This window comes from Exiguobacterium sp. s145 (assembly GCF_018618835.1).
GTDB lineage: Bacteria > Bacillota > Bacilli > Exiguobacteriales > Exiguobacteriaceae > Exiguobacterium_A > Exiguobacterium_A artemiae.
The window spans coordinates 1-41651 of sequence record NZ_JACSMV010000027.1 but is presented as its reverse complement, the minus strand read 5'-3'; the positions used below and the strand labels follow the sequence as shown (position 1 = coordinate 41651).

General features: G+C 47.0%; 47 protein-coding genes. 26 read left to right on the top strand and 21 right to left on the bottom strand.

Features of this window, described 5'->3' with window-relative positions; translation table 11 throughout:
- Positions 1-114 precede the first annotated feature (114 nt).
- Positions 115-774 (bottom strand): uracil-DNA glycosylase, encoded by a 660-nt coding sequence (locus tag KNQ07_RS14990; protein ID WP_012371751.1) that lies wholly within the window; start codon positions 772-774, stop codon positions 115-117.
- 80 nt (positions 775-854) lie between these two features.
- On the opposite strand from KNQ07_RS14990, the gene KNQ07_RS14985 reads away from it, so the two are divergent.
- Positions 855-1577 (top strand): WecB/TagA/CpsF family glycosyltransferase, encoded by a 723-nt coding sequence (locus KNQ07_RS14985; RefSeq protein WP_214767631.1) that lies wholly within the window; start codon positions 855-857, stop codon positions 1575-1577.
- Between the two features lie 50 nt (positions 1578-1627).
- On the opposite strand, the gene KNQ07_RS14980 is transcribed toward KNQ07_RS14985, so the two are convergent.
- Together KNQ07_RS14980 and KNQ07_RS14975 are read right to left on the bottom strand one after the other, a co-directional pair.
- Positions 1628-2260, bottom strand: coding sequence for an NAD(P)H-dependent oxidoreductase (locus KNQ07_RS14980; RefSeq protein WP_012371753.1), 633 nt, complete (start codon positions 2258-2260; stop codon positions 1628-1630).
- Positions 2261-2376: 116 nt separating this feature from the next.
- The gene (locus tag KNQ07_RS14975) at positions 2377-2835 is read right to left on the bottom strand and encodes a MarR family winged helix-turn-helix transcriptional regulator (RefSeq protein ID WP_012371754.1); all 459 of its coding nucleotides are present in this window, start codon (positions 2833-2835) and stop codon (positions 2377-2379) included.
- Positions 2836-3007: 172 nt separating this feature from the next.
- On the opposite strand from KNQ07_RS14975, the gene KNQ07_RS14970 reads away from it, so the two are divergent.
- Positions 3008-3265, top strand: coding sequence for a hypothetical protein (locus tag KNQ07_RS14970; protein WP_012371755.1), 258 nt, complete (start codon positions 3008-3010; stop codon positions 3263-3265).
- Between the two features lie 12 nt (positions 3266-3277).
- Entirely contained in the window at positions 3278-4243 is a 966-nt protein-coding gene (locus tag KNQ07_RS14965; RefSeq protein ID WP_214767630.1) for a LacI family DNA-binding transcriptional regulator, read from the top strand.
- 62 nt (positions 4244-4305) lie between these two features.
- Here the strand turns inward: KNQ07_RS14965 and KNQ07_RS14960 are convergent, their stop codons facing one another.
- From KNQ07_RS14960 to cbpA, 5 genes are all read right to left on the bottom strand, one after another.
- The gene (locus tag KNQ07_RS14960) at positions 4306-4968 is read right to left on the bottom strand and encodes a C40 family peptidase (protein ID WP_214767629.1); all 663 of its coding nucleotides are present in this window, start codon (positions 4966-4968) and stop codon (positions 4306-4308) included.
- A gap of 217 nt (positions 4969-5185) precedes the next feature.
- Positions 5186-8356 (bottom strand): efflux RND transporter permease subunit, encoded by a 3171-nt coding sequence (locus tag KNQ07_RS14955; RefSeq protein WP_214767628.1) that lies wholly within the window; start codon positions 8354-8356, stop codon positions 5186-5188.
- A gap of 44 nt (positions 8357-8400) precedes the next feature.
- Entirely contained in the window at positions 8401-8958 is a 558-nt protein-coding gene (locus KNQ07_RS14950; RefSeq protein WP_012371759.1) for a TetR/AcrR family transcriptional regulator, read from the bottom strand.
- Between the two features lie 190 nt (positions 8959-9148).
- Complete coding sequence (locus tag KNQ07_RS14945) at positions 9149-9916, bottom strand: pyrroline-5-carboxylate reductase family protein (RefSeq protein ID WP_214767627.1); 768 nt, start codon at positions 9914-9916, stop codon at positions 9149-9151.
- A 57-nt stretch (positions 9917-9973) separates the two neighbouring features.
- Positions 9974-10612, bottom strand: a complete 639-nt coding sequence (gene cbpA, locus KNQ07_RS14940; protein WP_012371761.1) for a cyclic di-AMP binding protein CbpA — start codon at positions 10610-10612, stop codon at positions 9974-9976.
- Between the two features lie 331 nt (positions 10613-10943).
- Between cbpA and KNQ07_RS14935 the strand changes: the two genes are divergently transcribed.
- From KNQ07_RS14935 to queF, 9 genes are all read left to right on the top strand, one after another.
- Positions 10944-11561, top strand: coding sequence for a DUF47 domain-containing protein (locus tag KNQ07_RS14935; RefSeq protein WP_012371762.1), 618 nt, complete (start codon positions 10944-10946; stop codon positions 11559-11561).
- A gap of 16 nt (positions 11562-11577) precedes the next feature.
- Positions 11578-12582 (top strand): inorganic phosphate transporter, encoded by a 1005-nt coding sequence (locus tag KNQ07_RS14930; protein ID WP_214767625.1) that lies wholly within the window; start codon positions 11578-11580, stop codon positions 12580-12582.
- 131 nt (positions 12583-12713) lie between these two features.
- Positions 12714-13529 (top strand): bifunctional hydroxymethylpyrimidine kinase/phosphomethylpyrimidine kinase, encoded by an 816-nt coding sequence (locus KNQ07_RS14925; protein WP_012371764.1) that lies wholly within the window; start codon positions 12714-12716, stop codon positions 13527-13529.
- Positions 13530-13590: 61 nt separating this feature from the next.
- A complete protein-coding gene (locus tag KNQ07_RS14920; protein ID WP_012371765.1) occupies positions 13591-13956 on the top strand; it encodes a YojF family protein in 366 nt (121 codons plus the stop codon).
- Complete coding sequence (gene bshB2, locus KNQ07_RS14915) at positions 13956-14612, top strand: bacillithiol biosynthesis deacetylase BshB2 (RefSeq protein WP_214767602.1); 657 nt, start codon at positions 13956-13958, stop codon at positions 14610-14612. The genes KNQ07_RS14920 and bshB2 overlap by 1 nt, the downstream gene beginning before the upstream one ends.
- A gap of 170 nt (positions 14613-14782) precedes the next feature.
- Complete coding sequence (gene queC, locus KNQ07_RS14910; RefSeq protein ID WP_012371767.1) at positions 14783-15439, top strand: 7-cyano-7-deazaguanine synthase QueC; 657 nt, start codon at positions 14783-14785, stop codon at positions 15437-15439.
- Positions 15436-15891 carry a 6-carboxytetrahydropterin synthase QueD gene (gene queD / locus KNQ07_RS14905; protein ID WP_012371768.1) on the top strand — a complete coding sequence of 152 codons (456 nt, stop codon included), beginning with the start codon at positions 15436-15438 and terminating at the stop codon, positions 15889-15891. Before queC ends, queD begins: the two co-directional genes overlap by 4 nt.
- On the top strand, positions 15888-16604 hold the full coding sequence (queE, locus tag KNQ07_RS14900; RefSeq protein WP_214767599.1) for a 7-carboxy-7-deazaguanine synthase QueE: 717 nt from the start codon (positions 15888-15890) through the stop codon (positions 16602-16604). Before queD ends, queE begins: the two co-directional genes overlap by 4 nt.
- Before the next feature lie 11 nt (positions 16605-16615).
- Positions 16616-17104, top strand: coding sequence for a preQ(1) synthase (gene queF / locus KNQ07_RS14895; protein ID WP_012371770.1), 489 nt, complete (start codon positions 16616-16618; stop codon positions 17102-17104).
- 48 nt (positions 17105-17152) lie between these two features.
- On the opposite strand, the gene KNQ07_RS14890 is transcribed toward queF, so the two are convergent.
- Positions 17153-17437 (bottom strand): helix-turn-helix domain-containing protein, encoded by a 285-nt coding sequence (locus KNQ07_RS14890; protein WP_214767596.1) that lies wholly within the window; start codon positions 17435-17437, stop codon positions 17153-17155.
- Between the two features lie 252 nt (positions 17438-17689).
- Here KNQ07_RS14890 and KNQ07_RS14885 point away from each other — a divergent pair, with 252 nt between their 5' ends.
- The 5 genes from KNQ07_RS14885 to KNQ07_RS14865 all read left to right on the top strand — a co-directional run bounded on the left by KNQ07_RS14885 (position 17690) and on the right by KNQ07_RS14865 (position 23701).
- A complete protein-coding gene (locus KNQ07_RS14885) occupies positions 17690-19345 on the top strand; it encodes a PTS transporter subunit IIBC (RefSeq protein ID WP_214767593.1) in 1656 nt (551 codons plus the stop codon).
- 84 nt (positions 19346-19429) lie between these two features.
- The gene (locus KNQ07_RS14880; RefSeq protein ID WP_214767589.1) at positions 19430-20233 is read left to right on the top strand and encodes an endonuclease/exonuclease/phosphatase family protein; all 804 of its coding nucleotides are present in this window, start codon (positions 19430-19432) and stop codon (positions 20231-20233) included.
- A 173-nt stretch (positions 20234-20406) separates the two neighbouring features.
- Positions 20407-21819: a sucrose-specific PTS transporter subunit IIBC gene (locus KNQ07_RS14875; RefSeq protein WP_214767586.1), complete on the top strand. Its 1413-nt coding sequence runs from the start codon at positions 20407-20409 to the stop codon at positions 21817-21819.
- 57 nt (positions 21820-21876) lie between these two features.
- Positions 21877-22779: a PRD domain-containing protein gene (locus KNQ07_RS14870; RefSeq protein WP_214767632.1), complete on the top strand. Its 903-nt coding sequence runs from the start codon at positions 21877-21879 to the stop codon at positions 22777-22779.
- Positions 22766-23701, top strand: a complete 936-nt coding sequence (locus KNQ07_RS14865) for a carbohydrate kinase family protein (RefSeq protein ID WP_012371776.1) — start codon at positions 22766-22768, stop codon at positions 23699-23701. Before KNQ07_RS14870 ends, KNQ07_RS14865 begins: the two co-directional genes overlap by 14 nt.
- 85 nt (positions 23702-23786) lie before the next feature.
- Here the strand turns inward: KNQ07_RS14865 and KNQ07_RS14860 are convergent, their stop codons facing one another.
- Complete coding sequence (locus KNQ07_RS14860; protein WP_214767583.1) at positions 23787-24482, bottom strand: alpha/beta hydrolase; 696 nt, start codon at positions 24480-24482, stop codon at positions 23787-23789.
- A 159-nt stretch (positions 24483-24641) separates the two neighbouring features.
- On the opposite strand from KNQ07_RS14860, the gene KNQ07_RS14855 reads away from it, so the two are divergent.
- The gene (locus KNQ07_RS14855) at positions 24642-25913 is read left to right on the top strand and encodes a purine/pyrimidine permease (protein ID WP_012371778.1); all 1272 of its coding nucleotides are present in this window, start codon (positions 24642-24644) and stop codon (positions 25911-25913) included.
- 63 nt (positions 25914-25976) lie between these two features.
- On the top strand, positions 25977-26486 hold the full coding sequence (locus tag KNQ07_RS14850; protein WP_214767580.1) for a hypothetical protein: 510 nt from the start codon (positions 25977-25979) through the stop codon (positions 26484-26486).
- 233 nt (positions 26487-26719) lie between these two features.
- Here the strand turns inward: KNQ07_RS14850 and KNQ07_RS14845 are convergent, their stop codons facing one another.
- The 4 genes from KNQ07_RS14845 to KNQ07_RS14830 form a co-directional block, all read right to left on the bottom strand.
- Complete coding sequence (locus tag KNQ07_RS14845; protein ID WP_214767577.1) at positions 26720-28213, bottom strand: peptide MFS transporter; 1494 nt, start codon at positions 28211-28213, stop codon at positions 26720-26722.
- A gap of 235 nt (positions 28214-28448) precedes the next feature.
- A complete protein-coding gene (locus KNQ07_RS14840; protein ID WP_012371781.1) occupies positions 28449-29084 on the bottom strand; it encodes an NAD(P)H-binding protein in 636 nt (211 codons plus the stop codon).
- Positions 29084-30310 (bottom strand): glutathionylspermidine synthase family protein, encoded by a 1227-nt coding sequence (locus tag KNQ07_RS14835; RefSeq protein ID WP_012371782.1) that lies wholly within the window; start codon positions 30308-30310, stop codon positions 29084-29086. Before KNQ07_RS14835 ends, KNQ07_RS14840 begins: the two co-directional genes overlap by 1 nt.
- Complete coding sequence (locus tag KNQ07_RS14830) at positions 30307-30636, bottom strand: hypothetical protein (protein ID WP_012371783.1); 330 nt, start codon at positions 30634-30636, stop codon at positions 30307-30309. The genes KNQ07_RS14835 and KNQ07_RS14830 overlap by 4 nt, the downstream gene beginning before the upstream one ends.
- Positions 30637-30778: 142 nt before the next feature.
- On the opposite strand from KNQ07_RS14830, the gene KNQ07_RS14825 reads away from it, so the two are divergent.
- The 4 genes from KNQ07_RS14825 (at position 30779) to KNQ07_RS14810 (ending at position 34019) form a co-directional block, all read left to right on the top strand.
- The gene (locus KNQ07_RS14825; protein ID WP_214767574.1) at positions 30779-31225 is read left to right on the top strand and encodes a hypothetical protein; all 447 of its coding nucleotides are present in this window, start codon (positions 30779-30781) and stop codon (positions 31223-31225) included.
- 86 nt (positions 31226-31311) lie between these two features.
- Positions 31312-31485, top strand: coding sequence for a hypothetical protein (locus KNQ07_RS14820; RefSeq protein ID WP_012371785.1), 174 nt, complete (start codon positions 31312-31314; stop codon positions 31483-31485).
- Positions 31486-31512: 27 nt separating this feature from the next.
- Entirely contained in the window at positions 31513-33069 is a 1557-nt protein-coding gene (locus KNQ07_RS14815; RefSeq protein WP_012371786.1) for an ABC-F family ATP-binding cassette domain-containing protein, read from the top strand.
- Positions 33070-33233: 164 nt separating this feature from the next.
- Positions 33234-34019 (top strand): alpha/beta hydrolase family protein, encoded by a 786-nt coding sequence (locus tag KNQ07_RS14810; RefSeq protein ID WP_214767571.1) that lies wholly within the window; start codon positions 33234-33236, stop codon positions 34017-34019.
- 14 nt (positions 34020-34033) lie between these two features.
- On the opposite strand, the gene KNQ07_RS14805 is transcribed toward KNQ07_RS14810, so the two are convergent.
- From KNQ07_RS14805 to KNQ07_RS14795, 3 genes are read right to left on the bottom strand one after another with little or no spacing between them, the layout of a single operon-like run.
- Positions 34034-34609, bottom strand: coding sequence for a ferric reductase-like transmembrane domain-containing protein (locus tag KNQ07_RS14805; protein ID WP_012371788.1), 576 nt, complete (start codon positions 34607-34609; stop codon positions 34034-34036).
- Positions 34597-35487: an FAD:protein FMN transferase gene (locus KNQ07_RS14800; RefSeq protein WP_214767569.1), complete on the bottom strand. Its 891-nt coding sequence runs from the start codon at positions 35485-35487 to the stop codon at positions 34597-34599. The genes KNQ07_RS14805 and KNQ07_RS14800 overlap by 13 nt, the downstream gene beginning before the upstream one ends.
- Before the next feature lie 13 nt (positions 35488-35500).
- Positions 35501-35821 (bottom strand): hypothetical protein, encoded by a 321-nt coding sequence (locus KNQ07_RS14795; protein WP_012371790.1) that lies wholly within the window; start codon positions 35819-35821, stop codon positions 35501-35503.
- 110 nt (positions 35822-35931) lie between these two features.
- Here KNQ07_RS14795 and KNQ07_RS14790 point away from each other — a divergent pair, with 110 nt between their 5' ends.
- The 3 genes from KNQ07_RS14790 (at position 35932) to KNQ07_RS14780 (ending at position 38262) form a co-directional block, all read left to right on the top strand.
- Positions 35932-36609 (top strand): response regulator transcription factor, encoded by a 678-nt coding sequence (locus KNQ07_RS14790; protein ID WP_214767566.1) that lies wholly within the window; start codon positions 35932-35934, stop codon positions 36607-36609.
- The gene (locus KNQ07_RS14785) at positions 36602-37774 is read left to right on the top strand and encodes a sensor histidine kinase (RefSeq protein WP_012371792.1); all 1173 of its coding nucleotides are present in this window, start codon (positions 36602-36604) and stop codon (positions 37772-37774) included. Before KNQ07_RS14790 ends, KNQ07_RS14785 begins: the two co-directional genes overlap by 8 nt.
- Before the next feature lie 74 nt (positions 37775-37848).
- A complete protein-coding gene (locus tag KNQ07_RS14780; protein ID WP_012371793.1) occupies positions 37849-38262 on the top strand; it encodes a DUF2231 domain-containing protein in 414 nt (137 codons plus the stop codon).
- Between the two features lie 52 nt (positions 38263-38314).
- Here the strand turns inward: KNQ07_RS14780 and KNQ07_RS14775 are convergent, their stop codons facing one another.
- The 4 genes from KNQ07_RS14775 to KNQ07_RS14760 form a co-directional block, all read right to left on the bottom strand.
- Positions 38315-39547 carry a DEAD/DEAH box helicase gene (locus tag KNQ07_RS14775; protein ID WP_012371794.1) on the bottom strand — a complete coding sequence of 411 codons (1233 nt, stop codon included), beginning with the start codon at positions 39545-39547 and terminating at the stop codon, positions 38315-38317.
- A 102-nt stretch (positions 39548-39649) separates the two neighbouring features.
- Entirely contained in the window at positions 39650-39949 is a 300-nt protein-coding gene (locus KNQ07_RS14770; protein WP_012371795.1) for a DUF3817 domain-containing protein, read from the bottom strand.
- Positions 39950-40026: 77 nt separating this feature from the next.
- Positions 40027-40992, bottom strand: a complete 966-nt coding sequence (locus tag KNQ07_RS14765) for a ring-cleaving dioxygenase (RefSeq protein WP_012371796.1) — start codon at positions 40990-40992, stop codon at positions 40027-40029.
- A gap of 126 nt (positions 40993-41118) precedes the next feature.
- A complete protein-coding gene (locus KNQ07_RS14760) occupies positions 41119-41319 on the bottom strand; it encodes a cold-shock protein (protein WP_012371797.1) in 201 nt (66 codons plus the stop codon).
- Positions 41320-41651: the final 332 nt, after the last annotated feature.

Sequence of the window (41651 nt, the reverse complement as noted above, 5' to 3'; positions counted from 1 at the left end):
AATTAGGCTACCTCACACCGAAAAAATACGGTGTACTGGCAGCCTAATCAAGGTGTTTTATATGTGTCTCATATTGCTAGGTCAGTCTACGGAGTAGATTGGTTTTTTGGGATGTCAGGAGATACACCAGTCGATCGGTGTTCGATTTTGTTGCTGCAACCAGTCGTTCGTTTGCGAGTACGGCCGGCTGCCGAAAAACCCGCGGCTCGCCGAAAGCGGACTCGGATGAACGGATTCGAGAACAAGGTGCCGATTCGTATCAATCAAACTCTTTTTACTTTTCGCATGGTTTCCCCAAAGAATGAATACAATCGGTTGTTCCTGTTGTCCAAGCACTTCGATGACGCGATCCGTAAACGATTCCCAGCCTTTTTTGGCGTGAGAACCCGCTTTTCCTGCTTCGACTGTCAAGGACGTATTCAGTAAAAACACACCTTGGTTCGACCAGGCTTCCAGATTACCCGTCGTCGGTGCCGGACATCCGAGATCGGACATTAATTCCTTGTACATGTTACGTAAGGACGGCGGAATTGCAACCCCGTCATTGACGGAAAAACTCAGTCCATTCGCCTGATTCGGTCCGTGGTACGGATCCTGCCCCAAGATGACGCAACGGACATCCTGCGGTGCCACCGCGTCAAAGGCATGGAAAATCCGATCCTTCGGCGGATAAACCGTCGTTTCCCGGTAAGCAGTCTTGACGAAATCCCAGAGCCGGATAAAGTAGTCTTTTTCTTTCTCTTCTTTTAAAATCTCTTGCCAGGCTGTATGCATCCCGTTCGCTCCTTTTTCAGTCTCAAGCCCCTGTTCGTCCGGCCTGATTCTGCTATGATGGTATATGAGGTGGAATAAAGATGATTCAAACAATTCAGTTGTTCGGGTTGCCTTTTGTCGATGCAACACCGTCGCATTGGTATACCCATATTAAAACGATTTTACACAATAACGAAAAGGCCTTTCTCGTCACCGCTAATCCGGAACTCGTTTTACGGTCTTTGCGTGATCCCGCGTACAAGCATATTTTACAACAAGCGACGTTCATCACGCCTGACGGAATCGGCGTGACGGCAGCCAGTAAACGGATGGGGAAACCGCTCACTACGACATTACCTGGCATCGAGACGGCCCGTGAACTGCTCCGGACTGCCGATGCTTTAAAAAAACGTGTCTTTCTGCTCGGCGGTCGTCCGGAAGTCATGAAGTCGCTGATTCAGCAATTATCGATTCGTTTTCCTGATATCCAGTTCGTCGGAACCTTTCACGGATTCGGCAAGGAAGAAGAAGCCGCAAAAGCAATCCGGTCGGCCGAAGCGGATTTGATTTTGGTCGCTCTCGGGGCACCGAAACAGGAAGAATGGATTGCCTCTGTTTACGATCAGGTCGACCGCGGACTTTTCATCGGTGTCGGTGGTGCCTTTGATGTCTGGTCGGGTCACAGTAAACGGGCGCCCAAATTATTCCGGCAGTTAAAGTTGGAATGGCTGTACCGGATTTCGAGTCATCCGCGCGGACTCGAGAAATTGAAGGATTTACTCCTGTTTGCGTCTCTCGTCTTACGGAAAAAAACGCATCTGTAAACAAAAAATACCCGCTGTCCGGTTGAACGGACAGCGGGTATTTTCGTTTCTTATGCGTTGACTGTTGAGAATGAACGGCCAAGTTCTTTTGCTTTTGCGATTGCTTCTTCTTTAATTTCTTCTGCTTTTTCTGGGTTCATTGCCATACCTTCGATGAACAATGAGTTGTAGTCTGTTACACCAGTGAAAGCAAGTGCTTGACGGAGGTAGTCATCGCCGAAGTTGAGGCCAGAACCAGTGTAGACACCGCCTGTTGCCTGGATGTGGAGCGCTTTTTTGCCTTCCATCAATCCTTTAGGACCTTCTGCCGTGTAAGCAAATGTTTTACCTGCAAGAAGAACGCTGTCGATGTACATTTTAAGACGTGCTGGGAATGAGAAGTTCCACATTGGCGTCACGAATACGTATTCGTCCGCTTCCATGTACTGCTCAAGGTGTTTCGTCATTGTACCGACTTTAGCGATTTCTACTTCTGAAAGCTCTTCGCCTGTAGCGAATTTGCCCCATGCGCTGAGTACGTCTGTATCGATTTCTTGGACATCTTCTTTATATAGATCAAGAACTTGGACTTCAGCGTTCGGGTTAGCTGCTTTGTAGCTTTCGAGGAAAGCTTCACCAGCTTGAAGGCTGAATGAATGTTCTGTTGATTTCGGGTTTACAGTTACATAAAGTAATTTAGTCATTTTTATTTCTCCCTTTTATTTAAAGTAAATTCTGTAAGTAAATATACCAACACCATTTTCTTTTGTCAATTAGTTTGATTTCAAAGAAAGCAACAAAAAAAGCTTAATCAGGATGATTAGGCTTTTTTTGAATGTGTATAATGGTCTGCACGATGACCGATCCGTTTGAGCTGATCGATCAACTGTTCTTTTTCTGGAATCGAAAGGTCACTGAACAAGTCTGTGAGGAACGCTTCGTGCTTCGGGAACGTTTCTTCCATTAATTCTCTTCCCGCCTCCGTCAGTGTTCCGAACGTTACGCGACGATCCGTCGGGCATGATCGTCGGGCCAGGAGACCCCGGTTCTCTAATTTATCCACGACGTACGTGACACTGCCACTCGTTAATAAGATTTTATCGCCGATTTGTTGAAGTGGTGTATCGCCTTTGTGGTACAACAATTCCAGTACACCAAATTCCGATAAATTCAGCTGATGGGTCTTGATGTCTACTTTCACTTGTTCCGCTACTGCATGCATTGTGCGAGATAGAACAACGAGCATTTTTAATGCCAGCTTCGAGTCTGTCGATTCCATTTTACGTTCGCCCCTCTTTATCTTGATTCGAACCAATCATAGACCTCTTTTTTCCATTGGTCAATTCCAGTCCGGATTTTCCACTTTTATGACGGACCTCTCAGTTTTTGCTTGCCGTGAAACGCGTTTCATAGTTTACGGTCTTGATATACACTACAAGGGAGGTCTTCTCATGTCAGTTCAAACATTCTTGTCTCGTCTCGTTCAGAAAAATGTTGCTTACGAATTAGCGATTGAACAGTTGCACACATCGACCGGTTACTATTTGTGTAAGCATACGTTGGTCGATCAATTCCCGGACTTGCCGCCAGCTCATCAGGTCGAACTGCTTCAAAGAATTTCGGAACAACTCGATCGTTCGGCTTGGCTGGAAGGCCCGATCACGAGACAGGACTGGATTAAGATCCATCAACAATTATCCAACAGCTAGGAGGAACCTTTGATGACCAACATTCGTGACTTAGCACGTGAAGCAGAGGTTTCAGTGACGACAGTCTCGCGTGTCCTCAATGATCATCCGTACGTCGCGGAAGATAAACGCCGGGCCGTCCAGGACGCCATCACAAAGCTCGGTTATATCCGTAATCAAACCGCTGTCCAGTTGTCGACCGGTCAAACGAAAACGATCGGTGTCATGCTGCCTTACGTCGATCATCCCTACTACGCTGCCATCCTGCAAGGGATTGCCCAGTGCGCTTTTGAGGAAGGCTATCGTTTTTTGACGTGGCAGACGAACTATATTGCGTCACATGAACAGACGGTTCTTCAAGCCCTCGCCCAACGTGAAGTTGACGGACTGATTGTCGTGTCCCACAGTCTGCCGGTCGATGAGATTTTACGATACGAGCAGTACGGTCCGATTGTGTTTTGTGAGCATCATGAAGATGTCTCTTCCGTCTATATCAATCATTATACCGCGTTTCAAAGCGGGTTAAAGACCCTTCAGTCTTTCGGGCATACTCAGATCGGGATTTGTCTTGGTCGCCCTGACAGCACAAACAGCCGTGCCCGAAAGCAGGCCTATCAGGATACCGTGTCACCGGAAGATACGTCATGGATTTATCAACAGGCGTTGACGATTGAGGACGGAGCCGACATCGCCCGGCAGTGGTCCAATCAATCCTGTCGCCCAAGTGCTTTGTTAACCGCCAGTGACCATGTGGCCGCGGGTATCATTCTCGAGCTTCGCAAACAAGGTTACCGGATTCCGGAAGATTTAGCCGTGATCGGATTCGACGGCAGTGATTTGGCTGTCGTCCTGAATCTGACGACGGTTGCCGTCCCTTATGAGACGATCGGCCGCCAAGCCTTTTCCATCGCGATCAGCGACAATTGGCGCGACCATCCCCAAATCAAAATCCCGACTGCTCTGCTGAGTGGATTAACGGCTGTTAAAGTCAAAGAATAGATGAAAACCCGCTCTTGTCTCGCAAATGCGTCAAGAGCGGGTTTTTTGAATGATTTGCTGTTTTATAGAGAACCTGCCGCAACGTAACGCGATCCCCAGTAGCCGCTCCGGAATGATTCTTTGACGACCTGTCCGTAATAGGAATTGGCATTGATCATCGTCGATCCATCAACCGCAATCCCGACATGCTGAATTCCGCTTCCGTGCGTGAAGAAGACGAGATCTCCGGCAACGGGAGCCGTTCGTTTCGTCGCGCCGTATTGTGCCGCTGCCGTCCGCGGTAACGACTTGCCTAACGCGTTGTAAACATAACGTGTGAAGCCGGAACAGTCGAAACTGACAGGCCCCGTCGCACCGAATACGTACGGACGTCCTTTTAAGCCTTCTGCGACCGATACGACGGCTGCTCCATTTTTAGTTAATCCTGTTGTCGCTTTGGCATTAAATGCTTTTGTATATGTAGCCGCTATGTACGCATTTTTTCCCGCATACCGGAGTTGATACCAATTGTTTGCTGTTTTACCGAGGACCGTTACCGTTTGTCCTAGTTTCAGTTGACCCAGTTTTTGTCCCATCGTCGTCGCTTTGGACCGGACATTCAACACATCGACCGCTACGACAACTTTTTTCGATGTACTGGCTTTCGTTTGTTGTGGAACAGCCGCGAAGCTGCTGATGAGTAATGTTGCCAATACAACGATCCGCACTAAAAATGAACTTTTCATCCGTCTGTCTCCTTTATAAATATGTTTATGCAAAAAACTAAATTATCAGATAATTACTGTTTTTATCCTATCATGCTGATTTCTTCCATCGCGTTACAGTTTATTAACAGGGTTAGTTTCCCGTAACACTTCTGTAACAAATAAAAAAACAGGTCTTGAAACGGCAGTTTAGAGCCGTTTCAAGAAACCTGTTCAAATGATTAAACGTTAAGTCTGCTTAATCCATTGACTTCTTTTTCCGAAAGCGTGCAAAGAATTCGTAGACGATCGGAACAATCAGCAACGTCAAGAGTGTCGAACTCGTTAGCCCACCGATGACCGTTACCCCAAGTCCTTTCGAAATCAAGGCGCCGCCTTCAAGACCGAGTGCCAGTGGTGACAAGGCACCAATCGTCGCGAGAGCTGTCATCAAGATCGGACGAAGTCGTGTTCCTGCCGCGTCCAACAAGGCTTCCCGCGTATCGAGTCCTTCTTTTTCCTTATGAATGACACGGTCGATCAATACAATCGCGTTTGTTACGACGATTCCGATCAGCATCAATGCACCGATCAACGAAGAAACGGAAATCGTTTCGCCTGTAATCAACAGGGCAAGTAACCCGCCGATGATCGCAAACGGAAGCGAGAACAAGATGACAAGTGGTGTCAACGCGCCTCCGAATGTGACGACAAGAACCAGATAGACAATCGCGACGGCTGCTGCCATTGCAAGTCCGAGTTGCGTGAACGATTCCTGAATTTGTTCCGTCACACCGCCTGCTTTATAGGAGACACCTGTCGGAAGATTAATCTTTTTGACCGTTTTATCGATTGCTTGTGAAGCTTCTGTTGCTTTGTCTGTTTTTAATTCTGCTGTGACTGTCGCGACCAGCTTACCGTCCCGCTCACTGAGTGAATCCGGTGTCGTCCCTTTTTTGACCGAGACGAAATCCGACAGTTTCCGGACACCAAGCGGCGTCGTCACATCTGTTTTTTGTAGATCGTTGATGGAATCATATGTCGTCTGTTCGTTCGGAACGATGACATCGAGTTCCTTACCGTCTACTTTTATAGTAGAAAGTGGTTTTTCTTCACCTTGCACATTAGCAATACCTTGAGCCAATTGCGCTGTCGAGATACCGAATTCAGCGGCTTTTTGTTGGTCGACTTCAAATGTGTACTGTGTATACGACTCCTTTAAATCAGTCGTTACTTTACGCACGTATTTCGATTCGCCTTCAATCGCTTTCACGAATTCAGGTGTAATCTTTTGCAGATCCTCAATCGAATTGGCATAAACCGAATACGAGACACCGGAAGAGGCCGCTCCTCCGCTGAAGTCCTGTTCTTTCCATTCGCCGGTCGGAATCTCTTTATTCAATTGTTTGATTGCCTGTTGTTTTACATCTGCAAAATCAGCTGTATCCGGATCATACTGGGCAATGAAAACAGCTTGCTTTGTATTTCCGGGATTCAATGGATTTTCTCCACCGACTGTAAATTGAAGATTATCCACATCACGTTGCTTTTCAAAATATCCTTCTGCCAGGTCGGCAGCCTTCAATGAATCATCTAACGTTTGACCCGGTTTTGGATTATACGTCACGTAAAATGTTTTTTCACTCTCTTGATTCAAGAAGTTGACACCGATGGTCGGAACAAGCGCGAAACTGCCGATCAGCAACAGTACAGCGAGACCAAAGACGACAAATTTATGGTTCAACGACCAATTCAGTACACCACGGTACCAGTTGGCAAGTTTGCCACCGTCTTCTTTTTCCGGTTTTGGTGCCTTCCCGCGTTTAAAGAGTGAATCAGCAAACATCGGAACAACCGTTACAGCTACGATCAATGAGGCAAAGAGTGCAAAGACGACCGTCAAGGCGAACGGAAGGAACAGTTCACCAACAAATCCTGTAACGAATCCGAGCGGCAGGAAGACGGCAATCGTGACGATTGTCGATGAAGCGACCGGAATGAAGACTTCACGTGTTGCCTCAATGATGAGCGCCTTCCCTTTTAATGGTTCAGTCGGATCCGTCAATCGACGGTAAATGTTTTCAATGACGACAATCGAATCATCCACGACTCGACCAATCGCAACTGTCATCGCCCCAAGCGTCATGATGTTGAGTGAGATGTCCAACTGTTTCAAGACCAAAATCGCCATCAGCAGGGATAATGGAATCGAAATGACCGCAATGATTGTTGATTTGAAGTTCCGTAAGAACAAGAGAATGATGACGACCGCGAACAAGGCACCAATCAATGCTTTGCTGATCATCGTCGAGACAGATTCTTCAATCGGCTTCCCTTGGTCAAGCGTGACCGATGCTTTGACGCCGTCGTTCTCTTTCTCAAAGTCTTTAATCGTCTCTTTGACCGCATTGACGACTTCGACGGTATTGGCATCCTGTGATTTCGTTACCTGGACGCCGATTGAACGTTCCCCGTTCGACCGGGAAATCGATTCTTCGATTCCTTTGTCTTCAATCGTCGCCAGTTGTGACAATTTGACGGTCGGAACTTGCGTCGGTGTTGCAGTAGCCGGCGTTTGTCCTGCCGTTGCTGTCGGTGCAGATGATGCAGGTGACTGTCCTTGTCCTGTACCTGATCCTGATGCAGGTGTTGGCGTCTGTCCTTGTCCTGCGTCTGGTGTTGCTTGTGGCGTGTATGGCAAACGGAGATTTTTTAACTCGTTGACCGTTGTGGCCTTTCCATCGAGTACGACTGCCTGTTCTTTATCGCCTAATTCATATAACCCGAGAGCTAAGCGGGAATCATTTGCTTGAATCAGTTGTTTGACGTTCTCTTCCGTCAATCCGTACTGTTGCAGTTTCTTCTCATCAAATCGAATCTCAATTCGACGGATTTCCTGACCGGCGATTTGAACCGTCTGTGCTCCTTCGATTCCTTCAAGTTTCGGTTGGAGTTCGTTTTCGACCAGTTTCGTCAAATCGGATAAGGAACGGTTTTCGTCCGATACAGCAAAGCCGATGATCGGGAAAGCATCAAATGAAATACGCGAAACTTGAGGTTCCTGTGCGCCTTCCGGTAAATCTACATTAGCTAATGCTTCTTTGACTTTTTGTTCCGCTTCGTCCATGTCTGTACTGAAGCTGTAGTCGATTTGTAGATTTGAAGCATTCTGGAAAGAGGACGAGCGGACGGTTTCGACTCCGCCAAGATTCTCGACCTTACTTTCAAGTTCACGACTGACCTCATCGAGTACTTGTTCTGGTGTTGCACCCGGATAAATCGTCGTCACAGACACAGTTGGTGTCGTTATGTCCGGCAACGTCTCGAGTTTCATCGTCGTTCCGGCATAAATTCCGGCAACTGTGATGATAATCGTCAGTAACCAAAGAGCAAACTTATTATTGACTGAAAATTGAATGATACGCTTCATGGTAAAAATCCGCCTTCTCTCTCTTCTTTTTCAATTCCATCTTGTTACTTCGCTGCTTGATCAATCTTACGTGCTTGTTTTAATAAACGTTCAATCAAGGCTTGCCGTACGTCAGATGCGGGCTGACCAAACTGAAAATGTTCCGACATTTTCAAGCCGTCCAGTGTAAAACGGATCATCATCGCTTCGACAGGATCTGCCTGTTCCATCAAGTGATCAAAAAATTGATGGACCTGCTTTTTTCGTTCTTCCACGAAAGCGGCATTTTCCTTTAACAGGGACAATAAAAATAATACCGTGTCAATATCGAGACAAAACTCTTCATCCCGCTGTGCCTGCAGCATGACGAAAGCTTCCATCGGACCAAACCCTTGTCCGAGATACGTCTGATACTGCTGGAACTGACGCCGTTCCTGTTCTTCGATCACACCCATCAACAATTCTTCTTTTGAAGAAAAATGATACAATAGCCCGCCTTTCGAGACATTCGCCTGTTTCGCCACTTCTTCAAGTGTCAGTTGCGGAAATCCTTGGGTCAGCATGACTTGAACGGTCGCATCCGTAATCCGACGTCGTGTTTCTAACGCTTTTGTACTGACCATAACCTTTCTCCCTTCATTTTACTGTACCGTCTGGACGGTTTCTTTTTTAAATATACGAAGTTCTCTTCCGCTTTGCAAGATTAAATCAATGTTTCACGTGAAACGCTTCATTTCACTTGAAGTAAACCTGTCTAAAAACGCCCGTCGCTTCTCTTTTAATCAAGAAGCGGCGGGCGTTTCGGATGAATTTTTAATTTTCTTCGCGAGCGCTCTCCATCAAAGCCTCATACATCGCTTGTGCCAAGTCATGTTCACGCAACACACGGACTCCACGATCCGTCGGGCCACCCGGTGCTGCCACATCCTTGATCAGTTCTTCTGTCGGACGTTCTTCATGCAACAGCAGTTCCGCTGATCCTTTCATCGCCTGGGCGATGATTCTCCGGGCAGAAGACGCATCGAAACCGGCTTTCGTCAACACAGGTGTCATCGCGCCGACGATTTCATAGAAGAATGCGGGACTGCACCCTGCTGCTGCCATCAGATACGGCATCGTCGCCGCATTTGTTTCGACCGTCTCACCCACGCGTTCAAACAATGCCGTCGCCTGTTGTCTTTTCTCGTCCGATACAAGGTCACCAAACCAAAGTCCGATCATCCCTGTCCGAAATGCGACCGGTGTATTCGGCATCGCGCAGACAGCACCACATGAAATATGTGCTTCGATTTCTGCCGGTGTAATGTGCGCGGCGACGGACACGACCAGTTGATCCGTAAAAGTTTGTCGTTTGATGTAGTCGAGCACTCCGTCCGGCTGCATGGCCAGAACGACAACATCAAATTGATTCACCTGTTCCTCAGTCGTCGTCCGGACACCGTACTGCTCCGCCAGAGCAAATAGACGCGATCGGTCCGCTCGATTGGTCATCGTGATCGTTTGAGGAGATATACCGGAATCCAGCCAGCCTTTGACTAACGACTCACTCATCGAACCTGCTCCTACCATTAAAATATTCATTTCATTGCCTCCCAACAAAAAAAGGACCAATTGCTGGTCCTTCGGATTTCCTAGTCATTATACACGAACTGCCAAGTCCTCGACAGCAACGACGCGGAGTCCTTTTTCGTTTAATTTCTTGACGATTTTCTTTTTCGTCTTCTCATCACAATCCGTTGGTAATGTGATCAAGACACGGCGCATGACACTGCTTTTTGCATCCAATGTCATCAGACTCGCAACCGTTGAGTATTTGTTAATGATTTTCGCGATCTTTTCAAGCGCCCCTTTTTGTTCACTGAGGGCAACCGTCAGGACATAACTGCCTGAATCGCGGTTCCACGCTTCTTCGAGCATACCCAGCATTTTTCCGTGGGGTAAAATCCCGAAAAATTGTCCATCATCGTTCAGAACAGCAATGTAAGGCAATTCTTTGATGGAGAAAAAGACTTCAAAGAAGTTACTGCCTGTGTAGATGAACTTCGTCGTGTTTTTGATCAACGTCATAACGTTGTCGTCTAAACTTCCGCCGTTCATTCCGTGACGGTAAATATGCATTTTATAGATGTTTCCTTTGAACAACTGACCGGTTTGATCAAGAACCGGGACACAGCGGTATCCTGTCTCTTCCAGCGTCTGTAACGCTTCTCGCAGGGTAGCCGTCTCTGAAATCTTGACACACTGGTGTTTCGGAATACACAAACTTTGAACGAGCATACAAAACGTCCTCCTCTTTCCTTTACATGATTATACCTGATTTACATGGCGCTCTAACTTAATTTCTTATTCGCTTCCGCTCTTCCTTCTCCTGCTTTTCTTCTATTCCCTTACAAAGGGCAACGGAAAACACAAGTTTCCCCAAGATTAATAAGCGAATCCATCTTATTGTTTCAATTTTTAATTCTTTGTTAAATCAGCAATCCCATTAGTATTAAGATTTCGTAAAGACGGGACATAGTTGTATTCTTTTACAATAGCGTCTGATACAATCGAACTCGTGAAGTCACTTCACTATTCTATTCTTGTTCTTAATATGGAGGCAGAAGAAATGTTCAGTAAAAAACAAGATCCATTCGCGGTTAAATTATCTGAGATTGCAGGACACTTGCAACGAACGTCACAATTTTTCGTTGATTTTAAAATTAATGGTATTGCCGATGTCAAAGAATTCGCCCATAAAGTAAAAGATTTTGAAACAGCCGGTGACGATCTGATGCACCAATTGATCATCGATTTGAACAACGCGTTCATCACACCGATCGACCGTGAAGATTTATTAGCACTTGCTAATTCACTTGACGACGTCCTTGACGGTTTTGAAGAATGTTCTGCTATTTTTGAAATTTACAACATCGTCCAAGCAGACGAGCATATGATCCGTTTTGTGGATGAGATCCACATTGCCGTTAATGAGCTCGCTTTATCAATGGATTTGTTAGTCGCACGCAAACTTCAGCCGATGCGCGAACACGTCATCAAAGTAAAAGAACAAGAAACAATCTGTGACAACTTGCGTCGCAAATCAATCAAAGCATTGTTCGCAACAGAAACAGATCCAATCAAAATCATTCAATACAAAGAAATTTATGAGTCGCTCGAGTCAATCGCCGATTACTGCCAAGATGCAGCAAACGTCATTGAAACGATCATCATGAAAAACGCATAAGTGAGGAGCTAACGAGATGGATAGTCTGTTTATCATCACCGCCATAATCGTCATTCTCGCACTTAGCTTCGACTTCATTAACGGTTTCCACGATACAGCGAACTCGATTGCGACTTCGGTGTCGACTCGTGCTTTGAAACCGCGTCACGCCATCATCCTGGCTGCGACGATGAATTTTTTAGGTGCAATCACGTTTACTGGCGTTGCTAAAACAATTTCCAGCGATATCGTCGATCCGTCGACGCTGCAGCACGGAAGTTATGTCGTCATTGCTGCTTTACTCTCTGCTATTGCCTGGAACCTCTTGACGTGGTATTTCGGTATTCCGTCTAGTTCTTCGCATACGTTGATCGGTTCAATCGCCGGTGCAGCCATTGCATCCGTCGGCTTTGGCGGAATTGAAGCTAAAGGGATTTTAAAAATCGTTCAGGCTCTGATCATTTCACCGATTCTTGCCTTTACTCTTGGTTTTATCGTTTACGGTATTTTCAAAGTTGTATTCAAAAAAGGGAATTTGGCGAAGACGAATCGTCGTTTCCGTCATATGCAAATCGCAACAGCTGCGCTTCAATCGTATACACACGGAACGAACGATGCGCAAAAAGCGATGGGTATCATCACGCTTGCCCTCATTTCCTCCGGTTTCCAAACGGATCATGAAGTCGCACTTTGGGTTAAATTATCGTGTGCGATTGCCATGGGTCTCGGAACATCCGTCGGTGGATGGCGGATCATCAAGACGGTTGGTGGACAAATCATGAAAATCCGTCCCGTCAACGGTGTTGCGGCTGACTTGACGTCTGCTGCCATCATCTTTGGTGCGACAGCAATCCACTTACCGGTTTCAACGACACACGTCATCTCTTCTGCCATTCTCGGTGTAGGTACATCACACCGGAAAAAAGGCGTTAAATGGGGAACAGCACAACGAATGTTGATTACATGGGTCATCACATTGCCGATTTCGATGGCAATGGCTGCGCTCATCTATTACATTCTTGATTTCTTATTCATTAAATGATTCATTCCCCATCTAGTCAGCTAGGTGGGGATTTTCTGTCTTGATTAAGCCCCTGCAGTTGTCGCTTGGACTAGAATTCGCTATGATTGATGGCAAGAAGATATGCTTATTTTATTTAGGAGGAATTCCACATGACAAAACGTAAAGCTTTAACGATTGCCGGCTCTGACACGAGTGGCGGCGCTGGTATTCAAGCTGATTTGAAGACGTTCCAGGAACTTGAAGTCTACGGGATGAACGCATTGACGGTCATCGTTGCTCAAGATCCTGATCATTCTTGGCACCATGCGGTTTATCCAATCGATGCCGAACTCGTCCGGACACAAATCCATACGGTCCTTGGAGGAATTGGTGTAGATGCGATGAAGACGGGTATGCTCCCGACTGTCGAAATCATTGAAGTCGTTGCTGAAAAAATCAAGTCATCTGGTGTCAAAAATGTCGTCATCGATCCGGTCATGGTCTGTAAAGGCGAAGATGAGGTCCTGAATCCGGATACGGCGAACGCTTTACGTGATATCCTGACACCGCTCGCAACAGTCGTGACTCCTAACGTCTTTGAAGCAGGTCAATTATCGGGGCTTGGAAAAACCCCTTCGACAATCGATGAAATGAAGCTCGCAGCTGCCCGGATTCATGAAAAAGGCGCGCAATACGTCCTTGTTAAAGGCGGCAGCAAGATTGACCACCCGCAAGCAGTTGACGTGCTTTATGACGGAAAAGAGTTTATCCTAATTGAGGACGAACGTATTGAGACACCGTATACGCACGGAGCAGGATGCACCTACTCCGCCGCCATCACGGCTGAACTCGCAAAAGGAGCTTCCGTGGAGCAAGCGGTCCGTACAGCGAAATCGTTTATCACTTCTGCGATTCGTCATTCATTCCGGTTGAATGAATATGTCGGCCCGACTGACCACGCTGCTCATCGAACAGTAACGTCTTAATCGTTCAGGAAGTCCGCGCAACGTTCGCGGACTTCTTTCTGTATAGGAAAGGGGATTTATCATGCAAGCACTGGATTTAACAGCTGTACAAGACTATATTGATAAGCATGCCAATACACCACTTTACGTTCACGTCGAAACGACGAACGGTGCGTATGCGACACACCAGGATCCGACATTCCACAGTGCCGGCATGTTTTTCCGCAATGCTGAGATTACGTACGAGCGTGGTCTGATTACCGGAAACGGTCCATACCGGATCGGTCTGAAACTGGCCCACGGTTGGTTGTACGGCGAAGGTTTAACCGATTATGAATTTGCAGGCGATCAATTGTTGATTGCCGGACACGACGTTGAAGGACGCCTTGCGATTGCCTTCGAACTCAGTCCGACTCCATTCGCGCAAGGCGCAGAGGAGGTAGAATAATGGCGTACAACGAACAAGATCATCTTCTCGTCATCTTCCCTCACCCGGATGATGAAGCGTTCAGCTCGGCTGGAACGATTATTGAACATGCAGAGAATCGCGGACCTGTCACGTATGCCTGCCTGACACTCGGTGAAATGGGACGCAATATGGGACGGCCTGTCTTTACGAATCGTGAAGAGCTCGCGACGATCCGCAAACGCGAGCTGATTGCCGCTTCGGAAAAGATGAAGATTTCCGATTTACAAATGTGGGGACTTCGCGACAAGACGGTCGAGTTCGAAGACGAAGCGATGCTCGCTGAGCGGATCGGCGAATTGATTGTGAAAACACAACCGACACGTGTGATTTCGTTTTATCCCGGTTACGCCGTCCATCCGGATCACGAAGCAACAGCCCGTGCCGTCGTCCGGGCACTTCGCGCGATGGACGAAAACGAGCGGCCTGAATTTTTAGCCGTCGCCTTCGCTAACAATACGCGTGACGAACTCGGTGAAGGAACGTTTGTCCATGATGTCAGCGCTTATACCGATCAAAAAATCGCTGCCCTTCAGGCACATGCTTCCCAAACCGGCGGCTTAATGAAAGTCATCTCAGAAGACTCGAACATCCGTGATCTGCTCGTCAAAGAGCGGTATTATCATTATCCGTTATGATTCCTTCACCCTTGAGCGCACTGTCGTTCAAGGGTGCTTTTTTTGTCTCGTGAAATCCTTCATTGTCAGTCGACTTTTCAGCCGCCTTCTGCTAGTGTGAATAGTTGAGACTGTGTCTCCGGAGTTCGTAACCTCCTCCGTCACAAAAACTAGGAATGGAAGTGTATCCAATGAAAAATGAACGTGCTCTTGTCGTCTTCAGTGGCGGTCAAGATTCGACGACCTGCCTGTTTCAGGCACTCGCCGACTATTCAGAAGTTGAAGTCGTTACCTTCAACTACGGACAACGTCATGCCGCAGAACTCGATGTCGCTCGCGAAATCACATCTGAACTCGGTGTGAAGCATCACGAACTCGATCTCTCACTCCTCAGTCAATTGACAAGCAACTCTCTGACTGACCACTCACAATCGATCACGACAAACGAAGACGGACTTCCTTCTACCTTTGTAGACGGCCGAAATCATCTGTTCCTGTCCTTCGCAGCCGTCCTCGCGAAAGGACGCGGTATCCGCCATATCATTACCGGCGTATGCGAAACGGACTTTTCCGGTTATCCCGATTGCCGTGATTCCTTCATCAAGTCACTGAATGTGACACTTAACCTCGCGATGGACTATCCATTCGTGATTCATACTCCGCTTATGTGGCTCGATAAAAAAGAGACATGGGCACTGGCTGATTCGCTCGGCGCGTTTGATTTTGTCCGCAAGCGGACATTGACGTGCTACAACGGCATCATCGGAGACGGCTGCGGCGATTGCCCGGCTTGTGAATTACGGAAAAAAGGCTTAGATGCCTACATCGAGGAGGTCCAACACACATGAAATTCAATTATGAAGCACCCGAAACTGTCGAGCGCCCGACCGGTGACTCGCTTATTTATACAAAATCCCGTGTCATGATCGTTAAAAAATTGACGTTTGACGCAGCGCATCACCTGTATGACTATGACGGCAAATGCCGTGCTCTGCACGGGCATACGTATCACGTCGATCTCGGCATCAGCGGATTCCTGGATCATCGCGGCATGACACTCGACTTTGGTGATTTGAAGAAAATTTTCAAAGAGCATCTCGAACCGTTGCTTGACCACCGGTACTTGAACGAGTCTCTTCCCTACATGAATACAACGGCTGAAAACATGTCGGCCTGGATTTTTGAGACACTCGGCAAACACCTGCCGGACGAACGGGGTCTCCGTGTCGAGTTCGTCAAACTGTATGAAACACCGACGGCATTTGCAGAAGTCCGCCGGGAATGGATGCTTGAGTCATGAGTCAACTGAAGAAAACACCGAAGATTCCTGTACTTGAAATCTTCGGTCCGACCTTCCAAGGCGAAGGACGTTCCATCGGTCAAAAAACGATGTTCGTCCGGACCGGCGGCTGCGATTATTCCTGCGCCTGGTGTGACTCGGCATTTACTTGGGACGGATCGGAGAAGCCGGATTTACTGACAGCAGATGAAATCCTGGTACAACTCGATGCCCTCGGCTCATACGGACATGTCACGATTTCCGGTGGTAATCCATTGTTGCACGCCTCGATCGGAACCCTCGTCGATGCGCTGAAGAGCCGCGGCATCACGATGTCGGTCGAAACACAAGGTTCTTACTGGCAGAACTGGGTTCTTGATATTGAAGACGTCACGATCAGTCCGAAACCACCGTCGAGTGGTATGACGGTTGATTACGACCGTCTTGATGTCTTTTTCAAACGGTTGCCGGAGCAGCAACGGGCTGTGAAGATCGTCATCTTTGATGAGGCCGATCTTGATTTTGCGGCTGCCATCTCTGACCGGTATGCCTTAAAAACGCTTTACCTGTCACTCGGTAATCCGGATCCTGCGGAAGAAGGTACGATTGCTCCGCGGATGTTATCTGATTTAAAAACTTTATGGGAACGCGTTGCAGCTGACGAACGATTTAATCACGCACGTGTCCTTCCACAACTACATGCCCTCGTTTTCGCAAACGACCGCGGCGTTTAAGGAGATTAATTATGCGTCCAGAAGATTTAAACGATTTGTCCTTACTTGGTCAAAAGTCTGTCCCTTATATTTTTGAATATCAGCCGGAAGTGCTTGAAGCCTTCCCGAACCGTCACCCGGAAAATGATTACTTTGTTAAATTCAATGCCCCTGAATTTACAAGTCTTTGCCCGATTACGAATCAACCGGACTTTGCGACGATCTATATCTCGTATATCCCGGATGAAAAATTAGTCGAATCCAAATCATTAAAACTCTACCTGTTCAGTTTCCGCAATCACGGTGACTTCCATGAAAACTGTATCAATGTCATCGGGAAAGATCTCGTCAAACTGATGGAACCCCGTTACCTTGAAGTATGGGGAAAATTCACGCCACGCGGCGGAATTTCGATCGACCCGTACTACAATTACGGTAAACCGGGAACGAAATATGAACAGATGGCCGAACACCGTCTCTTCAATCATGATTTATATCCAGAAACAATCGATAACCGGTAATACCAAAAATCCTCTTCCACCTGTCGGTGAAAGAGGATTTTTCCGTTGTTAACTGGATGGTAAATCAATGATTTTTTGATGTTCTTCTTGTTGAAAAATCATTTGCGCCGGCCAAATGTCACGCAGTAAATGTTCGTACGGAACACCCAGAACCTTTGCCAGCCGTTCAACCATCGAAAAGGACGGATGAGCCAGGCCTCGTTCAATCCGATTCATCATTTCCGGTGTCGTTTCCGTCAGTTCAGCAAGCTGTTCCAGCTCCATGCCTTGCCGGTTCCGTAACGTTCGAATTCGTTCCCCATAGTTTGTCAGAGGACTGATCGATTCACTCATGATTTCGTCTCCTTTTTCCAAGCACCTGACGCTCCGCTTTCATTCCTGTTAACTTATTCCCGATTTTCATTTTTCAACACCCTTCTATTCATAATATTCATTATCTAAAATATAATTTCAAAAAAATAATAAAAAAGAACTAGCTTTTTAAAAAGTTATCGCTTACAATTCTAGGTGCAAGCGGTTGCATTAATCGCTTACATTTTTTGCACTAATTACACAGATAACAGATACATAGAGGAGTGAGACCACATGAAAAACAAGATTTCATTTGATTTCTGGCAAAAGCTAGGAAAAGCGTTAATGGTAGTCATCGCAGTCATGCCAGCTGCCGGAATCATGATCTCGATCGGGAAGTTGATTGGGATGTACGGTGGTGACATCGTATTTATGCAAACGGTTGCAAGAATCGTTGAAGATTTAGGTTGGGCCATCATTACTAATCTCCACGTCCTGTTCGCCGTTGCGATCGGTGGATCGTGGGCAAAAGAACGGGCCGGCGGCGCATTCGCCGCATTGCTTGCGTTTATTTTGGTCAACCGCGTTACAGGTGCCATCTTCGGTGTCAATTCGGCGATGCTGGCAGATCCAAAAGCAACTGTCACATCTTTACTTGGTTCTGATTTAATCGTGAAAGATTATTTCACTTCTGTCCTTGGTGCTCCGGCACTCAACATGGGCGTATTCGTCGGAATTATTTCCGGTTTCCTCGGAGCCGTACTCTTCAATAAATTTTATAACTTCAGCAAGCTGCCTGATGCACTTGCGTTCTTCAACGGTAAACGATTTGTGCCATTCGTCGTCATCGGTGGATCCGTCGTTGCCGCGTTCGTTTTATCACTCGTTTGGCCGTTCGTTCAAGGATTACTCAATGACTTCGGACGCTGGATCGCGACGTCACGCGATACGGCACCGATCCTTGCTCCGTTTGTCTACGGAACACTGGAACGTCTGCTCTTACCGTTTGGTCTTCACCACATGCTGACGGTTCCGATGAACTACACGGAGCTCGGAGGAACGTATAAGATTTTAACAGGTGCGGCCCAAGGTTCGACCGTCGCAGGTCAAGACCCGTTATGGCTCGCTTGGATTACCGATCTCGTCAACTTAAAACAAGCAGGTAATACCCAAGGATACAACGATTTAATCAACAGTGTCGTCCCGGCACGTTTCAAAGAAGGACAAGTTGTCACTTCTCTTGCTTCTTTAATCGGTGTCGCGGTTGCCATGTACATGTCGGTTGACGAAGATAAAAAGAAAGCGTACAAACCGGTCTTCTTATCTGCTGGTCTTGCCGTCTTCTTAACAGGAGTCACAGAGCCGATCGAATTCATGTTCATGTTCATCGCACCTGTACTTTACGTCATCTATGCCGTCTTAACAGGTGTCGCCTTTGCTTTGGCTGACGTCATGCATCTTCGGATTCATGCGTTCGGCGCCATTGAATTGCTGACACGGATTCCGCTGATTGCCAAAGCAGGACTGATTGGTGATTTAATCCGCTTCATCGGTGTCTGTGTCTTCTTCTTCTTCTTGAACTTCTTTACATTCCGTTTCGTCATTAAAAAGTTCAACTATGCGACACCAGGCCGTAACGGAAACTACTTGGATGATGTCGTCGTTTCGGACAATGCTCAAGCTTCGAATGAAGCGGCTGCAACAACCGATCAATCACAGGCATCACGGATTATTGGATTACTCGGCGGTCAATCGAACATCGAGGAAGTCGATGCCTGCATGACACGGTTACGTGTCACGGTCAAAGATCCAAGCCTCGTTGCCCCGGAATCGGATTGGAAATCCAACGGTGCACTCGGATTAATCCTAAAAAATAATGGCGTGCAAGCCATTTACGGTCCTAAAGCAGATGTCTTAAAATCAGATATCCAAGATCGAATCGGCGCATAAACCAGATGATTTAGGGTAAATAAGAAAAGGTGAAGCTCTTGTTGAGTTTCACCTTTCTTTATTGAAAAACAGGAGGATCAACCCATGCGATTACTCACATTAAACTGCCACTCTTGGCAAGAAACTGATCAACTCGAGAAACTTGATCAAATCGTTACGCAAATCATTCAACAGGATTATGATGTCATCGCCTTACAGGAAGTCAGTCAACTGATGGACACGCCTGTTCTGTATAACAACATCCGTGAAGATAATTTTGTCTATCTGATTCAACAAGCCTTGGCTAAACAAGGTTTCGATTATTCGTTTGTCTGGGACTTCTCGCATATCGGATATGATGCGTATGAAGAAGGTCTTGCCCTCTTGACGAAACATCCTATTTTAAAGTCGGACAGTTATTACATCAGCCGCAGTCAGGATACGATGGACTGGAAGTCCCGCAAAATCGTCCGGGCGACGATTGACCTCGCCGGGACACCAATCACCTTTAATTCCTGCCATCTCGGCTGGTGGGAAGATGCGGATGAGCCGTTCAGCGAACAGTTCAACAATCTGATTGCCCGCATGGATCCTTTGGAATGGACGATGTTCATGGGAGACTTCAACAATGATGCATTGGAACGTGAGACCGGTTATGACTATATGATGCAACGCGGCCTTCATGATGTCTTTTTGCTGGCGCAGGAAACCGTCGGCATCGAGACGGTCGAAGGAAAAATCGATGGTTGGGAAGAAAATCAAAAAGGATTACGTCTCGACTTGGTCTTATCGAATCGAAAAATTGATGTCGATCGTGTCGGAGTCGTCTTTGACGGTGTTTTCGCACCGGTCGTTTCGGACCACTTCGGAGTCGAAGTCGATATCTCGATTCAAAAAGAACCCATTTAACGGTTGACAACGCTTTCTTTTCTTTTTATGATGAGAACAACAAGTCAATAGTGCGGATTGTGACAGTACGGCTGGCAAGACCGATTCAGCATCTCGTTCGTGGAGATGCTGTTCGGTCTTGCCTTTTTTTGTGCCTTGTTTGCCGCACGCCTTTCCTAAAGGAGGAACTCAAGATGGATTACAAACAAACTGCAGCCCGTGTCCTTGAACTCGTCGGAGGTCGGGAAAACATCATTACCGCCGCCCATTGCGCGACACGCCTTCGTCTTGTCTTACACGATGAATCGAAAGTCGATCAAGCGGCACTCGAAGATTTAGACGGTGTCAGCGGTGCATTTTCAAGTTCCGGTCAATACCAAATCATCTTCGGAACAGGCACAGTCAACAAAGTCTTCGCTGAATTCGCCCCGCTTGCCGGTGTGAAACTGGACGGTGAAGAACCGCTTGATGTCAAAAAAGCCGCTTCGCAAAAATTAAATCCTTTTGCCCGTCTCGCCCGCTCGTTATCCAACGTCTTCGTACCGTTGATTCCGGCCATCGTCGCTGCCGGTCTGTTAATGGGACTGCTCGGCATGATTAAAGCCTTCGGTTGGGTCAGTGGTGACTCGGCCATCGTTCAGTTGCTCGATATGTTCTCGTCCTCTGCCTTCATCATCTTACCGATTCTGATTGGTTTCTCGGCGGCCCGTGAATTCGGAGCGAATCCGTATCTCGGTGCCGTCATCGGCGGCATCATGACCCATCCGTCGTTGTTGAATCCGTGGACACTCGGAAACAGCGAACCGGAAGTGATGCATTTCCTCGGCATGAACATTGAATTGATCGGCTATCAAGGAACAGTTTTCCCGGTCCTTCTGACAGTTTGGGTCATGGCTAAAATCGAACAGCAGGTCCGTAAACGGACACCGGAAACACTCGATCTTCTCGTCACACCGTTCGTAACGATCCTCGTAACGGGATTCCTCGCCCTGATCGTCATCGGCCCGATTGGAACGTTGCTCGGAAAAGGGATCTCGTTTGTTCTCGTCTTCTTCTATGAGCAATTCTCGGTCGTCGCCGGCCTTCTGTTCGGCGGTCTGTACTCGACAATCGTCATTACAGGGATGCACCACAGTTTCCATGCGATTGAAGCAGGACTCCTTGCCGACAAGAGTATCGGCAAAAACTTCCTGCTCCCGATCTGGTCGATGGCGAACGTCGCTCAAGGCGGAGCTGGCCTTGCGGTTTACTTCATGACGAAAAACGTTAAACTCAAAGCACTCGCTCTTCCGTCCGCTTTTTCGGCGTTTCTCGGAATCACGGAACCGGTCATCTACGGGGTCAACCTCCGACTCGGTAAACCGTTTATCGGTGGCGCAATCGGCGGTGCAATCGGCGGTGGATACGTCGTCTTGACGCAAGTCGCAGCGAATGCTTACGGATTGACGGGTATCCCGATGATCGCCATCGTCGCACCGCTTGGCGCTTCGAATTTAATCAACTACCTCGTTGGTTTTGCGATTGCTGTCGCAACAGCCTTCGTTTCTACCGTCATCTTGATGCGTCTCGATGCACGCAAACAAAAACAGACGGATTTGGCTGCTTAATTAAAAAATGCGACCCCTTGAGAATCCTCTTCGGGTCGCATTTGTCAGTTTTCCTAGATTGCCGATAACCCGTATAATAGAAGTAGAAAGGAGGTAGTCAGACTGATCATTCATAAAGTACTCAATAACAACGCGATCGTCACAAAAGAACAAGGTCAGGAACGGATCATCATGGGACCGGGCATTGCTTTCGGCAAGAAAAAGAAGGATCCCGTTGATCCGACGAAAATCGAAAAAATGTTCATTCCGTCTTTTGAGAATGCTGAACAGTTCAAGGAAATCCTGACGACGACACCACTCGATATCATCGATTTGTCGGAACAGATCATTTCTTATGCCGAAGGCGAACTGAAAACACCTTTTCATGACTACATTCATGTCAGTCTGACCGATCACCTCGCCCACGCCGTCCGGCTGGCCCGGGAACAACTGGTCGTCCACAACCGGTTGGCGGAAGAAATCCGATTGCTGTATACTGCCGAATATCAGATCGGCGAATGGGCCGTCGCCCATATCGAACAAAAGTTAGCTGTTTCCTTACCAAAAGAAGAGGCTGCGAATATCGCCCTTCACCTGTACAATGCGCGGCAACGGCATCCCAACATGGCAACCGCCCTCCAAACGGCGACGTTACTAAACGAGTTGCGGGAACAAATCGAAGCCTTTTTCGGTCAGACGATCGAAACGACGTCGATGACCTATTACCGGTTCTTCACCCATATGAAACTCGTTTTAGCCCGGATCGAACAAGGGCAAACGTTGCATGATATGGATAATGTCATCTTGTCTGCCGTCAAAACGCGGTATACGGACGCTTTCCGCTGTGCGGAAAATATGGCTGCTTGGTTGGAACAGGAACTGCAGACGACTGTGCCGCAATCCGAAGTCGGCTATATGGCCCTTCATGTAGAACGGATCCGGCCAGATTTTGAAAGGAGTAAATCACATGAAAATTTATAGTCTTGGTGAAGCACTGATTGATTTAATTCCACTCGATGCCGATAATGTAACATTCCAAAAAAATCCGGGTGGTGCTCCGGCCAATGTCGCCGTCGGATTAGCACGGCTCGGTGCCGACAGTTATTTCCTCGGTTCCGTCGGTGATGATTCGATGGGACACTTTTTGAAAGATACACTCCACCATTACGGGGTGAAGACGGATCATCTCGTCTTTGATCCAGAGCATAAAACCGGTCTTGTCCTTGTCACGAATGCCGCCGACGGTGAACGGTCGTTTGAATTCATCAACAGTTACCGGGCGGATATGAGTTTTCATGAAAAAGACATTCCAGATTCCCTTGCAGAAGCGGATCTTTTGCACATCGGATCGATTTCCTTGATTTCCGGAGATGCGGTCGAAGCAACACGGCGGGCGATTGAAGTCGCAAAGTCGAATAATGTGCCCATCTCTTACGATCCAAACTTACGTGAATCGTTATGGTCGGACTTGGACGCCGCCCGTTCCACGATTCGTTCCGTCTTACCGGATGCTCAAATCGTGAAATTGGCGGAGGAGGAACTGACCTTTTTAACGGGACAGACGAATCTGGATGAAGGGGCTGCCGAGCTGCTCGCAGAATATCCGATCCGTTTGCTCGCTGTAACACGTGGCGCAGAAGGTTCTCTGCTTTATACCGACCGCTCGATGGCTGAAATCCAGGCGATTTCGGTGGATGCAATCGATACGACGGGAGCAGGCGACGCCTTCATGTCCGGTCTCCTGCATCAATGCGCGATCCGCTCGTTTTCGTTTGACTGGGATGAAACAGAATTACAGGATATCGGTCGATTTGCCGCGATTTCCGGCGGATTGGCTGCCTCGGTGAAAGGCGCGATGGCCGCCTTACCGACGCTTGACGAGGTCTCCCGAAGATTAACATAACCGTGACACAAGCAGAGGAAACACGATATTTCACACAACATCAAGCCCGCTCCCCTGTCCGGTCAGACAGAAGAGCGGGCTTTTGTTATTGTCCAGATACAAATTTCTGAATTACCTTCAACGTTTCATCCTGTTGTGCTTTTGACGTCAACGGACTGTTGTTGTCTCCTTTTTGTTTTCCATACATCCCGAAGTTTGCATGGTTCCCCTCTTTTATCAGATGAAAGACCGCATCGGAGCGGACATCCTGTTTGCTGTCCTCAATATCCTTGACCGGTAACACCCCATCCCGTCCACCGTAAACGGTTAGCGATGGGGTATTGATGGCATCAATCGGATAAGAAGCCAAAAAAATCATGCCTTTGATTTTCGGACCGTCTTCCAAAATCGTTGAGGCTGCGCTTCCGCCTAACGAATGTCCGATCAAATACCAACGTTTGATTTTCGGATGATCTTCGATGATCGATAATCCTTTTTTAGAGTCAAGCAGCGCAATATTAAAAGGTAATTTCGGAAGCGCTACGTAATATCCTTCTTTCGCTAATTGATGACCGAGATAACTGTACGCGGCAGGATCCACTTTTGCACCTTGATAAAAAATGAACCCTGTTTCACTTGTGTCATCTCCGAATTGATAGCCTTGACCGACCGGTTCACCAAGGTATTGCTGCGCTTCTTTTGTCGGCATGTAATCAAACTGAGCCCAAATCATGAATGCCGCTACTAAGATACCAACTATGATCAGCAAACTGACGCTGATGCGTTTTAACCATTTTTTCATGTTCATCCCTCCTCTTTTAGGATACCCATTATAATGTGCTAAATCACATATGAAAAAATTGTTTAGAATTTTCAGTTAATGTAAGCATATCTATCTCTTTTTCAATATTTGGTTTAAGATGAAAAAAGCATCCGTTATTCGAAAGGGGAATCATTTGTTTTGCCACGTACTGTTGTTTCCACGATTCAGTGGTTTTTGTTTATTATCTGTACTAACATTGCCCCGCCACTCGCGATTGCCGCCTCATTTGAACTATCAAGTGCAGATACCCTCGCTTTCCTCTCTCGTTGTTTATTTGTTTTTGCGATTTTGAGTCTGGTTCAGGTTTTATTCGGTCATCGTCTGCCGATCATGGAAGGTCCTGCCGGTATTTGGTGGGGAGTATTCGCGCTTTATTCTTCAATCGGGATCACATTGTACGGCAGTTACTCCAATACGTTACAGTCTCTTGGTTTTCTCCTGATCCTAAGCGGGATTATCTGTATCATCTTGACCCTGACCGGGGTACTTCGCCGCCTCGTTCCTTTGTTCACACCACAGGTCATCGGTGTTTATATGTTACTGTTATCGGCTCAATTATCCGGTTCGGTCATGAAAGGACTGCTGAATATTGAAGATGGAAAGATTCAGGTGCTTCCTGCCGTCATTTCTGTCTTAACTGTCATCATCTCACTCTACTTGGAACGCAGCGACCGGTTACGGCAGTATGCTTTATTGATTACCCTGCTCGTCGGTTGGAGTATGTTTGCTTTGATCGGGCGTGCCGAGATGCCGGCGTTTGACGGTCCATTCTTTACCTTCCCTGATTTGATGCCGTTCGGTGGCATTCAGCTCGATTGGAGTTTACTTCCGACAGCACTTATCATCTCGTTATTACTGATGACAAACGTCTTGGCGAACATCAAAGTCATTGAACGAATCATCAGCGCAAAACGTGGAGAGAAGGTCAAAGGACAAGTTGCGACTGCCGGTGTGACTGCCGGAATCGGACAAATCTTCGCAGGAATGTTCGGAACAGTCGGTCCTGTTGCGATTTCCGGGACAGCCGGTTTCATCGCCTCGACGGATAATACGGACCGGAAAGCCTTTGCGATCGCTAACGTTGTTTGTCTGTTCCTCAGCGTGGTCACGCCGTTCGTCGGACTGATTGCCAAGATCCCGGTCGCTGTCGGATACGCGATGGTCGCTCCGATCGTTGCCGGTATGGCCATCATCGGTGTGACGGAAGCTTCGCGGGAGTTGAACCGTCAGACCGCGATGATTACGGTCGGACTGCCGGTTCTCGTCGGAATCGGTGCCCTGCTCCTTCCGAAAGGCGCCACTTCCGATTTACCTCCGCTCGTCACGACATTGATGTCGAACGGTCTCGTACTCGGAACACTCGTCGCCCTGCTCGCAGAATCTTTACGCCATATTCGGACGAATGATTGAATTGCAAAAAAACCCTTAAATGTTATATTGAAACAGTTAGAAATAAACATTTGGAGGTTTATGATGAAGAAATTCACAAAAATTTTAGGTGCAATTTTACTTTTATCAACTTCCCTTTCACTAATAAGCCCTAAAGATACCCAGGCCTTAAGTGGAAATGAAGGTACTTATTTCTATTATACTCCTGCAGCATCTCCTGTTTATAAATCAAAAAGTTATGGTGCATGGAAAGCAGAATCCAAGACAATGCACGGTCCACAAAAAATGAGTATATCCGAGAAAGTAAAAACTAGCTGGAGTGTTACTGGAGCAGGTGAAATTTCAAGGGGTTCTATTAAGGGGTCTTTAGAAGGGTTCTTCGGTAAAGATAAAACTATAACGGTGAAGTCTGAAGAATACATTCCAAAAGGTAAAAAAGGTACTTTTAAGACGCGTGTTGTGTACAAAAACTATACACAGAAATACAATCAATGGTTTACCACAGATGGTCATCGTAGCAAAACAGGCAAAACAAAAACAATTAAAATCAAGAAAAAATATAATGTAGAAGGTAAAATCAGTATTACGAAATAACAGTTTACACAGAAAACTTATAAAACAACTCCAGTATGAATATGGAGTTGTTTTTTTATCTATTTTGGAAGTAAACTATTCATCACGAAAAATAAAAAATACCTACTATGACAGACAGTTTGATTGTTTCAACTGTCTGTCATAGTAGGCGTTATACAGCGCTACTTTTTTTATTTGTTCGATTGATTTTCATAATGAAAACAGACGGTTTTCCATACCTTATCAGTATAGGATCAACGGATTCCTTTCATAAGTACTTGGAGCTTTTTCGAAAAAACAAGCAGTAATAATCCGAAGAAAACGGCAACTAAGCCCGTGATACCAAAATACATTACTTCCGTATCACGATCATAAAACTTAACGATTTGGGCATTGACAGCCTGTCCAGTAGCATTTGTCATGAACCATAAACTCATGGTCTGTGCCGAAAATGCAGATGGAGCAAGTTTTGTCGTCGCAGATAAACCGACCGGAGAAAGGAGAAGTTCACCAATCACGACTAACAGAAAACTAAATACTAACCAAAGGGGACTGACCAACCCTTCCGTTCCGAACAATAGACCTGGAACCATCATGACGATGAAGGATAAGCCGGCAAATACTAAACCAAACGAAAACTTTTGAAGCGTTGTCGGCTGACGATCCCCAAGCTTAATCCATATACTTGCAAAGACTGGTGCCAGTGCAATAATAAACAGCGGATTGACCGATTGGAAAAGTGCCGGACTGAATTCATATCCGAAGAAACTTAACTCAGTGCGTTGATCGGCAAATTTAGATAACACATACGTTCCTTGTTCTTGAATGGCCCAAAAAATAACAGCCGCCAAAAACAATGGAATGTATGCATACAATCTTGATTTTTCGTCAGAGGTAATTTTAGGACTACGCAACATGAAATAGAAATAAAAGATCGGAATGATGACTCCAAGAATCGTTACAACAAACGAAAACGTATTGATTGTCAACCAACCAATTGTTGAAGCAATCCAGCCAAGAACTACAATACCAACTAAGGAAAAAGAAGCTACTTTATAAAAACGTACTCTTTCTTCTTTAGGCATCGGATTTAATACATACTGACCAGCTTGTCCGAGATTTTTTTTCTTCGTCAATACAAAAACAACTAATCCCAAAAACATACCTACTGCCGCAACAGCAAATCCAGCGTGGAAACCTGCCTGCAAACGTACTCCGTCTACGATAATTGGAGATAAGAATGCACCTGCATTGATTCCTGTATAAAAAATACTAAAACCGGCATCACGTCGATTATCCGTTTTACTGTACAGATCACCTACAATATTCGAAACGTTTGGTTTCAATAACCCTGTCCCAATTACGATTAAGCCCATTGAGAAGAACAGTGCTGTAGCACCTGCTGGTAAAGACAGAACAATATGTCCGGTCATAATCAATACACCGCCGTAAAATACGGTCCGTGATGTTCCGAGCAAACGGTCTGCTATCCATCCGCCGATGACACCAGACATGTAAACTAGTGATCCGTAGATCGCCATTATGGAAGACGCCATTTTCTCGTCGATTCCAAGACCACCATCTTTTACAGAGTAGTACATATAATAAATGAGGATGGCGCGCATCCCGTAGTAGGAGAACCGTTCCCAGAACTCTGTGAAGAAGAGCGTGAACAATCCTTTCGGGTTTCCGAAGAACCCTTTCTGCGGAACAGTCTTGTAGACCTGATCGCGATCAAAATCTGCCATAATGAAGGCTCCTTTCGTCTACCGTTGAATTCGTGCATGGTCTAAAATCTTTTTCCCGCTTTCCCCAAATGATAAGCGTCACTTAACCGATTAAAAGATTTGCACCATTTTGACTGAATTGTCTCACTTCTTTTTATATATGAGACAGCACTATATCATTCAACCGTAAATCATTTGACGAGTCAAATATTAATTTCCGCCCACAAAAAAAGAGTGACACGAAAAATCCGTTCACTCAGGTCTGCATCTCTTTTGATTCCACAATCGTCACGCCCGGCGGTTCATGCAAGGTATGATGAATCATTGCCTGTGCGACCTTTGCCGCTTCAATCGGTGCATACGGACTGCGCCGCAACAAGGGGCGTAATACGGTCGACACCCGGGCCGCCGCCTGTTCACCGAAGCGGAATTCGTCCCGATCTCCTAATAACAATGAAGGTCGGAAGATCAGCAAGGCATCATAGCCGAGCACACGTAATCCGTTTTCCGCATCGCCTTTGACACGGTTATAAAATGTTTTCGCATTCGGATGCGCACCAAGTGCTGAAATCAGGGCGAATCGAGTGGCTCCCAGATCAAGCAATTCCCGCCCTACTTCAATCGGATACGTGTAATCCACGAGACGAAACGCTTCTTGCGATCCGGCCTGTTTAATCGTCGTCCCCAGCGCACAGTAGACGTGATCCACTTCCGGTAATTCGATTTCCGTCACATGATCAAAATCAATTACCCATTCTTCGAGTTTTTGATGAAATCGATTCATCGGACGACGTACGAGAACATGTACTTCCTGATACGCATCATGCGCCAATAGTTGATCGACCAGTTCTTGCCCCACTAAGCCGGTCGCGCCTAAAATAGCTGCTTTCATCATCCATCCTCCTCTTGATTTTCACGTTGCCCGATCGGTAAGAAATAGGATCGATTGCCCGTGATCCGTTCACCTGCCCGCACCCCGACAGCACTTGGTCGCCCGCCAAGCACAAACACGCCAAACATGTATGCGACTTCTGTTCCATCTTCTAATGACCACATCGGTAATTCCTGATACCGTTGATACACGGCCGACTGATTGCTGAATGAACGTTGTTCGTTACTGAACAGAACCGTCCCGTCCCCTTGACGGACGGTCACGGTATCCCCTTCCCGTCCGAAGATCGGTTTTTCGACGAAAGCCTGGTGCTGACGTAAAAACGGCTCCGGACTCAAATAGGTCGGCAGGAAATATGCCGCAATGACCTCATGATCGTGTCCGGTCAAATAAGGATGATCGGTTTCATGCAGGAGCCAAATCAATGCCAGGACCGACTTCGCCTGCATCAGGAAAGCCGATGGTGGATTGATGATTTCAAGCAGTCCCATCTCGACGAGCTGAAGCAATAAACGTCCGAGCTCTGTTCCGTCTTCATCACGGTCGAGTAAAGCCATCTCGATCGGAAACGTCTGCCTGTAAAGAATATCGATTCGTCGTCCCTGCTGGTCATACAATCCATCTTCTGCCCGTATCTCAAGTTCGTCAAGAGGACAGTATGTAGCACCGGCAACAAATTGTTGCAGATACTCTGTCGTCCACCGGTCTTCGATGTTGTCTCCGTGTGAAGTAAACACGACATGCGGATTTTCGTGATGGATCCGGTGGCTTGCCGCCTTCACCGCACGATCAACGCTGTCCGCCAACTGTTTCGCCTGCCCGTCATTGTACGATCCCAATCCCACTTTCCGTGCAATCCGGTCGTTGACTTCAAAACATTCCTTGATGAACGTCGGCGTATCCGCATTCCATTCCATGACCGATATCCGATTGCCTGTGACAATGAAATCAAAACGGCTGATGACCGATAAAGGCCGCATCGTCTGTAACCGTAAAAAGGACAGGGCAGCTTTCGGAAAACCGAGTTCAATCAATCCGTCGTCATCCATTGTCCAAAGAATCGGAATCACTTTTTCAAAGATGGTATAGGCTTCCCGAGCCGCCGTGCGTAAGGCTTCGATCGTTTCTTTCGGAACAGGCATCACTTCTGCCAAGGCATACGTTTCACCGTCGAGCACATCCCAAAAAGCGTCAATATCCCCGTAGAGTTCCTGCCGTGTCCTCATCCGCCGAAGAAGCCGGACGATGATCCCGTCCCAAATCCTTTTGTCTTGCTGTTATAACTTTTGACGTCTTTTGACCGGGGTGTATACCCTTTCGTCCGCATCGCACTATGCATCAAGGCACGTGAAGCAAAATAACTTCCTCCCCAGTAAAAGAACCCGGAGTGTGTCGAGCTTGAATCATCGCAATACCAAACACCTTCATCATTATCATATTCATAATCGTCACAATCCGGATCATCCGGACGCTCCGCTTTTGCATTATCCGATCCACACCCGCTGAGCGTCGTTCCGACCAACAATGTAGCTGCAAGTGTCGCCTGTTTCATCCAACTCACATCGCATACCCCTTTCATCACAATTTGTTATTCTAAGTATACGCTTTTTCCAGCAAAAAAGTTTCTAAGTCGTTCCGGAACTTTTTTCGTTAATGCCAGTAGAATAACGAAGAAGACTTGAGGAGGAATTCAAATGTCACTTGCCTATTATGTCGAAGATCAAAATGAATTTAAATCCATTTATCAATACAGCCGTTTCGCCATTGATCCGGAAGAAATCATTGCGCATCAACTCTGCGAATTCCATATCATCGAAGGGCACTTATACGAGTTGCGGTCCAATGAAATGGACGGGGAATATGACCAGTTGATTGTCGATCATGTCGAGGCTTCCCCCCGTGATCCAGCGGACCGTGTCTATCCGCCGCACCAGATTCATCTCGAGTTCCGGCGCTTCCAGGCAGGCGGTTCACATCCCGTCATCAAGACAGTGACAGTCCCGAATCATATTCAGGCCATGCGCTTTTTGGTCAAAGATAAACTGAGTGTACCGGATCACGGGGTCTTTGAGCGAGACAGCTGTGAAGTCGATTTAGACCGAAACTGTTACGTGATTTATTTAGGTGAAGAAATCATTTAATGAAAGAATTAAGTATAGTTCGTTTTCAAGACACGTTTTTTTTGGCATACTAGAGGATAAGAACGAATTAATCGAGGTGAACACACATGAGCGAACAACCAAAAAAATTGTCTCTTCAAGAAGCAATGATTGAACAATTAAAAGCAAAAAAACAATCACAGACAAAACGTCCGACCGGTTTGCGCGGAACAGAAACAAAACAAATGACAAGCCAAAAAACGAAAAAAACGAACAACCAGAAAAAACGGACAGGCGTCTAATTGAATTCGTGAAATAAGGGAGTAACTATGAGTATTTTAACGGTATCAAACTTAAGCCATGGTTTTGGCGATCGTGCGATTTTCGAAGATGTCTCGTTCCGTCTGTTAAAAGGGGAACACATCGGTCTCGTCGGAGCGAACGGCGAAGGAAAATCGACGTTCATGAACATCATTACTTCGCAGCTTGAACCAGACGAAGGAAAAGTCGAATGGGCAAAACACGTTCGGGTCGGCTATCTGGATCAGCACGCTGTTCTTTCCAAAGGACTCACGATTCGTGATGCCTTAAAGGGAGCATTCCAATATCTGTTCGACATCGAACAGGAAATCAATGATCTGTATACAAAAATGGGCGAAGTCGAACCAGACGAACTCGAAAAAATGTTAGAAGAAGTCGGTGTCTTGCAAGACATCTTGACGAACAATGATTTTTATACGATCGATGCGAAAGTCGAAGAAATTGCACGCGGTCTAGGTCTTGATGAGATCGGTCTCGATCGTGATGTCCAGGAACTCAGCGGCGGACAGCGGACAAAAATTCTGCTTGCCAAACTGTTGCTTGAAAAACCGGATATCCTTTTACTCGATGAGCCGACCAACTACCTGGATGTGCAACATATCGAATGGTTGAAACGTTACCTTAATGATTACGAAAATGCGTTCATCTTGATTTCACACGACATTCCATTCCTGAACAGTGTCATCAACTTGATCTACCATATGGAAAACCAAGGACTTAACCGTTACGTCGGTGATTACGACAACTTCCTGACTGTCCATGAGGCGAAGAAGAAGCAACATGAGTCAGCCTTTAAACGTCAACAGCAGGAAATTTCCGAGCTGAAAGATTTCGTCGCCCGCAATAAGGCCCGTGTCTCGACACGTAACATGGCGATGTCGCGTCAGAAGAAGCTTGATAAGATGGACGTCATCGAACTCGCGCAGGAACGTCCAAAACCTGAGTTTCATTTCCAGACAGCCCGGACACCAAGTAAGTTGATGTTCGAAGCAAAAGGACTTGTCATCGGATACGATGAGCCGCTTTCCCGTCCGCTTGATTTGATGATCGAGCGCGGTCAAAAAATCGCGTTGCACGGAGCGAACGGTATCGGGAAGTCGACTTTGCTGAAAAGTCTGCTCGGAGAGATTCCTTCGGTTTCCGGTACAGTCGAACGCGGGGAAAATCTTCACATCGGCTACTTCGAACAGGAAATTAAAGAAAAAAATTCGAATACGTGTATCGAAGAGATCTGGGGTACATTCCCGTCTCTGACACAGCAACAGGTCCGGGCCATGCTCGCGAAATGTGGTCTGATGACGAAACACATCGAATCGAAAATCGAAGTGCTCAGTGGTGGCGAAAAAGCGAAGGTCCGCCTTTGTAAATTGATGAACACGGAATCCAACATTCTGGTTCTCGATGAGCCGACTAACCACTTGGACGTCGAAGCAAAAGAAGAACTCAAACGTGCGTTACAGGAATACAAGGGAACCGTTCTGTTGATTTCACATGAACCTGAATTTTATGAAGCCGTCGCAACGGATTTATGGAATTGTGAATCATGGACGACTAAAGTATTCTAAAGGCAAAAACGATTGGACGGAAGACGGAACCCGATTTTACATCGAGTTCCGCGTTCCGTCTTTTTTTGTGTTCTCATTTAATTCATAGACTTAATCATTGCCTTGTTCATCGATTTGTATCAAACTAAATGGCAGATGCAACTTTTTCTGAAGGAGTGGATGTCATGGAAACCATTACTAAAAAAGCCAACTTATCATTACTCGAACTGCCGAGCGGCGGAGAGGAGTCTTTATTTTGCCGGCTTTATTCCCCGGCACTCGCCGGTCCCGCTCCACTCATCGTTCTGTTCCATGGATTCCCCGGGAAACAATTGAACATGGATTGGGCCGTTCAATTACAAAACCTTGGTTTTCATGTCCTCGTGACGTCTTACCGCGGAACGATCGGCAGTCCGGGTGCATTCCGTTTCCAGCATGTTCTTGAAGACGCGACCGCCGTCATGCAACATGTCGTTTCTCCTGAATTTACGCAGGCACATGATATCTCAGCCGATCAGATTTCAATCGTCGGTCACAGTATGGGCGGCTTTGCCGGACTCCACGCCTTCATTGATGTTCCGGACATTGCCCATTACATTGGAATCTCTCCGTTTAACTTCGGTTTGATTGGTCAACTCGTACTCGACTATCCGGAACACGAAGAAGCGTTGCAGGGTGTGTTGAGTCGTGGTGCCACGTTCCTGTCCCATACCGACGGCGACATACTGCTCGACGAACTAAAACGACATCATGCGACGTGGAACCTGCTGTCACTGAAAGAACAACTCGGAACACGTTCCGCCTTGCTTGTGACGTCGGAACGTGATGAGACGTCCATCAAATCACTTCATCATGACTTGCTTCAGGATGCCAGTGCCTTTGAACAAATCATCGTGGACAGTGACCACAATTATATCGAAAATCGGGAAGATGCCTTCCGGGCTTGGACCACATGGTTAAGACGACGTTAAAAAAACGAGCGTCCTCATTTTATCAGTGAGGACGCTTGCTTTTTAGGTGTTGCTGTTTTCGGACGGACCTGCATCCGGTACAAAATCAGCGTGAACAGCGTTAATGTGGAACAGGCATACCAAATGGTCGTGAAAAGTGTTCCTGTATCCGTTCCGATGAAAATCCCGTGAAGTGTCATCAAGAGCCAGGCCGGCAGGACAAGCCAGTGCGTTAATTTCCATAATGTTTTTCCGAGCGCCTCTTTCAAGAAATCAGAAGTAACCAAGACAAAACCAAACAGGTACAGACTGATCGTTCCAAAGGCATTCCAAAGCGGCTCATAGGATGCCGTTCCCGGAATCAGAATTTCAAGCAAACTCAGAGGAGCATACGTATCGACGACGATCAGCGTCGCATGAAGCACAATCGCCAATAATCCGGCCCAGCCACTGTACAGGTGAATGTTATGCAGACGTGCCTTTTGTTTTCTCAATGCCGGGAATGAACCGAGTAGACCGGCTAACACCGATAGTGTCAAAAAGAAATGTCCGCCCAACCCGCTCAAACGAATCATCGTCCACGTTGAAAATAACCACTTTATCCAGTCCATATGGCTTGTCCTCCTTTCTCTTCCGCTACCATTTTTCCGGATTCATCCATCAACAACAGCCGTCCGTTCGGAAACCACTTGAACAGTTTGTTCTGTCGCTCGGATTCTGTCATCTGAAAAGCGAGTTTCGTCATCACTTCTGCCTCATAAAGTTGTGGCGCAGACGCCGTGATTTGGACGAACCGGCTTTCAATCGGACGCCCTGTCTTACCACTTAACAAATGATGGTTCGTCCTGTCGCCCACTTTCCAGGAACGATACATCCGGCTCGAGGTCGCGACAGCTCCTTGCCGTAACCGGATTTCTGCAATCTCAGTTTCTGTCTTCGGATCTGTGACGGCAATTTTCCACGGCTCACCATCGGACCAGGCGATGACGTCTCCTCCAGCCTCAATCAATCCGCGTGGCTGGTTCTTCCGTAAACGCTGGGCAACCATCATTGCCGCTGCTCCCTTGCCGATTCCGCCTAAGTCAATCGTTCCTCCCCCTACCCGCGTCACTTCACATCCTTCGACTAAAAACGGACTGATTTCAGGCGGCGGGATTGCTTCTGATTCAACCGCCTGTCGGAAAGGAAACGATCGGTCGTAACCGTTTGCGCGCTGCTGTTCAAGTAGGAAGGGCGAAAAGTAATGTTCGGTCTGTTCAAAATAATGGATTGCCCGCTGCAACAGTCGTGCAAGCGGTAACGATACCGTCAGCGTCTGCCCAATCAGCAGTTGATTCAACTGACTGACTTCGCTGGACGAACTGAATCGTGACCATTGCCGGTCCACATAATGAAAGAACTGCTCGATGTCCTGCCATTCCTTTTCTTCGATCCTTTGGTTCGTGATAAAACGAATGTTATTATGCATCGAATAGAGTTGCCGCTCCATTTCGTTTCACCTCCTATTTCGAATGACTGGACTGACCGTCACTTCCGCCGCTCGGTTGATTAAATCCGGAAGAATCGTTGCTTTGCCAATTACCGTCATCGTCGTCATCCTCTTCGTAGTAATATCCGTTGTCTTCATCTGACTCTCCCCATTCATCGTCATCACCGTTAGACGGCTGACTCGGGATTGTCGTCTCGTTCGAATAAGAATCTCCTGTATTGATGGTATTCGCCGGCTGATCGTTTGTCGCAACGGTCAACTGACCAATCGCAAGTCCTAAAAAGACACTGCTGCTCAGTCCCACAATCCATTTCGCGAACGGTTTCGGTTTCACATTTTTCCTCTCCTCTCATTTCCTGTTATCTTTACTGTATCGATAAAAACTGACAACTAGCTGATGACAACTGTGGGATAATAAGAAAAAACAAACCGGGAGGAACAAGGATGCGGATTTTGATTGCAGAGGATGACAAGCGACTTGCCAAAATGCTGCGGCTTCATTTGGAACGTGCCGGCTATCAGGTCGATGTGGCTCATGACGGACTCGAAGCCATCGAGCGATGTCAGACTTTTCGTTATGATTTATTGGTCCTCGACTGGATGATGCCGCATAAAAGCGGGATTGAAGTAGCGACTGAATTGCGCGGGGAACGCTTTGAAGGCGGGATTCTGATGTTGACGGCCCGTGATACGGAAATCGATTTGGTACACGGACTCGACAGTGGTGCCGATGATTATCTCGTGAAGCCCTTTCAGGCAAACGAACTGTTAGCACGCCTCCGCGCCTTGAGCCGGCGTCAGAAAAAGGCATTCGTCTCGACTGTTTCGTATCAGGAACTCGAACTTGATATCACGACTCAGACGATTTCCTATGCCGGACAGTTACTTGAGCTGACACGTCGTGAATTCGAATTTCTGTCGCTGTTGCTCCGCCGCCCGGAGCAGGTCATGGGACGTGAGCTGATCATTGAAGTCGTTTGGGGAATCGGCGCAGATATCACCGATAATGCACTCGACGCACTCGTTCGGCTCGTCCGGAAAAAGCTCGATGCTGCCGGTGCACCGGCTTTGATTCAAACGGTTCGCGGATTCGGTTATCGGCTCGGAGGTCCTCATGCTTGAAACCATTCGAAAACGGCTGACGCTACTATTCAGCGGAACGTTTTTACTGTTGTTGATTCTGATTTTAGTCGGTGTTTACTTCACGACCGCCCGGCTGCTCGATCAAACCGAGCTGAACCAATTAAAGTCAGTGTCCGACCGCGATCTGTTCGAACGGATCGAGCACGGCGAAGACCGGTTAATCCGCAATCCGATTTACTTTCAGATTATGAATCCGGACGGTTCAGTCCGCTTCACATCGCTTCCTGACGACTTACCGGCGAAGACCCTTCAGCGCTTTATGACCGCAGATGAAGAAACTCAAAAAGTCGAATTCGACGACCGGCACTATCTGCTTTATCAACGGGATAATGATGAACAGGGTATGATTGTTCTGATGAAAGACATCTCTGCCACACAGGATACACTCCAGCGCCTGATCGCCATGTTAGCCGGCATCACGATTTTGTCGACCCTTGTCTTGATGGGTCTCAGTTACGTACTCGCCGGTCGTTCCGTCGTTCCCGTTCAGCAAGCCTTTGACCGACAGCGCCGTTTTACATCAGACGCTTCTCATGAACTAAGGACGCCGCTGACGATTTTATACAGCGGCATCGAGTTACTCGAGACCGAGCCGCTCAGCACGGAAGGAAAAACAATCTTATCGGATTTGAAGGCAGAGACGGCCTCGATGCAGTATTTAGTTTCCGACTTACTGTTGTTGGCCCGGGAAGGTCAACCCGGATCCATGAGCCCGATTGATTTAAGTACACTCGTCACACAGACTTCTGAACGGTTTAAACATACGTTAGTCGACCGGACATTGGCCTTATCTGTCGCGCCCAATTTGTTGATCAAGGGCGATCCTAACCAGTTGATCCGTCTGTTGACGATCTTTCTAGAAAATGCCGCTGCCTACAGCGATGCTAATATTGAAGTTTACCTGCAACAGACGTCAACCGATGTTCGATTAACCATCGCTGATCACGGAATCGGCATTCCACCGGAAAATTACGATAAGATATTTGAACGGTTCTTCCGCGGTGATCACTCTCGCCATGGTACCGGAACCGGGCTCGGGCTCGCCATCGCCAAATCGATTGCCGATGCACATCAAGCCACTATCTTTGTTGAATCCACACCCGAAACCGGAACACGCTTCACGATTCTTTTTCCAATTTCTTAATGACCGTCAGCTAACTGTCAGATAACCCGGTTAAAGTAACAGTATGTTCCATTACTTATCAAGGAGGTTATCTTATGTTAGGTGGCGTACCGCTTCATCCCCTGCTCGTTCATGCACCGATTGCTCTTTTACTGTTCGCAACACTCTTATTACTGTTCAGTTTCAAATGGGTCCAGTTAAAATTATTTGTCCTCATCACGTTATTTGCCGGTCTGCTGTCCGGCGTCGCAGCGTATTTATCGGGTGACGGGGCTGAAGAATATGCAGAAACCAATCTGAGCAGTGCAACACACGCGGCCATCTCGAATCATGAAAATTTCGCCTTGTTCAGCCTCGTTGCCTTTGGAATTGCCTTTGTCCTCCTGTTGCTCGGCTACCGTTCCAACAAAAAAACAATGCTTATGCTAAGCCTGCTCGTCGCAATCGTCGGAAGCGGTTTACTCGCTTATACCGGTCATCTCGGCGGACAGATGGTATACGCCAAATAAAAAATCCCCTTTCCTCCAAATAATCCATGGAGAAAAGGGGATTTTCACTTACTTATTTATGATGATCACGGCCCGGACGGCGGTTGCTCGAGCGGCGTGTGTTACCGCGGCCTTCCGCCGGTTTTTTCGTTCCTTTGCTTTGATCGTGCTGTGCACGAATCATTTCATCCGAAAGTTCGACGACAATCGGTGTCACTTCGACACCCAGTTCGCGTTCCATATCACGGAAACTGCGGCCGTCGCGTGGGGTAACGATTGAAATCGCTACGCCGTCGTTTCCGGCACGGCCTGTCCGACCAATCCGGTGAACATAACTTTCCGCATCGTCCGGTAAATCGTAGTTGAAGACGTGCGTGACACCCGTCACGTCAAGACCACGTGATGCAACGTCTGTTGCAATCAGGAATGGTGTTTTTCCTTGATAGAACTTCGCCATCGCTTTTTCACGTTTCCCTTGTGTCAAACCACCGTGCAATTCATCCGTCGGATACCCTTGCATCTGTAATTCTTCATTCAGCTTGCTGACACGGCGTTGTGTCCGGCAGAAGATGATTGCGGCATACGGACGCATCTCGTCAAGCATCGTCCGGAGTGTCGCCTGTTTCCGGCGATCCGTCGTTTCGACGACGAACTGTTCGATGGCGTCGACTGTTACTTTTTCTGCCTCGACTTGGACTTCAATCGGATCACGCAAATACGTTTTCGCGAGTTGCTCGACTTTTTCCGGCATCGTTGCTGATAACATGACGAACTGACGATCAACCGGTGCTGCTGCGATGATATCTTCGATTTCCGGTAAGAATCCGATTTGCAGCATCTGATCCGCTTCATCCAGGACAAGCGTCTTCAATTCACTCAAATCAAGTGTTCCACGACCGACGTGATCCAAAATCCGACCCGGTGTCCCGATGATGATTTGTGGCATGCGACCGAGACGTTGGATTTGTTTGAAGACATCCTGTCCACCGTATACAGCCAGCGCACGGATATCTTCCATGTTCCGGATTAACTTGTGTGTTTCATCTGCAATCTGACGTGCGAGTTCACGTGTCGGTGCGACGATCAACGCTTGAACCGTTTTGCTCTCTAAATCGATTTGTTCGAGAATCGGCAGAAGAAACGCCAGTGTCTTCCCTGTTCCGGTTTGCGCTTTTCCTATTAAATCACGACCGGCGAGCAAATGCGGAATCGCCTGCTCTTGAATAGGCGTTGGTTGTTTGATGCCTTGTTTTTGTAATTTCTTGACCCATTGTTCTTGAATGTGTAGTGCTTCAAATGTTGACATAGTATCCTCCTAAAAATTATCCACAGAAAAAAGCTGTGGATAATCTGCTTCGAATCGACAAAAACAGTTATCCACAGCCGTGCTTTTTCTAGTATACACAATTTACGCGTTTGTTGCTTCCTGTTTTAACTTTCGATCGAGTACAAATGTCCCGAATGGAATGAACGAAGCGATAAAGGCGATTCCTGCTTTTACAAACGACCAACGGTATTTGAATTTAACGACAGCAAGCCATAGCGCATACATGACGAATAAAACACCGTGCATGGCTCCGACGACGGAAACGGCTTCCGGAATGCCTGCCATATACTTTAAGGGCATGGCAATCAACAGTAAGACTAAAAATGAAATACCTTCTAAAATCGCAATCAATCGAAATTGACCTAACGTAGTTCCTAACATCCCGTCACTCCTTTTTTCTGGTTCCTGTCTTTAGTATACGGGACGCCCGTCAGTCTGTGACCTGTGTCACAGGATTGTCAGATTTCGAGTGGGCGAAGACGGGCTTCAATCTCTTGGCGCTTTGGCTCAAGGAACGGTGGAAGTGCCAATGTCTCACCGAGCGTTTCGACCGATTCATCCGTTGCGAATCCCGGTGTATCCGTCGATAATTCAAACAAAATATGATTCGGTTCGCGGAAATAGAGCGCCTGGAAATAGTGACGGTCGACTTTCCCTGAGTTTGGCAGACGGTATTCTTTCAATCGTTTCACCCATAAGTCATACTCTTCACTGTTCGGGACACGGAACGCTACATGGTGGACGCCGCCACGTCCGAGACGTTCCCGGTCGAGATCCGGACGAGCTTCGAGATGCACTTCTGCCCCGATTCCGCCTTGTCCCGTCGAGTAGACATCAATCTCCGCAAAATCACCGGCCAGCGATGGATAACTGCCGATTTTCTTAAAGCCGAGGACTTCCGTTAAGACAAGAGCCGTCGGTTCCGGATCATTGACGGTCAGCGTCACGGCACCTAAGCCGACGATGGCATGTTCAGCCGGAATCTCATCGTGTTTCCATGGCACACCTCCTGCGACCCCCTGTTCGCCGTCTTCTGCGACAAGAATCAACCGGGTTCCTTCCTGATCACGGAACGCCAGCGTCTGACGCCCCGCCCGTTCGACAATCGCATCATGGTCCACGCTTTGTTGTATAAAGCGGTCTCTCCAAAACTGAAGGGACGCTGTTGTTTTGACACGGAGTGATGTCGACGAAATGCTTGACGCACCGGGTACACCGGTCCCTAAATGCGGGATATCAAAAAACGTCAGATCCGTTCCCGGATTGCCTTCCGCATCTCCGTAAAAGAGATGATATGACGTCGTATCATCCTGATTGACCGTTTTTTTGATCAGACGCATCCCGAGAACCTGTGTATAAAATTGATAGTTGCGTTCTGCCATCCCCGTTAAAATGGATACATGATGAATACCGAGTAATTCCATGTTTGCCACGTCCTTTTCTGAATGAATAGTTTGTATCGTCAGTATAGCGCACATATATCTTGAATTCAAGATATTAACTCATTAAAAAAATCGCCCTTTCGAAAAAGGACGATTGAAAAGTTAAGATTAAAGTTTTACGACGTTAGCAGCTTGTGCTCCACGTGCGCCTTCAGTGATTTCGAATTCAACTTCTTGACCTTCGTCAAGTGATTTGAAACCTTCACCAGTGATTGCTGAGAAATGTACGAATACGTCTTCTCCGCCTTCAACTTCGATGAAACCGAAACCTTTTTCTGCGTTAAACCATTTTACTTTACCTGTGTTCATGGGAACAACCTCCAAAAATAAATTACTTAATACATATGCCGCGCATATGAAAGAAATTCATTATTGTCCCGAAATACATGGAGCGACGAAAAGATTGTTCGTGACGCAATGTGAATCAGTAGTGACAATAACAATATTAAGCTAACGTCAGTATAAAATGATTGCGCTTTAAAAGTCAAGTTGTCTGACCAATATTTTACCAATTGATTCCACTTTTCGAACTAAAAAAAACAGATTCGGATTGTGAACTGCTCCCCGTCAAGTAGACAGGATAAATAATAAAAATCTTTTAAACGGCTTGAGCTCTGTATTCTAATGGAGCCAAGCCGTTT

Bases quoted from the DNA above. Each gene is read 5' to 3' on its own strand.
- KNQ07_RS14990 (WP_012371751.1), bottom strand. From the start codon at position 774: ATGCATACAGCCTGGCAAGAGATTTTAAAAGAAGAGAAAGAAAAAGAC.
- KNQ07_RS14985 (WP_214767631.1), top strand. From the start codon at position 855: ATGATTCAAACAATTCAGTTGTTCGGGTTGCCTTTTGTCGATGCAACA.
- KNQ07_RS14980 (WP_012371753.1), bottom strand. From the start codon at position 2,260: ATGACTAAATTACTTTATGTAACTGTAAACCCGAAATCAACAGAACAT.
- KNQ07_RS14975 (WP_012371754.1), bottom strand. From the start codon at position 2,835: ATGGAATCGACAGACTCGAAGCTGGCATTAAAAATGCTCGTTGTTCTA.
- KNQ07_RS14970 (WP_012371755.1), top strand. From the start codon at position 3,008: ATGTCAGTTCAAACATTCTTGTCTCGTCTCGTTCAGAAAAATGTTGCT.
- KNQ07_RS14965 (WP_214767630.1), top strand. From the start codon at position 3,278: ATGACCAACATTCGTGACTTAGCACGTGAAGCAGAGGTTTCAGTGACG.
- KNQ07_RS14960 (WP_214767629.1), bottom strand. From the start codon at position 4,968: ATGAAAAGTTCATTTTTAGTGCGGATCGTTGTATTGGCAACATTACTC.
- KNQ07_RS14955 (WP_214767628.1), bottom strand. From the start codon at position 8,356: ATGAAGCGTATCATTCAATTTTCAGTCAATAATAAGTTTGCTCTTTGG.
- KNQ07_RS14950 (WP_012371759.1), bottom strand. From the start codon at position 8,958: ATGGTCAGTACAAAAGCGTTAGAAACACGACGTCGGATTACGGATGCG.
- KNQ07_RS14945 (WP_214767627.1), bottom strand. From the start codon at position 9,916: ATGAATATTTTAATGGTAGGAGCAGGTTCGATGAGTGAGTCGTTAGTC.
- cbpA (WP_012371761.1), bottom strand. From the start codon at position 10,612: ATGCTCGTTCAAAGTTTGTGTATTCCGAAACACCAGTGTGTCAAGATT.
- KNQ07_RS14935 (WP_012371762.1), top strand. From the start codon at position 10,944: ATGTTCAGTAAAAAACAAGATCCATTCGCGGTTAAATTATCTGAGATT.
- KNQ07_RS14930 (WP_214767625.1), top strand. From the start codon at position 11,578: ATGGATAGTCTGTTTATCATCACCGCCATAATCGTCATTCTCGCACTT.
- KNQ07_RS14925 (WP_012371764.1), top strand. From the start codon at position 12,714: ATGACAAAACGTAAAGCTTTAACGATTGCCGGCTCTGACACGAGTGGC.
- KNQ07_RS14920 (WP_012371765.1), top strand. From the start codon at position 13,591: ATGCAAGCACTGGATTTAACAGCTGTACAAGACTATATTGATAAGCAT.
- bshB2 (WP_214767602.1), top strand. From the start codon at position 13,956: ATGGCGTACAACGAACAAGATCATCTTCTCGTCATCTTCCCTCACCCG.
- queC (WP_012371767.1), top strand. From the start codon at position 14,783: ATGAAAAATGAACGTGCTCTTGTCGTCTTCAGTGGCGGTCAAGATTCG.
- queD (WP_012371768.1), top strand. From the start codon at position 15,436: ATGAAATTCAATTATGAAGCACCCGAAACTGTCGAGCGCCCGACCGGT.
- queE (WP_214767599.1), top strand. From the start codon at position 15,888: ATGAGTCAACTGAAGAAAACACCGAAGATTCCTGTACTTGAAATCTTC.
- queF (WP_012371770.1), top strand. From the start codon at position 16,616: ATGCGTCCAGAAGATTTAAACGATTTGTCCTTACTTGGTCAAAAGTCT.
- KNQ07_RS14890 (WP_214767596.1), bottom strand. From the start codon at position 17,437: ATGAGTGAATCGATCAGTCCTCTGACAAACTATGGGGAACGAATTCGA.
- KNQ07_RS14885 (WP_214767593.1), top strand. From the start codon at position 17,690: ATGAAAAACAAGATTTCATTTGATTTCTGGCAAAAGCTAGGAAAAGCG.
- KNQ07_RS14880 (WP_214767589.1), top strand. From the start codon at position 19,430: ATGCGATTACTCACATTAAACTGCCACTCTTGGCAAGAAACTGATCAA.
- KNQ07_RS14875 (WP_214767586.1), top strand. From the start codon at position 20,407: ATGGATTACAAACAAACTGCAGCCCGTGTCCTTGAACTCGTCGGAGGT.
- KNQ07_RS14865 (WP_012371776.1), top strand. From the start codon at position 22,766: ATGAAAATTTATAGTCTTGGTGAAGCACTGATTGATTTAATTCCACTC.
- KNQ07_RS14860 (WP_214767583.1), bottom strand. From the start codon at position 24,482: ATGAAAAAATGGTTAAAACGCATCAGCGTCAGTTTGCTGATCATAGTT.
- KNQ07_RS14850 (WP_214767580.1), top strand. From the start codon at position 25,977: ATGAAGAAATTCACAAAAATTTTAGGTGCAATTTTACTTTTATCAACT.
- KNQ07_RS14845 (WP_214767577.1), bottom strand. From the start codon at position 28,213: ATGGCAGATTTTGATCGCGATCAGGTCTACAAGACTGTTCCGCAGAAA.
- KNQ07_RS14840 (WP_012371781.1), bottom strand. From the start codon at position 29,084: ATGAAAGCAGCTATTTTAGGCGCGACCGGCTTAGTGGGGCAAGAACTG.
- KNQ07_RS14835 (WP_012371782.1), bottom strand. From the start codon at position 30,310: ATGAGGACACGGCAGGAACTCTACGGGGATATTGACGCTTTTTGGGAT.
- KNQ07_RS14830 (WP_012371783.1), bottom strand. From the start codon at position 30,636: ATGAAACAGGCGACACTTGCAGCTACATTGTTGGTCGGAACGACGCTC.
- KNQ07_RS14825 (WP_214767574.1), top strand. From the start codon at position 30,779: ATGTCACTTGCCTATTATGTCGAAGATCAAAATGAATTTAAATCCATT.
- KNQ07_RS14820 (WP_012371785.1), top strand. From the start codon at position 31,312: ATGAGCGAACAACCAAAAAAATTGTCTCTTCAAGAAGCAATGATTGAA.
- KNQ07_RS14815 (WP_012371786.1), top strand. From the start codon at position 31,513: ATGAGTATTTTAACGGTATCAAACTTAAGCCATGGTTTTGGCGATCGT.
- KNQ07_RS14810 (WP_214767571.1), top strand. From the start codon at position 33,234: ATGGAAACCATTACTAAAAAAGCCAACTTATCATTACTCGAACTGCCG.
- KNQ07_RS14805 (WP_012371788.1), bottom strand. From the start codon at position 34,609: ATGGACTGGATAAAGTGGTTATTTTCAACGTGGACGATGATTCGTTTG.
- KNQ07_RS14800 (WP_214767569.1), bottom strand. From the start codon at position 35,487: ATGGAGCGGCAACTCTATTCGATGCATAATAACATTCGTTTTATCACG.
- KNQ07_RS14790 (WP_214767566.1), top strand. From the start codon at position 35,932: ATGCGGATTTTGATTGCAGAGGATGACAAGCGACTTGCCAAAATGCTG.
- KNQ07_RS14785 (WP_012371792.1), top strand. From the start codon at position 36,602: ATGCTTGAAACCATTCGAAAACGGCTGACGCTACTATTCAGCGGAACG.
- KNQ07_RS14780 (WP_012371793.1), top strand. From the start codon at position 37,849: ATGTTAGGTGGCGTACCGCTTCATCCCCTGCTCGTTCATGCACCGATT.
- KNQ07_RS14775 (WP_012371794.1), bottom strand. From the start codon at position 39,547: ATGTCAACATTTGAAGCACTACACATTCAAGAACAATGGGTCAAGAAA.
- KNQ07_RS14770 (WP_012371795.1), bottom strand. From the start codon at position 39,949: ATGTTAGGAACTACGTTAGGTCAATTTCGATTGATTGCGATTTTAGAA.
- KNQ07_RS14765 (WP_012371796.1), bottom strand. From the start codon at position 40,992: ATGGAATTACTCGGTATTCATCATGTATCCATTTTAACGGGGATGGCA.
- KNQ07_RS14760 (WP_012371797.1), bottom strand. From the start codon at position 41,319: ATGAACACAGGTAAAGTAAAATGGTTTAACGCAGAAAAAGGTTTCGGT.